The organism is Pseudomonas synxantha, from assembly GCF_900105675.1.
GTDB classification, from domain to species: domain Bacteria; phylum Pseudomonadota; class Gammaproteobacteria; order Pseudomonadales; family Pseudomonadaceae; genus Aquipseudomonas; species Aquipseudomonas synxantha.
In genome coordinates, this window is sequence record NZ_LT629786.1 from 6,220,646 (window position 1) to 6,278,316 (window position 57,671).

Sequence of the window (57,671 nt, forward strand, 5' to 3'; positions counted from 1 at the left end):
TCGACATCCGAACACCAGTCATTCAAGGCGATGGCGACGTCATAGAGCATCGGCCCCGAGCAAGCGTTATAGAAGTCGATCAGACCGGTCAGGTGCGTGCCTTCGAACATCGCATTGTCGCGAAACAGGTCGGCGTGCACGTTAGCCCGTGGCAGGGCGAGGATTTCGGCCTTGTGAGTTTCGATCTCGCTCAACGCGTCCTGCAGCAAGCGCTGTTGTGCGTCGTTGAGGTGCGAAATCAGCTGCGCGCCCTCACTGAGCATCCAATCCAACCCACGGTCGGTCTTGCGCTCCAGCACCTTTGCGCCCTGGGTGGCCAGGTGCAGGTGGCCGAGCAGCTCGCCGACCTGGACGCAATGCTGGGCGTTGGCGTCCTTGATGTGCTTGCCGGCCAGGCGAGGTTGCAGCAGTGCCGGCTTGCCCTTGAGTTCGCGCAAGGCGATGCCATCGGTGGTGCGCAGAGCGTAAGGCACGGGCAGGTCAGCCTCGTGGAGCACGTCAAGCAGTTCGATGAAGAACGGCATTTCCGCCACCGGGCCGCGTTCAACCAGGGTCAGGACGAACTCGCCCTGTTCCAGGCTGATGAAGAAATTGGTGTTTTCGCTGCCGGCGGCAATCCCCTGGAAATCAAGCAGGCGGCCGAGCCCGTAGGGTGCGAGAAAAGTTTCCAGCTCGGGCCGAGCCAGGGGGGTAAACACAGACATGGTTAAAACTGCCGTTACGGGCGCGGCCGTGGGCGGCGCCGGTTAAAATTAAGAAATCATTTCCATTCGAAGATCTTCCATGACGGGATCAGCATATCCGGCTGGTCAGAACGGATGAAGTTCGCATCGGTTCCGTCGGCGCGTACCAGGAAGTACGGTGGCGCACCTTTGGGCGTGACCTTGATCGCGTACAGGAAGCCGTTCTGGCGGTATTCCTGGATCGTCTTGTCGCCTTCCGTGCGAATGGTAACTTCCGGATCACCTCCAGGAGCACTGTCTGCCGCCATGGCAGCCATCGGAGCGAGTGCAATCAAACCGGTCAACAGCAGGCGATTGAATGTACGCATGATAACCTTGTCCCTTTGTTTTCATTGGTCCGGCTATTCTAGCGCCTGACCCGCCGAAAAGGTTGATCCTGCTCATGAGCCAATCGCCCCTCGTCCTGGTGGACGGTTCTTCTTATCTGTACCGCGCCTTCCATGCGCTGCCACCGCTGACCACCTCCAAAGGCCTGCCGACCGGTGCGGTCAAGGGCGTGTTGAACATGCTCAAAAGCCTGCGCAAGCAGTACCCGGACAGCCCCTTCGCGGTGGTGTTCGACGCCAAGGGCGGGACCTTTCGCGATGAGATGTACGCCGAATACAAGGCCAACCGCCCGAGCATGCCCGATGACATGCGCCTGCAGATCGAGCCGCTGCACCAGAGCGTGATCGCCCTGGGCTTTCCCTTGCTGTGCGTCGAAGGCGTCGAGGCCGATGACGTGATCGGCACCCTGGCCCGCAGCAGCGCGGCCGCCAGCCGCCCAGTGGTGATTTCTACCGGCGACAAGGACATGGCGCAGCTGGTCGACGGTCACATTACCTTGGTCAACACCATGACCGGTAGCTCGATGGATGTTGAGGGCGTAAAGGAGAAATTCGGCGTCGCTCCGGAGCAGATCATCGACTATCTGGCGTTGATGGGAGACTCCTCCGACAATATCCCAGGCGTTCCGGGCATTGGCCCGAAGACCGCTTCGGGCTTGCTGGTAGGGGTGAATGGCGGCCTCAAAGAGCTTTACGAACAATTGGATATCGTGCCGACCTTGCCTATCCGTGGGGCCAAGACCCTGCCGGCCAAGCTGGAAGAGCACAAGGAGATGGCATTCCTGTCCTATCAGTTGGCGACGATCAAGGTCGATGTGCCGCTGGAAGTGGGCCTGGATGATCTGCATCTGATCGAGCCGGATCGCGAGAAGCTGCTGGAGCTGTACACGCTGCTTGAGTTCAAGAGCTGGTACGAAGAGATCCTGCGCGATGCCAAGCGGGTCGAACTCAAGGCTTCCACCGAGGCTGCGCCAGTCGTCGAAGTCATGGTCGAAGTCACGGCGGCGGTGCCTGTCGAGGCGGTATACACCACCATCCTCGACCAGGCGACGTTCGATGACTGGTTGAAAAGGCTCAACGACGCACCGCTGTTCGCTTTCGATACCGAAACCACCGGCATCGACGCCCAGCAGGCGCAGTTAGTGGGAGTTTCCTTTGCCGTGCAGCCCCATGAAGCGGCCTACATCCCACTGACTCATTCGTATATCGGTGCACCGCAGCAGTTGGACCGTGACACGGTATTGCTGGCCCTGAAGCCGTTGCTGGAAGACCCAACCAAACGCAAGGTCGGCCAGCACGCCAAGTTCGACATGAACATCCTGGCCAACTGCGCCATCGGCGGTGACCCGGCGCGAGGCATTACCGTGCGGGGTATCGCCTTCGACACCATGCTTGAATCCTACGTGTTGAATTCCACCGCCACCCGCCATGACATGGACAGCCTGGCGAAGAAGTACCTGGACTACGACACCGTCAGCTTCCAGGACATCGCCGGCAAGGGCGCCAAGCAGCTGACCTTCGATCAAATCCCACTCGAGCAGGCCGGCCCTTACGCGGCGGAAGATGCCGACGTAACCCTGCGCCTGCACCAGGCCCTGCACGCTCAACTGGCGGCGATCCCGAGCCTTGCCAGTGTACTGACGGATATCGAGATACCGTTGGTGCCGGTACTGGCGCGTATCGAACGCCAGGGCGCATTGGTGGACAAGGACCTGCTGGGCATCCAGAGCATCGAGCTGGGTAACAAGATGGTTGAACTGGAGCGCCAGGCGTTCGAGATCGCCGGCGAAGCGTTCAACCTGGGTTCACCCAAGCAGCTTGGGGCGATCCTCTATGAAAAACTGGGCTTGCCGGTGTTGAAGAAGACCGGCAAGGGCCAGGCGTCCACCGCCGAGGAAGTGCTGGCCAAGCTGGCCGAAGATGATTTCCTGTTGCCCAAGGTGCTGATGCAGTACCGCAGCATGAGCAAGCTCAAAAGCACCTACACCGACCGCCTGCCTGAACAGATCAACCCGCGTACCGGGCGCATCCACACCTCTTATCATCAGGCCGTGGCGGCGACCGGGCGGTTGTCCTCCAGTGACCCGAACTTGCAGAACATCCCGGTGCGCACTGCCGAAGGACGGCGGATTCGCCAGGCGTTTGTCGCGCCAAAGGGCTACAAACTGCTGGCGGCGGACTATTCGCAGATCGAACTGCGGATCATGGCGCACCTGTCCAAAGACGAAGGCTTGATGAATGCCTTCCGCAATAATCTGGATGTGCACACGGCCACGGCGGCCGAGGTGTTCAAGGTCGAGCTGGGCCAAGTCACATCCGATCAGCGCCGTAGCGCCAAGGCCATTAACTTCGGCCTGATCTATGGCATGGGCGCCCAGAAGCTCGGCAAGGACATTGGCGTCGATACCAAGACCGCCAAGGCTTATATCGATGTCTACTTTGCCCGTTATCCCGGAGTTCGCGAGTACATGGAGCGCACCCGTGCCCAGGCTGCCGACCAGGGGTATGTGGAAACCTTCTTCGGGCGCCGGTTGTACTTGCCGGATATCAACTCCAACAAGCCTCAGGAGCGCGCAGCGGCAGAACGCACAGCGATCAACGCGCCGATGCAGGGCACGGCGGCGGACATCATCAAGAAAGCCATGGTATTGGTGGATAGTTGGCTGACCGAATCGGGCCTGGATGCCAAGGTGATCCTGCAGGTGCACGATGAACTGGTACTCGAGGTGCGCGAAGACTTGGTGGCGCAGGTCGGCGAGAAGATTCGCGAACATATGAGCGCCGCGGCACAGCTGGATGTGCCGTTGGTGGTGGATGTGGGCGTGGGCGACAACTGGGACGAAGCACACTGATCCTGCAGCTGCACCACCACTGCGTGGGGCGGTGCAGCGCTTTAGATCGGAAATCGCCGTCAGTTATTTCCAATAGTTTTTCGGGCCTGCCGGAACTTAACCCGTGAATTGCGACTCAGAGTTACTGAATGGGTGGTGAAGCCCTTCAATGCTCCTATGTTGTGTTAAGTGTTGGCAGATATCTGGACCCCGCCCTAGCGGTCCGGAACTTGGACCCCGAACTTCCCTCCCCATACGAAGTCCGGGGTTTTTTTTGCCCGCAGGAAAGTTACTCGGTAACTTCTGCGCCCTTGTCCGCCAATTCCATCCAGTCGGCCAGTACGGTGTAAGCCTCTTCCAGCCCCATGCGTTTTGGCGCTGAGAACAGCTGGATACTGATCGCGTCGCCCCAGCCCTTACGGATTTCGGACTGCACTTTGAGCAAGGTGTTCTTGGCTGCGCCGTAGGTGAGCTTGTCGGCCTTGGTCAGCAGAATATGCATCGGCATGCCGCTGGCGACAGCCCAGTCGAGCATCAGTAGGTCGAAATCGGTCATTGGATGACGGATGTCCATCATCAGGATCAAGCCCTTTAAACTCTCGCGACCACCCAAGTAAGCCTCGAGGTGACGCTGCCAGTGCAACTTCAGCGGGATGGGTACTTTTGCATAACCGTAGCCCGGCAGGTCGACCAGACGCCGATCATCGTCTAGCTTGAAGAAATTGAGCAGTTGCGTGCGGCCCGGGGTTTTCGAGGTGCGTGCCAGGCTGGCGTGGGTCAGAGTGTTCAGCGCGCTGGATTTACCGGCGTTGGAGCGGCCGGCAAAGGCGACTTCAAAGCCCTCGTCATCGGGGCATTGGTCCACTTTGGCGGCGCTGAGCATAAACGTGGACTGTTGGCACAGGCCGAGGATGGGATTCTTGAGTTGCATGAGATTTCCGATGTGGGCGGTGCCGAAAAAGGGTGCGGCAAGCGGTGTCGTTTCCGTTTCAGTAGCGCCAGTATATAATGCCGCAGATTTTGTGTGTGCTTTGTCCCAGCGAAGGATGAAGTTCACGGGAGCGATAGACCTTTATTGCGCATTAGAACGCAAAACGCTCTCAAACCCTGAAAAGGTCGATGTATGGCCTCAATGGTTGCCGCTTCTGGTGTCCTGGACCCGCTTTATGGCGCTCAGGCTACACAGGATCCGGAAGCGCTGTACAACCGAGTTTGCGTGGTCACGCTGTTGCCACGCATGACCCAGGGTTTCAAGGCAATGCCGCCGCGTGGTTTGTGCATGGACTGCAGTACTGAGGATTACCAGGCCGTCATTGAGTTGATGGTGAGTAAACCCGGTAGATAACTCTTAAACCCTTAGCCGTAGTTGGATTAGCTGATGAACAAACTGATCGTGAGTCTGCTGTTGACCTTGGGCATCACAGGCGCTGCCGTCGCTGCAGAGGGCCCCGTCAAAGGTGATGCCACTGCCGGTCAAGCGAAGGCCGCCGTGTGTGGTGCCTGCCACGGGCCGGATGGCAACAGCCCGGCGCCGAACTTTCCCAAACTGGCGGGCCAGGGTGAACGCTACCTGAGCAAGCAGATGCACGACATCAAGGATGGCAAGCGCACGGTGCTGGAAATGACCGGTTTGCTGACCAACCTCAACGATCAGGACCTGGCGGACCTCGCGGCGTATTTTGCCAGCCAGAAAGGCAGTGTGGGAGCTGCTGATCCTAAACTGGTGGCTCGCGGAGAGAAGCTGTTCCGTGGCGGCGATCTGGAAAAGGGCCTGCCTGCCTGCACGGGTTGCCACTCGCCGAACGGCGCTGGTAATGCAACGGCTGGTTTTCCGCATTTGAGTGGCCAGCACGCTCAATACATTGCCAAGCAGTTGACCGATTTCCGTAAGGAAGAAGCCGGCCGGGCCAACGATGGCGACGCGATGACCATGCGTACCATCGCTCGCAAGCTGAGTGACGAAGACATTGCAGCCGTCTCCAGCTACATCCAGGGCCTGCATTAAGTTGCACGCAACGTTAACACTCGATTAATCCCGCGATGCAAGCATAAAAAGGGTGGCCCAGGCCGCCCTTTTTTGTGGCCGCTGCCGTTACACTAACGAACTCATGCCCGCGTAGACCTGTCACAACAAAAGGTCGCGTGAGGCGACTTTATTTGTCCAGGAGTAAAGCATGCGTAATCTGATCCTCAGCGCCGCTCTCGTCACTGCCAGCCTCTTCGGCATGACCGCGCAAGCAGCCGATGTGCCGCTTGAAGCCGGTAAAACCTATGTCGAACTGAGCAATCCGGTTCCAGTATCGGTGCCAGGCAAGATCGAAGTAGTGGAGCTGTTCTGGTACGGCTGCCCGCATTGCTACGCCTTTGAGCCGACCATCAATCCCTGGGCTGAGAAACTGCCTTCGGACGTGAACTTCAAGCGCATTCCGGCCATGTTCGGCGGCCCATGGGATGCCCACGGCCAACTGTTCCTGACCCTGGAAGCCATGGGTGTGGAGCACAAGGTCCACAACGCCGTCTTCGAAGCGATCCAGAAACAAGGCAAGCGCCTGACCAAGCCAGAAGAAATGGCTGACTTCGTCGCCACCCAGGGTGTCGACAAGGACAAGTTCGTGGCCACCTTCAACTCCTTCGCCATCCAGGGCCAGATCAAGCAGGCCAAGGAACTTGCACAGAAGTACGGCGTGCAAGGCGTTCCGACCCTGATCGTCAACGGCAAGTACCGTTTCGACCTGGGCTCTACCGGTGGTCCTGAGCAGACCCTCAATGTCGCTGACCAGCTGATCGCCAAAGAGCGGGCAGCCAAGTAAGGGGCTCGTTATGCGCCGCTGGCGTACCGAACGCGCTGTTGGCTTGCATGACCCGCAGGTCAACGAGCACCACCTGGAGTCCACGGGGCTGCCGCCGGACAGCCGTCTGCGCCTGCTCAGCTTCAATATCCAGGTCGGTATCAGTACCGAGAAGTACCGGCACTACCTTACCCGTGGCTGGCAACACCTGCTGCCCCACAATGGTCGGGCCGGTAACCTGCAGAAAATCGGCACCCTGCTCAACGACTTCGACCTGGTCGCCTTGCAGGAAGCCGATGGCGGCAGCATGCGCTCCGGTTATATCAATCAGGTGGAACACCTTGCCCAGCTCGGTGCTTTCCCTTATTGGTACCAACAACTCAACCGCAACCTCGGGCGCCTGGCGCAGCACAGCAATGGCGTGCTCAGCCGCCTGAAGCCCACCGCCATCGAAGATCATCCGTTACCAGGCCCCAAAGGGCGCGGGGCGATCCTCGTGCGTTTCGGCGAAGGCCCGGAGGCCTTGGTGGTGGTGATGATGCACCTGGCGCTCGGCGGCCGCACGCGCAACCTGCAACTGGCCTACGTGCGTGACATGATTGGCAACTACAAGCATCAGGTGCTGATGGGTGACATGAACACCCATGCCAATGACCTGTTGCAGAATTCCCCGCTGCGCGACCTCGGACTATTGGCGCCGCAAGTCGAGGCCACGTTCCCCAGCTGGCGCCCACAGCGTTGTCTTGATCATATTTTGCTCAGCCCGACCCTTACGCTCGAAAGCGTGCAGGTACTGGCGCAACCTATTTCCGATCACCTGCCGGTCGCGGTAGAGATTCGTCTGCCGGGTTCGCTCACGGCTGATGCGTTCCCCGCATTGAGCCCAGGCACCAGCGGACCCCTTGCATGAGCGACGACGCCCAGCGTTGGAAAGAGAAATACCTCAAGAGCATCGAGCAGCAGGACAAGCTCGAACGCCGCTGGGCTGCCCGCCTCGACCTGCTGCGCCGCGGGCTGGTACGCAGCACGCTGGCTGCTGAAGGCACCGATCGCGCCGTCGATCAATGCATGAAGGAAATGCGTGACGTCGTGCGTACCGACGATATGGACGCTGCCCTCGCCGCCTTGCTGCCACGCCTGGAAAAGGCCGTGCTCGATTCCGAGCAGCGTCGCGAAACCCGGGTCGACCAGATCAGCACCGCGCTCACCGCCTTGGTTGCCCAGTTGCAAAAGCTCCCCCTGCCCCGCGAGGTGGCGCGGCCGCTGAAAACCTTCGCCAAGCAGCTCGATGGCCGCGTCGGGCAAGCGCGGGAGATACCACTGCTGCTCAGTGAGCTGAGCAGCCTGCAAGGGCAGGCGCTGAACAACCTGGAGCCTGAGAGCGAAACCGCGCGTCCGGGGCCGGGCCTGCTGCAGCGTTTGTTTGGTAGTAAAGACGCCTCGAGTGAAGCCCCAGAGGCTGACGTCGCGCCGCTGTCTCCACCAGAAGTATCGCCGTCAAAGCCTGTTGTGCCAAAACCGGTGCCTGAGCCCCAAAAGCCCACGCAATCGGAAGAACTGACACAAGCCTTGCGTGCCTTTGCGCCAGCGCCGCAAACACCCGTCGCCTTTAAGCCAGAGGCTGTTGCGCAGGCCAAGGTGGAAGAGGCCAGCAGTGACACATTTGTATTCGAGGCCCCCGCTCAAGGGCAACCTACGGTAGCGACTGCGCCAGTAATTGAGCCCGACGTGCAGGAGCCACCGATTGCGGAGCCTGCGCATGAAAGTGCACTCGCCGCCTTTATCGAAGCACCGCAGGTTCAAGTAGACATACCCGATGAAACCACCATCGGCAGCCTGTCTCTGCCGCCCGTGCTGGAAAGCCCCGAGCCAGACGACCTGCAATCAGGCGGGATATACGCCCTGCCTGATTCGCCCGAACCGTCCTACAGCTCGGTGGCCAAGCACATCGAAGACACTTTACTCGGCTTGCTGGAAGACTTGTCGCTGCCCGAGCGTCACCGGCCCCAGGCCGAGGCCATGCGTGAGCGCCTCGCCCATGGCCTGAACTGGTACGAACTGCTGCCGATCCTCGATGACTTGGCGGTGCTGATGTTGGCGATCACTGACAGCGGCCAGCATGAGTTCGAGGCTTATCTCAAGCAGCTCAACGAGCGCCTCGAGGCATTCCAGGGCCATCTGCAGGTCGCCAGCGAAGATCACGCCGATAGCAGCCTGGCTGCGCGGAAGCTGGATACGCAGATCCGTGAACAGGTCGACGGGCTGCAAAGCAGCGTGCAGGACGCCGCCGATCTGGACAGCCTCAAGCAAGTGCTCGAAAGCCACCTCGAAGGCTTGCTCGGCACCATGGACGCCCATCAGCAGCAGCGCGACCAGCGCGAACAGGAAGTGGCCGCACGCCTCAAAGGCCTGGCGGAGCGGGTGGCCAACATGGAACAGGAAGCCCTGGGTTACCGCGAGCACTTGGAAGTGCAGCGCCAGAAGGCCTTGCTCGACCCGCTCACTGGCTTGCCCAACCGAGCCGCGTGGAGCGAGCGCCTCGATTATGAGGTCAACGCCTGGCATCAGCGTGGAAACAGCCTCTCGCTCGCCATGCTCGACCTGGATCACTTCAAGCGTATCAACGACGGCTACGGTCACCTGGCGGGCGACAAGGTCTTGAAGATCATTGCCAATGTGCTGAGCAAGCGCCTGCGGCCCACCGACTTCATCGCACGCTTCGGCGGCGAAGAGTTCGTGCTGCTGATGCCCGATTCAACCTTGGCGGATGCCTTGGCCGTGGGTGAGGTGTTGCGCGGCGCCATCGCCTCCTGCCCGTTCCACTTCAAGGGCGAACCGGTGACGATCACGGTATCCATGGGCGTGGCGCAGTTTCAGCCCGGCGAGCGCAGCGACCTGGCACTCAAGCGCGCCGACGGAGCGCTGTATAAGGCGAAGGCGGCGGGACGGAACCAGGTACAGGCGGCATAAAAGATGTTCCATTTTGTAATTTGACCGCCTGGGCATACACGTTACGTTACACTGTTGCATTATCGACTTCAGTGTAATGCTTCTGCCATGAAATCTTTGTATATCGCTTTTGCGTTTCTGCTGCTCACCGGCTGCGCCAGCGGCCCGCGCCTGAACACCAGCCATCCTTCGGTGAACCACGACAACCGCATACAGTTCGTTGTCGTGCATTACACCTCCGCCAACCTTGAACGCTCCCTGGCGTTGTTGACCCATGGACAGGTCAGCAGCCATTACCTGATCGGCGACGACGCCTCAGGCACCATCTACAAGCTGGTGGATGAAAGCCAGCGCGCCTGGCATGCCGGTGAAAGTGAGTGGATGGGGCGCACCTGGCTCAACTCCAGCTCCATCGGCATTGAGATCGTCAACCCAGGGTTCAGCGATACGCCGACGGGCCGTGTGTGGTACCCGTATTCCGAAGCGCAGGTAAAGTCACTGATCGTGCTGCTCAAGGACATCAGCAAGCGTAATGGCATTGACCCCAAGAACATCATTGGGCATAGCGATATTGCCCCGCTGCGCAAGCTGGACCCGGGCCCGTTGTTCCCTTGGAAGCGCTTGGCCGCGGAAGGCCTCGCTGTCTGGCCGGATGCCCAGGCGGTGGCCCGATTCCAGGTGCAGTACGCCGCACAGCTGCCAAGCATTACCTGGTTCCAGGAAGAATTGGCTCGCCTGGGCTACCAGACGCCGCAGACCGGGGAGCTGGATGTAGCCACGCGCCATGTGATCGCAGCGTTCCAGATGCGCTTTCGTCCATCACTGTTCGACGGCACCCCGGATGCTGAAAGCGCTGCGATCCTGCGGGCCCTGAACCAGCGCTGATTGTGTACATCTAGAAGCGAGCTTGCTCGCGAAGAACCTCAACGATAACGTTGTGCTGTCAGGCGGCTCGCGTCGTTCATGCGTTTTTCGCGAGCAAGCTCGCTCCTACAACGGCAGCGCCATATAGAACTGCGTGCCCTGCCCCGGCCGTGAATACACACCCATGCGGCCGCCGTGCAGTTGCACGATCTCCTTGCACAGTGCCAACCCCAGGCCCGCCCCGCCTTTCTTGCGGCCGACCTGCACAAAAGGCTCGAAGATACGTCCTTGCTGGCCATAGGCAATGCCTTCGCCGTTATCTTCAACGCTGATAATCACCCGCTCGCCATGACGTCGCGCCTGCAGGCGAATCTGCCCGCCTTCGGCGGTATGGCGCAGGGCGTTGCCCAGCAGATTGTCGAGCACACGCTCCAGTTGCACCTGGTCGGCATACAGGCGCGGTAAGTCTGGCTGGGTTTCCACCAGCAACTCAATGCTCTGCGCGTTGGCAGGCTCGACGAACCGGGCCCGTGCGTGCTCCAGCAGGTCGGTCACATCGCAGGCCCCAAGGGTGAGTTTTTGCAGGCCGTTCTGGTAGCGCGAGAAATTGAGCAGGTCGTTGATCAGCTGCATCAGGCGCTGCATTTCTTCATTGACCGTATCCAGCAGGTCCGCTTCGCGGGAATCCGCCGGGAATTTGGCCCGTTCGCGAAACAGGCCGAAGGCCATGTGCATGCCGGTCACCGGCGTGCGCAGCTCATGGGAGGCGCGCAGCACGAACTCGCTGCGCACCCGCTCGAAGGCGCGTTGTTCGGTGACGTCATGCAGCACCATCACCGCGCCGAGAATATGCCCCTGTGTATGGCTGACCGGCGTCAGGCTGTAGGTCAGCAGACGCAGCTCGCCCTCGACTTCCACCTCCAGGTCGTCCGGCGCACGCTCCAGATTACCGCCGCGCAGCACCAGTTGCAGTTGTTCATCCATTTCCGCACGGCCCAGGGCTTCCCCCAGGCCTTGTCCGAGTCGTTCCTCATCCCAGCCCAGTTGGCGCTGTGCGACGGGGTTGAGGTGCTCAAGGCGGCCTTGGCGATCAATCATCAGCAAGCCGTCATCGATACTGTCGAGTACCGCTTGCAGGCGCTGCTGACCGGCCAGCAACTCATCAACATTGGTGGCCTGATGTTGGCGCAATGCTTCGGCCATGATGCCGAAACGGCGGGTCAACTGATTCATTTCCGCCGCCGAAGAGATAGGCAGCGTAACCTCGAAATCGCCCTGACCGATCTTGTCGGCGGCCTTGGCGAGCGCCTCGATGGGGCCACCGAAACGCCGTGCGATGCCATGGGCCGTGACGAAGCCGATGATCAGCACCGCAAGCCCCACCAGTCCCAGGAGGCTGGCGATCAATAACGCCCGCTCACGGGATTTATGCTCGCTGGTGCTGATGTTTTCCAACGCCCGCTTGTGATCGGCGATCAGACCGTTGCGCAACACGTTGAAGGTTGCAGTCAGCTTTTCCTTGCTGCCTGCAGGTGGTGAGGCTTGTTGAGATTGGTCAAACGCCTCGAGCAGGTTCTGGTAATCGGTCCGTGCCTGGCTGAAACCATAGCTTCTTCCATCGAGCTGCTCATGGGCGACGCCTTCGTCCAGCAGCTCGAAATAGTGGCGCTTGGAGGCTTGCAGGGCCTCGGGGTCGGGTCGTTTCTCCAGCATCATGATCAGTTGGTCGCCCAGGCTCTGGCGCAACTTGAGCCCCAGGTCCAGAGTGATGAAGTTGCTGCGGATCAGTGATTCCTGGGTCTTGGCCATTTGCATGACGCTGACCAAGCCCAGGATCAACCCCAGCAAGGCCACGGTGATCAGCGCTGAGATACTCAGGAATAACCGAGTGCGCAGTTTCATCGCGAGCTTCATAAAGTCCTGCTCACAGGTTGTACTGTTTGCGTTTGCGGTACAGGGTCGACGCATCGATGCCGAGGGTACGGGCTGCTTGGTCCAAGGTGTCACTGGTCGCGAGTACCGCGCCGATGTGGGCTTTTTCCAATTCGTCCAGGCTCAGTGCGGCGCCGATACGCGGCGCATTGTTGGTCGGTTGTTCGGCCATTCCCAAGTGGCTGATCTCGACCTTCTCCTGCGGGCAGATGATGCTGGCGCGTTCCACCACGTTACGCAGCTCGCGGATATTGCCGGGCCAGCGATAGTTGAGCAGCGCTTCTCGAGCGTCATCACTGAAGCCGCGAGCGGGACGGGCGTATTCTTTGACGAAGCGTGCCAGGAAGCGGTCGGCCAGTGCCAGGATGTCTTCACTGCGTTCGCGCAACGGCGGCAGGTGCAAGGTGATGACGTTGAGGCGGTAAAGCAAGTCTTCACGGAAGCGGCCATCGCGCACCATGTCTTCCAGGTTCAGGTTGGTGGCTGCAAGGATACGTACATCGGCGCGACGGGTAACGGGGTCGCCCACACGCTCATACTCTTTATCTTGAATGAAACGCAGCAACTTTGGCTGCAACGTGAGCGGAAAGTCGCCGATCTCGTCGAGAAACAGCGTGCCGCCGTCCGCCTGGTTGACCCGGCCCAGCGTGCTTTCACTGGCACCGGTGAACGCGCCGCGGCTGTGGCCGAACAGCTCGCTCTCCATCAGTTCGGCGGTCAGCGATGGGCAGTTGATGGTCACGCAGGATTTTTTCGAGCGTTTGCTCCAGCCATGGATGGCCCGGGCCAGCTCCCCTTTACCGGTGCCGGACTCACCGAGGATCAAGATGTTTGCATCAGTGCCTGCCACTTGGCGCGCCGTTTCCAGTACCACCATCATCGACGGACTATGGGAGTCAAGGCCATCCTTGGACTGACGCACGGCGCCTTCCAGGACTTCCAGTCGTGCGGAGAGCTGGCGCACTTCCAGTTGCTTGGCGGTGGCCAGGCGCAATTGGTCCGGGCTGCAGGGCTTGACCAAATAGTCGGCGGCACCGGCCTGAATCGCGTCTACGGCGGTATCCACGGCGGAATGAGCAGTGACAATTACCACACGCATCCACGGTGCCTGGATACGCATCTGGGCTAGTACATCCAGGCCGTTGTCCTCGCCAAGGCGCAAATCGAGGAAACACAGGTCGAACACTTGGCGCTGCATCAGCGTGTCCGCCTGGGCGGCGCTGTTGGCGGTGGCTACGGTGTAGCCCTCGTCTTCCAGGCAATAACGGAAGGTGCGCAGGATCGCGGATTCGTCATCCACTAAAAGAATGCGGCCTTGAAGTTCCTTGGCTGATCCCATCTGTCCCGCGCTCCTTAACTATAAATGTGATGATGTTTAGTCCCGGAATAATCGGGCAAGTTGCATGGTTTATTCTGATTCATAAAAGACTGTCCGTGTAGGTATCTGCACGCGGCCTGCACAGGATCCGGCTGATGGCGTTTTCATGCCTTCCTGCCACTTCGGCAACGAGGGGGGTGGGTTAGATCCCTCGACCCGACCATTGGCCATCGTGCATTTCGCACGGGCAACGCAGGGGCATCGTGCAGGATGCGAGGCAATAGATCTATGTGGAGTATTTAACTATTTGATTTTATTGAGTTTTATTTTGCAATAAAGCTGGCATGCACTCTGCAATACCTCTCCCAAGAGTGTCATGAACGAATAATCAGAATGCGGGAGAAAAGCAGCATGACTCGCCAAAGCCTCAGCCAATTGCGTGTATCCCCGCTTCGTGTGCAGCAGGGCCTGTTTGCCAGTCTGGCATTGATGGTCACGCTGATTGCCGGCCAGCAGATGCAGCATTGGCAAGAGCGTGCGCAGCCAGCTCCGCAATTTGAACGTCCGGCCATGACCCAGACCCATTTCCGTTCCATTGGCAGCGCCAGCGCTAATGTAACTGCCCCGCAATTGAGCCTGGTCGATCAGGATTCCACCCTGGACGAACTGCCGACCCAAGAGCGCTGGGTGTTCTAGGCAAGACAAGGTCGCTTGAATTGAGCGGCTGTACGGCACTACCGCTGTTACCTCTATAGAAGCATAAGGAGAATCACCATGTTGAGTTGGGCAATCACATTTCTGATCATCGCCATTGTGGCTGCAGTCTTGGGCTTTGGTGGTATCGCGGGCACCGCCACGGGTATCGCCAAGATTCTCTTTGTCGTCTTCCTGGTGATGTTTATCGCTTCGTTCTTCTTTGGTCGTAAAGGCCGAGGCTGAATATGACCACTCTGCCTTTTAAAGCCATTGCTGCCGCCCTGCTCTTGGGCGGCAGCAGCCTGGCGATGGCTGCCAATGACGGTCAGTCCCGGGCTAACGAATTGCTCAGCGCGGACCCGCAGTACCGTGAGACTTGGCAAGACGTGGTGAAGAAAGAACAGCGCCTGCCGGAATGGGTGATGAACCTGTCGGGTACGGCCGAACAAATGAATGCTGTTGAAGAGGACGGCGACAAGTATCTGGTGGGGCCGCTTTGCGAAACTGCGGATACCTGCTTGAACAAGCGCCTCATCGTGGCCTTCAGTTTCGACAAGGAAGACGCCTACGCGATGTTGGTGGAAGTCCCTGCCGGTCTGCCGGCCGATAAGTCCCCGACACGGCATGCCGATTACCGCTTCCTCGGTAAGCCGGATGAAGGCATGCAAAAGCTGTTGATGGAACAACTGAAGAAAGATCCGAATTGGTACTAGGTTCCGTCTGAGGCGGAGCCTGCATCCATGGAAAGAAGCTCCTACGCTTCTTTCTGTCTGCGTCGCTCGCCAAGAGTGATGCATGACCAGGGGGCCGGGTTGCTCTGATCAACCGAGATCGGCGCGACCTACGGGCACAGGGAGTGCCTGCGCAAGGGCCGGGTCAGGCGAAAAGCTGCGACGCAAGTTCACAAGCCCTCAAGCTTGCTGAACTTGCGGCGGGCTTATGACTCTCATCCCCGCGCTTCATGCCTTTCATAGCCGTCATTTCAGTTTTTGCCTTACGCCAACCATTACTGGGTATGTCGGCGTGACCATCTATCTAGAAATTTTCGACCTCGCCATAGGACTTTTCTGGTGCTAGGTGGTGGATTTCTCACGCATTTCTGCCAATCACGTCATCTCGTCCTGCTTCGCTGAGCGAGCCTGATTTGGCAGCTTCACGGCATATTCACCCGCCTGAATGGCGCATTCGAACTGACCGTTCGGACAATTATTTTCAAAAAAAGCCATGCCGATTCGGCATAGGGTAGGCGTTTACGGCATTAGACGTCGCCCCCTTGCATGGGAATAGTTGCGCCTTTTTTCGCCTGCCAGTAAGCCATTTCGGCCACGCTGCGGTGACCTTCCATGGAGGCTGATGCTCACACTTTTTCGCTTTCGGGCGTTCCAGCTGGCGCATTCGCCTTAAGTCCACTTGAAGTAAGGGTAATGACATGAAGAAGGCAAAGCTAAGCCTCGCCTGGCAGATCCTCATCGGTTTGGTACTGGGGATCGCAATCGGTGCAGTGCTCAACCATTTCAGTGCTGAAAAGGCCTGGTGGATCAGCAATGTGTTGCAGCCGGCAGGCGATATCTTTATCCGCCTGATCAAGATGATCGTGATCCCGATTGTGATTTCCTCGCTGATCGTCGGCATTGCCGGTGTAGGCGATGCGAAAAAGCTGGGACGTATCGGCGTCAAAACCATCCTTTACTTCGAAGTGGTCACCACCATCGCCATCGTGGTCGGCCTGTTGCTGGCCAACCTGTTCCACCCGGGCGCCGGCATCGATATGAGTACCCTGGGTACCGTCGATATTTCCAAGTACCAGGCGACCGCCGCCGAGGTACAGCATGAACACGCGTTCATCGAAACCATCCTCAACCTGATCCCATCGAATATCTTTGCAGCGGTTGCCCGTGGCGAGATGCTGCCGATCATCTTCTTCTCCGTGCTGTTCGGCCTGGGCTTGTCGAGCCTCAAGCCTGAGCTGCGCGAACCCCTGGTGACCATGTTCCAGGGCGTTTCCGAGAGCATGTTCAAAGTTACCCACATGATCATGAAGTACGCCCCTATCGGCGTCTTTGCCCTGATCGCGGTGACCGTCGCCAACTTCGGCTTTGCCTCATTGCTGCCGCTGGCCAAGCTGGTGATCCTGGTTTACGTGGCCATCCTGTTCTTTGCCTTTGCGGTACTGGGCTTGATCGCTCGCCTGTTTGGCTTCTCGATCCTGAAAGTGATGCGCATCTTCAAGGACGAGCTGGTGCTGGCGTACTCCACCGCCAGTTCCGAAACCGTGCTGCCACGTGTGATCGAGAAGATGGAAGCCTACGGCGCGCCGAAGGCGATCTGCAGCTTCGTGGTGCCGACCGGTTACTCGTTCAACCTCGACGGTTCGACCCTGTACCAGAGCATCGCCGCGATCTTTATCGCACAGCTGTATGGCATCGACCTGTCGATCGGCCAGCAACTGATGCTGGTCCTGACCCTGATGGTGACCTCCAAAGGTATCGCTGGCGTGCCGGGTGTGTCCTTCGTGGTATTGCTGGCCACCTTGGGCAGTGTGGGCATCCCGCTGGAAGGCTTGGCGTTCATCGCCGGTGTCGACCGTGTGATGGACATGGCGCGTACTGCACTGAACGTGATCGGTAATGCCTTGGCCGTACTGGTTATCTCCCGCTGGGAAGGCATGTACGACGATGCCAAGGGCGAGCGCTACTGGAATTCCCTGCCGCACTGGCGCAGCAAGGAAGCGCTGCCGGCCGGCGAGGTTACTCGCGGCTGAACGCTCGATTGCGCTGACACAAACCCCGGATAATTCCGGGGTTTGTCGTTTCTGCCAGCCCCGTTATCATTCGCCCCATCTTTCGGGGGATTTAACTGATGCTCAATGGCCTGTGGCTTGGCTTCTTTGTCGTGGCAATGGTGTCAGCACTGGCGCAATGGCTGGTGGGCGGTAACGCCGGGATTTTCGCAGCGATGGTGGAAAGCATTTTCGCCATGGCCAAATTGTCGGTGGAAGTCATGGTGCTGCTGTTCGGCACCCTGACCTTGTGGCTGGGCTTTTTGCGCATCGCCGAGAAAGCCGGGATCGTCGACTGGCTGGCCAAGGCCCTTGGTCCGCTGTTTCGCCGCCTGATGCCGGAGGTGCCCGCCGGCCACCCCGCCATCGGCTTGATCACCCTCAACTTCGCTGCCAATGGCCTGGGCCTGGACAACGCCGCCACGCCCATCGGCTTGAAGGCCATGAAGGCGCTGCAGGAACTCAACCCTATCCCCAACACGGCGAGCAACGCACAGATCCTGTTCCTGGTGCTAAACGCGTCCTCGCTGACGCTGTTACCGGTGACCATCTTCATGTACCGCGCCCAGCAAGGCGCCGCAGACCCGACCCTGGTGTTCCTGCCGATCCTGCTGGCCACCAGCGCGTCGACCCTGGTGGGCCTGCTGTCGGTGGCGGTGATGCAGCGCCTGCGGCTGTGGGACCCGGTGGTGCTGGCCTACCTGATCCCCGGAGCATTGATACTGGGCGGCTTCATGGCGCTGCTGGCGACCCTGTCTGCCACGGCGCTGGCCGGTTTGTCGTCGATCCTGGGCAACCTCACATTGTTTGGCTTGATCATGCTGTTCCTGGTGATCGGCGCCCTGCGCAAGGTCAAGGTGTACGAGGCCTTTGTCGAAGGTGCCAAGGAGGGCTTCGACGTTGCCAAGAACCTGTTGCCCTATCTGGTTGCGATGCTGTGTGCGGTTGGCGTATTGCGTGCCTCGGGAGCCTTGGACTTCGGCCTGGAAGGGATTCGCCATGTGGTGGCCTGGACCGGCATGGATACGCGTTTTGTCGACGCGCTGCCAACGGCGATGGTCAAGCCGTTCTCCGGCAGTGCGGCGCGGGCGATGCTGATCGAGACCATGCAGACCCAAGGGGTGGATAGCTTCCCGGCGTTGGTGGCGGCGACGATTCAGGGCAGTACTGAGACCACCTTCTATGTGTTGGCAGTGTACTTTGGCTCGGTGGGTATCCAGCGCGCTCGACATGCGGTGGGCTGTGCGTTGCTGGCGGAGTTTGCCGGTGTCGTGGCGGCTATTGCGGTGTGCTACTGGTTCTTCGGTTAAGCCTTAGATTGCTATCGGGGGCAAGCCCCCTCCCACACTTGATCTGCGAATGCATTCAAAATGTGGGAGGGGGCTTGCCCCCGATGAGGCCGTCAGCGTTTTGAGGCAGCCTTGCCCTGCTGCACCACCCAATTCACCACCTGCCCATTCAACTGATCCCCCGCCTTACCAAAGGCTGCCACCACCGCGGGCACCTTGGTGTCGCCCACCGGCTGCCTTACTTCAAACCGCCGGCTGGCGATAATCCGCTGGTCACTGCCGCGCACCAACCGTGCGTCGAGGCGAATCACGACGTCTACAACTTTGCCACTGTACTCACTCTGAAATGCCTGTAACTGCCCGCCCAGCTCATAGTCGGCTTGCAGGTTGGTCTCGTCGGTACTCAACAACGTCACTCGCCCATCGCGTTGGAAGCCGTCCAGCAGGCGGTTGCGTAAGAGCACCGGCGCCGGGTCGCTCCAGCGTGAGTTTGCATAGCTGCTGATCAGGTTGCCGTCAGGCACCACGGCAATGCGTGGGCTGTCGAGGAATTCGCTGGTCTGGGGTTTGGCTACGCGCAGCGACCAACTGACCGGTGTGCCTTGGGTGGTTGGCTGAGTGGACACCAGGCGGTACACGTCTGATGGATCCGGCTTGGGCAGGATCGAACATCCACTGACCAGGGCCAGGACGATAGGGGCGATCATTGGGTAAACACGCTTCATGGCGTGAACTCCTTGTTCTTGTCACTGCCCAGCAGGTAACCGCTGGGGTTGGCTTCCAGGCGACGGGAGATGGCGCGCAACGAGCCAAGGGTTTCACGCAGCTCGCGCACCGCCGGCGCCAGTTCGTTAAGGCCCTGCATGCCGCTGTTCACTGAATCCTGGTTGTTGCTCAGCAAGCTGTTGATGGTGGCGGTGCTTTGCTCCAGGGATTTCATCGCCTGCTCGGCGCTGCCAAAGGCCTGCTTGCCTTGCTCGTTGAGCAGGCCATTGGCGCTGCGCATCAGCACGGTAGTTTGCTCGAGGGCGGCACCGGCCTGTTTGCTCACCTGCATCAGTTGCTGCATCACCACCTTGATATCGCCACGTTGCTCTGCGATGGCCCCGGTGGTTTGTTGCAGGTTATCCAGGGTGTTGCTCAGGCGTTCGACGTTTTCCCGGGAAAACATGTGGTTAGCGTTGTGTAGCAGCAGGTTGACGCTGGTCATCAGGTCGTTGCTGTTATTGAGCAGGCGCGCGATGGGCGATGGCGACGCGATGATTTCCGGCAGGTTGCCGTTCTTGCTCTTGAGCTCCGGGCTCTGCGGGGTGCCGCCGCTGAGCTGGATGATCGAGGTGCCGGTGATCCCGGTCAGCGCCAGCTTGGCCTGGGTGTCTTCCTTGATCGGCGTCTGCCCGGCCAGGCGGATGCGCGCCAGGACGCGGCGCGGGTCTTTGGGGTCCAGGCGCAGGCTGGTGACGTCGCCCACCTTGATCCCGCTGTACTGCACCGCACTGCCCTGAGACAGGCCGCTGACCGCCTCGTTGAAGATCACTTCGTAATCCTGGAAGGCGCTGTCGACGCTGGACTTGGCCAGCCACAGTCCAAACAGCATCGCGCCGACCACCACTATTACGCTGAACAGTCCGATCATCACATGATGGGCTCGGGTTTCCATGTCATACCTCGTTGAGCGATTGAGCGGCATCCAATGCCGCGCGGCCCCGGGGGCCATGGAAATATTCGTGAATCCAGGCGTCGTCGGTTTCCGAGACGACATCGATGGCGTCGGCCACCAGCACTTTCTTCTGCGCCAACACCGCCACGCGGTCGGTGATGGTGTACAGCGTGTCCAAGTCATGGGTGACCAGGAACACACTCAAGCCCAACGCGTCGCGCAGGGTCAGGATCAGTTGGTCGAACTGCGCGGCGCCAATCGGATCGAGGCCAGCGGTGGGTTCATCGAGGAACAGGATGTCCGGGTCCAATGCCAGCGCACGGGCCAGGGCCGCGCGCTTGATCATGCCGCCGGACAATGAGGCCGGGTATTTGTCGGCCGCCGACAGTGGCAACCCGGCCAGCGCCAGCTTGACCGCCGCCAAGTGCTCGGCGTCGGCGCGGCTGAGGCCGGCGTGTTCAATCAAGGGCAGGGCGACGTTCTCGGTGACAGTCAGCGAGGAAAACAGCGCACCCTTCTGGAACAGCACGCCAAAGCGCCGTTCCACCAGCGAGCGTTCATGCTCAGGCAGGCTCGGCAGGTTCTTGCCGAACACCCGCACTTCACCTTCACTAGGGCGCCGCAGGCCGACGATGCTGCGCAACAGCACGGACTTGCCGCTGCCGGAGCCGCCGACCACCGCCAGGATTTCACCCTTGTACAAATCCAAGTCGAGGTTCTCGTGCACGCTCTGGCTGCCAAAGCGGTTGCACAAGCCGCGCACTTCAATCACCGCCTCAGCGGGCGCCCGGTGTAGACGACTCACCAGCCCATCTCCATGAAGAACATCGCGGCGACCGCATCCAGCACGATCACCACAAAGATCGATTGCACCACGCTGGAAGTAGTGTGCGCGCCGACCGATTCGGCACTGCCGCTGACCTTGAAGCCTTCCAGGCAGCCAATGGCCGCGATCAGGAAGGCGAAGATCGGCGCCTTCACCATGCCTACCAGAAAGTGCTGCACGCCAATGTCCGATTGCAACAGCGAGAGGAACATCGCCGGTGAAATATCCAGGGCCACCGCACACACCACGCCACCGCCGACGATCCCCGAGAGCATCGCCAGGAAGGTCAGCATCGGCAGCGCCACCAGTAGCGCCAAGACCTGCGGCAATACCAACAGCTCCATGGGGTCCAGGCCCAAGGTACGGATGGCGTCGATTTCTTCGTTGGCCTTCATTGAGCCGATTTGTGCGGTGAACGCACTGGCGGTACGGCCAGCAATCAGGATTGCAGTGAGCAATACGCCGAACTCCCGCAGGAAGGAGAACGCTACCAAGTCCACGGTAAAAATCGTCGCGCCGAAGCTCTTGAGCACCGTGGCGCCGAGAAATGCCACCACCGCGCCAACCAGGAAGGTCAGCAAGGCGACGATAGGCGCTGCGTCGAGGCCGGTCTGTTCGATATGCGCGACCATCGGCGTCAGGCGCCAGCGCTTGGGCCGCAAGATGCCACGGGCGAAAGTTTCAAGGATCAGGCCGATAAAGCCCAGCAGCTTCATCGCGTCTTGCCAGACGGTGTCCACGGCACGGCCAATGCGCGCCAGCACTTGGATGCCGACAGCCTCTTCCGGCTCTTTGGTCGGCACGCAGAAATCATTCAGGGAGCGGTAGACCGTCTTGAGCAATGCACGGTCTGCGGCTGGCAGACTGCAATCGGTCTGCTCGGCGGAGTGTTCGATACGCTCCGGCCCCAGCAGCTCCACCAGCAGCGAGGCGCCGGCGGTATCCAATGCGCCGAGGCCGTTGAGGTCGATGCGGGCGCCAGCGTCGTATTGGCCGTCGAGCGTGTCCGACAGCTTCTTCAGGTTGGCGTAGTGAGCAAGCGTCCAGTCGCCGGTAATCCGGAGCAAAGGTGGAGTGATGGACGTATCAAGGTGGGCCGCGCCGGCCGTCGTGCGAGTGGTCATAAGCTCCGAGCTTGTTTGGCTATCCACAATGGCTACGTAATAGCACACACTCGCCTACTTTGGGTTGTCCGCTTGTGCTGTGTCTATCACCTTGAAGCGCAATACACCGATGACTTGCCCGTCTTCGGTCAGCACCTGAACCTGCCAGCGCCCTGCTGAGTCACCCGGGAAATTCTGCTTGTGGGTCCAGGCGCGGTAGCCCTCCTTGCGACCGCCATGGATATCCAGGGCAATACGGTCGACTTCCTGGCCGTTGAATTTCCACACATGGTAGATCCGCTCATCCAGCCCGCGCGGTGCGTTGATCGCGGTGTAGGCGTACAGCCCACCACTGCGCAACTGGGCGGCAGTGACTTCCTTGAGGTGATCGCCGGGTGTGCGGTCTTGCAGCTGGGTGCTGATCGCCACTTCGGTCATCCACAGAGTGGCGGGCGGCACCCAGCTGCGCAGGAACCAGCCGGCGCAGCCGATGGCGGCCGTGACCCCCAGCAGCATCGCCCAGCCTTTGAGACTGCGCAGCGGCAGGCTGACGGCCAGGCTGGGAATCGACAGGGCCATCGCCACGCCCAGCGCCAGTTTGTAGCTCTCGGCAGTGGTCAGGTGCAGGATGATCGGCAACGCGGTCAACAGTGCGGCGAATAAGGTCAGGGTATGCAGCGCGAGGAACAGCGAACGCTTGGGCGCCAGCCACTTGTAGTACAGCGGGTCGATGATCGACACCAGCGCGGCTGCGCCGAGCAGGCCGGTAAACACCGATTGGCCGCTGTTCCAGGCTGTGGTGATGAAGAAAAACGGCAGTACGAAAAACAGACTTTCCTGGTGGATCATCTGGGTGGCGTAGCGCAACAGTGGTTCAGGGATTTCGCGCTTGAAGAGCTTGGTGAACAGCTGCGTGAAGCTGTTTTCCAGCATCAGCCACAGCCAGCTCACCAGCATGATGACTGCGATCCAGCTAGCCATGCCCTGCTGGCGGTCCACCAGGATAAAGCTGCCCACGCCCGAGATGAAACCGCCGAGTGCGATCACCCCTGGGTAGCGCTTCATCAGTTCGAGGATGCGCTGGATTAAGTGGGTCAGGTTTGGCATTCGGCGGTTCGCAGTCTTTATATGAAAAATCCCAGACAGAATAACGTCTTAGCCCTGGGTCCGGTGCCTCATTCCACGATCCGTCGGCGATAACGCCGAGCGCTAATCAACGCTATGGCGATCAGCCCCAGCACGCCCGCACCGATCCAGGTCAGGGCGTCATAGCTCAACAGTGGCTTCTCGATGCGCCAATAGCCCGGTTGCTTGAGCACTTCGCGCAAGGCCTGGTTGGTTTGCGCCAGGCTCACGGCCTTGATGCGTTTGACCGGGTCGCTGAAATGACCATCGGCGTAGTCGCCGGCGGCACTCCAATAATAGTCCGCCAGCGCGCTGTTGCCCTGTACAGCCCAGGCCTGGCGGGCAATGGCCGCATGTTGCAGGCGGGCAAATGCTGTTGGGTCCAGCCCGTCCTGGAGCAGTTGTGCCTTGAGGTTTTGCAGCACCTGTTCGGCCTCAGGGAGATTTTCCCGTTCGAGGTCGGCGTTCAGGCTCATGAAGCCGACCCCGCCGAGCACTTCGCGTTCAGTCCAGGGGCCGTAGGACAAGCCGTGCTTGAGGCGCAGTTGCCGGTACAGCGCCCAGTCCAGGTAATCTTTGAGCAGGTCGTAGGTTTCGTCATGCTGGTCATCCAGTACCGGCTCGGGGAACAGCCAGTGCAGCTTGGCGCCATCGCCGACCCAGCCGTGGATCAGGTCGCGGTGGCTGGCGGCAGTGTGCCGGATTTCCGGGAGCGGCCGATGTTCGCTGGGCTCCACCGGGTCGAGTTGGCCGTAGGTGCGTTCCAGATAGGCGGGCAGCAGTTTGTCGAGGTCACCGACGATGATCAGGGTCATGTTGTTCGGCGCGTACCAGTTCTTGCGCACCGCTTCCAGCTGATCGCGAGTCAGGTGATTGGCCTCGGCGCGTTCGGCGCATTTGAGGCCTAGTTCGACGGCCAGTTGGTTGCTGGCGTTGTGGCCGAGGTCCTGGCGGTCCAGCAGGCGTTGCAAATGGGAGTAATGGCCCCCGTCTTCACGTTCGACCACCCGCTTGGCCGCATCGATATTGGCGTCGGTCAGTTGCGTGCGGGTGAGGATGGCCAGCAACAGGTCCAGTACCTTGCGTTGGTTTTGCGCAGGGGCCTCGATCACGAAAGTGGTGTCGGCGTTGCTGGTATAGGCGTTCCACTCGCCGCCCAGGGCTTGCATGCGGTCTTCGAGGTCGCCTTCTCCGCCGCCGTCGATACCGCTGAACAGCAAGTGTTCGAGCAGGTGCGGCAGTTCCTTGTCTTCGCAGCCGAAGTCATCCAGGCCCACGCCCACCACCAGGCGAATCGCTACGTGCCCGCGTTCGGTGCCTGGCTTGAGCAGCAGTTGCAGACCGTTGGGCAAGGTGTAGCCTTCGACTTGCAGGCGGTCAAAGGCATAGGTATGTGCAGAGCCTAGGAGCAGGCAGGCGAGTAACAGGCGACGCATAAAACAAGCTTCCTGGCGAATGAGGTCCATTGTTAACTGACTTCACTCGCCGTCGTACGTTCAGGGTGAATGGGTGATGTCGGCAATATCTTCGGCGGAGAGTGCGCCAGTGTCGGATGTTTCCAACACTACATAAGCGCTGCTACAAAACAACGAATTCAAGCGTTTCATGTCGGCAATCAGCTCCAGATGCAGTGAGCTGGTCTCCAGGCTCTGCACGATCTTGCGTTGCAGGCGGCTGACGTGGGCGTGGGCCAGGCGACGCTCTTGGGCGCGAAAGCGGCGTTTTTCACGCAGTAACTGACGGGCGCTTTCCGGGTCACCGCTGAGGAACACCGAGAGACCCAGGCGCAGGTTGGCAATCAACTGGCTGTGCAGGCCACTGAGTTCTTCCAGGCCCACTTCGGAAAATTGCCGGCGCTGCGAGGTTTTCTGCTGTTGGACCTTACGCAGCATGCGCTCGATCAGGTCACCGGCCAGTTTCAGGTTGATCGACAGCTCGATGATTTCTGCCCAGCGGCGGTTGTCTTGTTCGCTCAGGTCTTCCCGGGGCATTTGCGCCAAATAAAGTTTGATCGCGCTGTAGAGCGCTTCGACGTCATCGCTGAGGCTGCGCATCTCTTGGGTGATTGCGGTTTGATTGCCGCGCAGGACCTCTTGCATCGAAGTGAGCATATTGTCGATCAGGTCGCCCAGGCGCAGGGTTTCTCGCGCGGCGTTGGCCAGGGCCAGGCTCGGCGTGGTGAGCGCGGCCAGGTCAAGGTGGCGTGGTTTGGCCTTGCCATTGGTTTCTTCGCGCTCGGGCAGCAGCCAGGCACACAGCCGCGCCATAGGGCCAATGGTGGGCAGCAGAATCAAGCAGCGCGTGACGTTGTAGAGCAGGTGGAAGGTGATGACCATGCCTTGGGCGCTGTAATCCAGGCCGTCCATCCAGAGGACGAGTGGGTCAAGCACGGGAATGATCAGCAACAGACCAATCAATTTGTACAACAGGCTGCCCAGGGCCACTTGGCGCCCGGCAGTGTTTTGCATGCTGGTGCTGAGAAAGGCCAGCACGCCGCTGCCGATGTTGGCGCCGATCACCAGGCCGATAGCCACATGCAGCCCGATCACGCCGGCGCCCGCCAGGGTTGCCGTGAGCAATACAGCGGCAAGGCTGGAATAGGAAATCATGGCGAACAGCGCGCCGACCAGAGCGTCCAGCAAGATATCGCCGGTCAGCGAGGCGAAGATGACTTTGACACCCTGGGCATGGGTGATCGGCCCGGCGGCTTCGACGATCAATTGCAGCGCGAGGATGATCAGCCCCAAGCCGATTCCGACCCGGCCCAGTTGCCCGGCGCGCGTCTGTTTGCGCGACAGGAAGAAAATCACCCCGAGGAAGATCAGCAGCGGCGACAGCCAGGACAAGTCGAAAGTCAGCACCCGGGCCATCAACGCAGTACCGACGTCGGCGCCAAGCATGGTGGCCAAGGCCGGCGTGAGGCTCATCAGCCCTTGGCCGACGAAGGACGTCACCAGCATCGCGGTAGCGTTACTGCTTTGCACCATGGCCGTCACCAGGATACCGGCGACAAAGGCCAGCCAGCGCTTGGACATGTTCTGCCCGATGACTTGGCGCAAATTGGACCCGTAGACCCGCAGGATGCCGGTACGGACGATATGCGTGCCCCAGATAAGCAGGGTCACGGCGGAAAGCAGATTGAGCAAGGTCAGCATGCTCGGCCCCCCGTGTGGGTGCGCTCCAGCAGGAGCGAAGGAAAGTTGCCGCGTGCCGTTCTACGTCTTGTACTTAAGCTGTAGTTGGCGAATGGGCTCTGCGCCAGCATCGCATAGCTAAAGTGGGGATTGAAACAAAACTGTCATGAAGATCGTTCCCACGCGGAGCGTGGGAACGATCAAACGGGCCATTCAGCAGCGGGTCAGGATTATTGACCCGGAATGTCCTTGCGCAGTTTCACTGGATCCTGCTGTTTCTTCTTTTTAGCGATGGCGGTGCGCATCTTGATGTTCACCGCTTCTACCGCCAGCGAGAATGCCATGGCGAAGTAGACGTAGCCTTTTGGCACATGTACGTCGAAGGATTCGGCGATCAGTACAGTACCCACCACCAGCAGGAACGACAGCGCCAGCATTTTCAGCGACGGGTGCTTGTCGATGAACTCGCTGATGGTGCCGGCGGCCAGCATCATCACCAGTACGGCCACGACGATTGCAGCCACCATTACCGGCACATGGGAAACCATGCCGACGGCGGTGATCACCGAGTCCAGAGAAAAAACGATGTCGATGATCGCGATCTGGATGATGGTGTAGATGAACTTGCCACCGGCGCCCTTGGGCTCGTCGTGGGTTTCATCTTCGCCTTCCAGGGCGTGGTACATCTCCTGGGAGCTTTTCCACAGCAGGAACAGGCCGCCGAAGAACAGGATCAGGTCACGGCCGGAAATGCCCTGGCCAAGCACCACGAACAGGTCCGCGGTCAGTTGCATGACCCAGGTGATCGATAGAAGCAACAGGATGCGCGTGACCATGGCCAGCGCCAGGCCGAAGATCCGGGTGCGCGCCTGCATATGCTTGGGCATGCGGCTGACCAGGATCGAAATCATGATGATGTTATCGATGCCCAGGACGATCTCGAGGGCCGTCAGGGTGAAGAAGGCAATCCAGATTTCCGGATTGGTCAGCCATTCCATGTGTATTCCTTTGAGCAAATGTTATACCGCGCCAGCTGCAGCGCCGCGCGGTGAGTGAGTCGGTACGATTATAGAGTGCTGAACAGCGGAAAAATCCCCATCAGCAATGCAGCGAACATTATGCACAGGCACACCAGCACTGCCCACTTGAGGGTGAAGCGCTGATGATCACCGAACTCGATACCGGCCAGGGCCACCAGCAGGTAAGTGGAGGGTACCAGCGGGCTGAGCAAGTGTACCGGTTGCCCAACGATCGATGCGCGGGCCATTTCCACCGCGGTGATGCCGTAGTGGCTGGCGGCTTCGGCCAGTACCGGCAGCACGCCGTAGTAGAACGCATCGTTGGACATGAAGAAGGTGAACGGCATGCTTACCAGCGCGGTGATCACCGCCAGGTACGGGCCCATGGCCTCGGGGATGACCGCCAGCAGGCTCTTGGACATGGCGTCGACCATGCCGGTGCCTGACAGGATGCCAGTGAAAATGCCCGCGGCGAAGATCAGCCCCACCACCGCCAACACGCTGCCGGCGTGGGCCGCGACGCGGTCTTTCTGCTGTTGCAGGCACGGGTAGTTGACGATCATCGCGATACTGAACGCCACCATGAACAGCACAGGCAACGGCAACAGGCCGGCGATCAGGGTGCACATCAGCGCCAGGGTCAAGGCGCCGTTGAACCAGATCAACTTCGGGCGGCGAGCGTCAGGGAACTGCGACACGCTGATTTCGCTGTGGTCGATCTCGTCGCCTTGCAGGTGCAGTTCACCCAGGCGCGCACGCTCGCGCTTGCCGTACATATAGGCAATCACCAGGATCGCCACGACGCCGGCGGCCATGGCCGGGATCATCGGCACGAAGATGTCCGAGGGGTCCACATGCAACGCACTGGCGGCGCGGGCCGTCGGGCCACCCCAAGGGGTCATGTTCATCACGCCACCGGCGAGAATGATCAGGCCCGCCATGATTCGTGGGCTCATGCCGATGCGTTGGTAAAGCGGCAGCATGGCGGCGACGCAGATCATGTATGTAGTGGCGCCGTCACCGTCCAGGGATACCACCAGGGCCAGCACGGCAGTGCCGATCGAGACCTTCAGCGGGTCGCCCTTGACCATCTTGAGGATCTTGCGCACGGCTGGGTCGAACAGGCCGGAGTCGATCATCAAGGCAAAGTAGAGGATGGCGAACATCAGCATCACGCCGGTCGGCGCGAGCTTGGTGATGCCTTCGAGCATCATCGGGCCGATCTTCGGCGCGAAACCGCCGAACAACGCGAACAGGATGGGCACGATGATCAGGGCGATCAGCGCGGACAGGCGCTTGGTCATGATCAGGAACATGAACGTGATGACCATGGCAAAGCCAAGGAAAGTCAGCATAGGGATACTCCAGGCGTAGCGCGGCTAGGGAATGGCAAACCGGGTGAGGGTCAGCGCAGAACGAAAGGCACGAGGCGTACGGGTGGAGTTGCAGCGAACAGGCGGGTACGAGCGGACATCGGGAATCACCATTGTTGTTGTTAACAGCCGGTCTGTTGCCGGCAGTGAGGGCGATCCTAGACGGGGAAGCTTTCAGCCAGCTTTCGCCGGGAAAAGACGGGACACACGGTCATGAGACTTATGCAGATAAAAATGTGGGAGGGGGCAAGCCCCCTCCCACATTTGGATCACTTGATTAGCTGAGCTCTTACGGCAGTTCCAGGCCACCGGCCGCTTTATGCAGCGCACGCAGATGCTCGCCCAGTTGCTTGAGGTTGGCTTCACTGGCGGCAATCTCGGCAGCGCGGGACGGATCGAGCAGCGCCCTCACCTCCTTATCCAGCTCGCCGGTCAACGATTGCAGTTGCTTCTGGCGCTCCGCGCTTTCCGATTCCAGGCGCTTGGCTTCCGAAGGCTGCGGCAGGCCATAGCCGCCGCTGTCCAGCAACTCGGCCGGACGACTGAGGAAGCCACTGTTGGCGAGGATCTGTTGCAGCGTGTTGTTGGCTTTCTCCATGCCGCCGTTTTTCAGCTCGCGGGCATTGAGGTAGCGCTGCTTGACTTCATCCTGGGCGAGCATCAGCTGCCTGCGATAGCTGGCCTGCTCCAGCAGCAACAGCGCGGCGCTGGTGCGCAGGTCGGCCTGGCTGAACCACTGGCGACGCGCTTGCGCATCCAGGGCCAACCAGTCTTCGACCTGGGTCTGCTTGATCGGCAGGCGCTTGCGCAGCACATCGAACATGGCCTGGTAACGCTCGCGGAACGAGTCGAAGTGATACCCCAGGCGCAGCGCCTCGCGTTTGTCATTCAACACGCTGGTGTCGGCCAGGCCGCGCGCGCTGAGGACTTCGAGCAAACCGTTGGGGGTGATGTTGTCCAGGCCGGTCAATTGCGGGTTGGCACTGCCACTGCGCAACAGTTTCAGGCTCTCCACCGCACAGTTGTTGGAGATGAAGAAGTAGTTGCCGTCATAGCTCCAGTGCATTTCAGCGGCATGTTCGACGGTGTCGTTGATTTCCTTGCGGTTGAGCTTCAGCGGCACCGACGCTAGGCCACGCAGTTCGGTCTTGGTGTATTCGTCGATGACCTGGGCCAGCGGCAGTACGAACAGTCGTGATGGGTACTTGCCCACCAGGCCGTCCCAGCTCGACAACTGTACGTCACCGACGAAGGCGCGGTAGGACAACACCAGGTGTCGGTCCAGGTCCAGCCGACAATCCGGGCCACGCGGGCGACCTGGGGCGCAAATCACCAGGCGCAGCATGCTATGGCCCCAACGGCTGACCAGATTCTGGTTGGCCTCGGCGAGCAGGTAATCGATTTCATACACCCGTTCCGGGTCAATCTGGCCCAGGGGCGTCTTGGCGAAATCGTTGCCGGCGTTCAGGAACGGATAGGTCGTGGCACAGGTGTCCTGCACGGGCGGTGCCCAGCCGAAATGCTCCTTGTAATAGTGGAAAAGCGCGGGGCGTCGGCAGGCGTAGCTGGGGTCGAGGAGGAAATACTCCATGTTGACCGCCACGAACTCCAACGGGCTGGTGGTTTCGTAGATATCCGGGCTGCGCACCACCTGATTATTGTGCTGTTCGCGTTCGCCGCGGCGGCCGACGTATTGCGGCCAGCCGGCGAGGTCCAGCAGGCGCGGATCGTCACTTAGGGTAAAGCGACGGTCGTTCTGGCCACGGCATTGGTCGGGCAAACCGATCAAGCCGGTGATGTTGTTCTGGCGGCTGCAGCGTTGGATCAGGGCGCGTTCATCTTTGGGCCACAGGCGCGCACGGTCATAGATGTGAGTCAGTTCATGCAGCACGGTGGCTAGCATTTCCCGGCGCACGCTGCCGTGGGGGCGATTGGTTTTCTGGGTGGCGGCGCTGCCGTCGGTCAGGCTGGCGAGCAGGTTTTGGTTCAAGTCCAGTTCGGACACAAGAGAGGCTTGGCCGTAAGCGTTTGCTGGCATCTTGTCGGTCCAGCCGACATCGATGCGGCGATCCAGCTGCTCGATGAAGCGTGGCGGCAAGGCGCGCATCGCATCATCGAGCAATGCCTGGCTGGCCTGCTGTTCAGCCGGGCTCAAGCCATCGGTCTTGAGCCGCAGTTGCAGGCTGGCCTGGGCTGTACTTGCACACAGCAGCACAGCCCCGGCCAGGAGCCAGGCTTTGACGCGCCTCACAGAGCGAGAATAGCTTCGGCGAGGGTCTGGTCACTGGCATCACGGGCTTGCGGTACGCGGGTGCGCAGGGTGTCGAAGGCAGCTTCGAGTTGCGCGCCGCGAATCTCGCCATTTGTGGCGACGAAACTGGCGGCATCATCGTGGGCTTCACGCACGATTTTGGAATCGCGGATGGAAGTGGTGGTGTCCGAGGTGAAATCAATGGTACGCGCCGAAGCACGCACGACGATGTTACTGGTGGCCTTCAAGGTTTGCGCCTGGGCGACATCGGCCAAAAACAGCAGGCCGAGGGCGGCGACGATCAACGGGCTACGCATTGCGGTGACTCCAAATACAAAGATGATTATTGGACGAGAATTGCTTGCGCCAGTTCAAGGTCGCTTGCATGAAGTTTTGGTTGGGTGCGGCGCAGATAATCCAGTGCGGACTCCAGGCGTACGCCCCGCCATTGGCCATCAGTGGCAATGAAAGCGGCAGCATCATCCTGGGCGGCCACGACCAACTTGTTGTCGAACGGTGCAGAGGTCACCTTGCTGGTGGCGTACACGCTGACAACAGTGCTCTGGGTGGACACATCAAGGGCCGAAGCCAGGGGTGACCAGCAGGCGGAAAACAATATAGAGACAACAAACAGACGGTATGAAAAAGCCATGGGACTCGACAACTGAAAGCGAGCGCCAAGGCTAGCGCAATGCCCGGGCGAGAGCCAGCGCGCAGGCATCCGGGAGCGGCTGGCGCTCCCTTCTGGTTGCCGTGTATCAGATCGCCAGAATGGCCTGTGCCAACTGTGCATCGGTTGCGGTGTTCAGTTGCGGCGCTTGTTGGCGGATGTGGGCCAGGGCACTTTCCAGCTTCACGCCTCGGATGGCGCCTTCACTGGCGACAAAGCTGGCCGCGTCGTCACGTGCGGCCTGTACCACTTTGTTATCGCGCAGGGAGGAGGTGGCATCTGAGGTTGCGTCGGAAGTGGCTTTCAGCGCGCCGACGATCGAGTCGGTGGTCATGATAAAGCTGCTCGCATGGGCATTGGCAGCCAGGGTCAACACAGCAGCAGTGCATAACAGGCGAAGACGGGACATGGGGAAACTCCTGTAGACGAATAATAAGGTGGCGCGAAGCGGCCACTGCGAAACGGACTGGGACTGTTGAGCATCAGACGCACGCTCTACAAGGTTCGCCACGTGGTGAGTGGATATTAGTCTCGCGATTGTCTATTCGGAAGCATGCAATTAACTGTACCTGTCATTTGTTGCATTCATAAATCTGTACCGGTAAGCAGAAATCTCGCGGCTTCAAGCCCCTATCGCAGAAACAACGAAGCCCGCCTCCGGTTACCCGGGGCGGGCTTTGTTTTGATAAATCTGGGTGCTGGCGGTGGACCCGGCGGGTCAGGGCCAGCGGGCGCCTATTAGCGCCAGAACGGCTTGCTCAGCTCTTCGTAGCGTTGAGCTTCGCTGATACCGGCGTCAGCCAGCAGGCGCGAATCCAGGCGAGCCAATTGGTGGCGGCTGGAGATGCGGCGCTGCCACAACATCAGGTTGGCGAGAACGCGCAAAGGCAGGGAAGCGTTGGTGTTTACAGCTTTATCTTCGAAGAACAGTTCGGAACTGAGTGTACGTTCCATGATGACATCCTTCCGCTTGTGGCGGGATTAGGTAGTGGTTTAACTGATGCCAATGATCCTCCTCCGGCGCAAGACTCTCTAGATACAGTTCACCTGTATTGTGAGAGGCCAGTTAACTGTTTAATCAGGCTGTACGGTACGAAAATGGGGCAACTGTACCTATCTGCACCTTAACGGTGCGAAATAGGTGTTTTCGAAGGAAGTAGTGGGATATTTCAGTAGGATTTGACCAGTACAGAAGTACAGTTTTTTACTAAAATGCCCATTGGATCTTCGAGCTGATGAAACTGTATTTGCATCAGCCCGGATCTGTATCGATCAGCCCTTGAGCATATGTCCGGTTTCTTCAAGGTTGATGTGCCAACTGAGGGCTACACGCAGGATGTGCGGCGTGTGCCCGCCGATGGCACACGCGGCCTCAAAGTAGGTATTGAGCGCGTCGCGGTAGGCCGGATGCACGCAGTTGTCGATGATCACTCGTGCGCGCTCCCGTGGTGCCAGGCCGCGCAGATCGGCAAGGCCCACTTCGGTGACGAGAATGTCCACGTCATGCTCGGTGTGGTCCACATGACTGACCATCGGTACCACGCTGGAAATCGCGCCGCCCTTGGCAATCGATTTTGTGACGAAGATCGCCAGGTGCGCATTGCGCGCGAAGTCACCGGAGCCGCCAATGCCGTTCATCATCCGCGTGCCGCACACGTGGGTGGAATTGACGTTGCCGTAGATGTCGAACTCCAGCGCGGTGTTGATGCCGATGATGCCCAGCCGCCGCACCACTTCAGGGTGATTGGAGATTTCCTGCGGGCGCAGCACCAGTTTGTCCTTGTAATGCTCCAGGTTGCCGAACACGTCGGCGTTGCGTCGCTCCGACAAGGTGATCGAGCTGCCGGAGGCGAAGCTCAGCTTGCCGGCGTCGATCAGGTCGAACGTGGAGTCCTGCAGCACTTCCGAGTACATGGTCAGGTCTTCAAACGGCGAGTCGATCAAGCCACACATTACTGCGTTGGCAATGTTGCCGATCCCCGCCTGCAGCGGACCGAGCTTGTTGGTCATGCGCCCGGCGTCCACCTCTTGCTTGAGGAAGTTGATCAGATGGTTGGCAATGCCTTGGGTGTCGCTGTCAGGTGGCGTCACCGTAGAGGCGGAGTCGGCCTGATTGGTGATCACAATGGCGACGATCTTCTCCGGCGGGATCGGAATTGCGGTGCTGCCAATGCGGTCGTCGACCTTCACCAGCGGGATCGGCGTACGGGTTGGCCGGTAGGTCGGGATATAGATGTCATGCAACCCTTCCAGGTTCGGGTTGTGCGCCAGGTTGATCTCGACAATTACCTGCTTGGCAAAAATCGCGAAACTGGCCGAGTTGCCTACGGAGGTGGTGGGCACGATGTGCCCTTGCTCAGTGATCGCGACGGCTTCAATCACCGCAATGTCCGGCAGTTTGAGCTGGTTGTTGCGCAACTGCTCGACGGTTTCCGACAGGTGCTGGTCGATAAACATGACTTCGCCGGCGTTGATCGCCTTGCGCAGGGTGCTGTCGACCTGGAATGGCATGCGTCGCGACAGCACGCCGGCTTCGGTCAGTTGCTTGTCCAAGTCATTGCCCAGGCTGGCGCCGGTCATCAGGGTGATTTTCAGGGGCGAAGTCTTGGCGCGTTCGGCCAGGGCGTGGGGGACGGCCTTGGCTTCACCGGCGCGGGTGAAGCCGCTCATGCCGACGGTCATGCCGTCCTCGATCAGTGCGGCGGCTTCTGCCGCGCTCATGACCTTGTTCAACAACGAAGGCAAGCGGATACGATCACGGTACATGAATTGTTATCTCAGGCTACGGAAGCAAGGTGGGCAGTGTAGTGATTTCAAAAAGTTTCGGCCCGCTACCATGGTCGAATGCCAGGTAGCGATTTAGAGCCTTTGGTCGGGTTTCATCCCGTAATAAAAAACCCCAGCCTACGGGAGGCCAGGGTTTGGGGTATTGCGCTGGCGCAGTGTTATTCGACGGCTTTGACCATGTCTTCGATGACCTTCTTGGCATCACCGAAGACCATCATGGTCTTGTCCAGGTAGAACAATTCGTTATCCAGGCCCGCGTAGCCGCTGGCCATCGAGCGCTTGTTGACGATGATGGTCTTGGCCTTGAACGCCTCGAGGATTGGCATGCCGGCAATCGGCGAGTTCGGATCGTTCTTCGCAGCCGGGTTGACCACATCGTTGGCGCCCAACACCAGCACCACGTCGGCCTGGCCGAACTCGGAGTTGATGTCTTCCATCTCGAATACCTGGTCGTAAGGCACTTCTGCCTCGGCCAGCAGTACGTTCATATGCCCTGGCATACGGCCCGCTACGGGGTGAATCGCGTACTTCACAGTGACCCCGCGGTGAGTAAGCTTTTCAGTCAGCTCTTTAAGCGCGTGTTGGGCCCGGGCGACTGCCAAGCCATAGCCCGGCACGATGATCACCGTGTCGGCATTGGTCAGCAAGAACGTGGCGTCGTCGGCCGAACCGGACTTCACCGGGCGCGCTTCCTTGGAGCCAGCTGCCGCGCCGGCATCTACTGTGTTGCCGAAACCGCCCAGCAGCACATTAAAGAAGGAGCGGTTCATCGCCTTGCACATGATGTACGACAGGATCGCGCCGCTGGAGCCCACCAGGGAGCCCGCGATGATCAACATCGAGTTGTTCAGCGAGAAGCCAATGCCCGCCGCTGCCCAGCCGGAGTAACTGTTAAGCATCGACACTACTACTGGCATGTCAGCGCCGCCGATCGGGATGATGATCAGCACACCCAGTACGAAGGCCAGGGCCAGCATCAGTGCGAACGCGGTGAGGTTGCCGGTGAACATGAACGCCAGGCCCAGGCCCAGGGTTGCGAGGCCGAGCACCAGGTTCAGTTTGTGTTGGCCACCGAACTGTACCGGTGCGCCCTGGAACAGGCGGAACTTGTACTTGCCCGACAGCTTGCCGAATGCGATCACCGAGCCGGAGAAGGTGATTGCACCGATGGCAGCACCGAGGAACAGTTCCAGGCGGTTACCGGCCGGGATCGAATCGCCCAAGTGCTTGACGATACCCAGGGACTGCGGCTCGACCACGGCGGCAATGGCGATGAACACTGCTGCCAAGCCGATCATGCTGTGCATGAAGGCGACCAACTCGGGCATCTTGGTCATTTCGACACGCTTGGCCATGATCGAGCCGGCGGTACCGCCAACCAGTAGGCCAACGATGACGTAGCCGATACCGGCAGTCGCCAGTTCAGCCCCCAGCTTATAGATGAGGCCGACGGTGGTGAGTACCGCCAGCGCCATGCCGAGCATGCCGAACAGGTTGCCGCGTCGCGAGGTGGTGGGGTGCGAAAGGCCCTTGAGGGCCTGGATGAAACAGATCGACGCGATCAGGTAGAGCGTCGTCACCAGATTCATGCTCATTACTTCTGCACCTCTTCTTTCACAGCTTTGGGCGCTTTCTTCTTGAACATCTCAAGCATCCTACGCGTAACCAGGAAACCACCGAATACGTTAACTGCCGCCAAGGCTACCGCCAGGGTGCCCATAGTCTTGCCCAGCGGGGTGACGGTCAGCGCGGCAGCCAGCATGGCGCCGACGATGACAATCGCGGAAATGGCGTTGGTCACGGCCATCAGCGGCGTGTGCAATGCGGGTGTTACGTTCCAGACCACGTGATAACCGACATAAATCGCCAGCACAAAGATGATCAGGTTGTAGATACCGGGGGAGATAAGCTCTTCCATCGTCTGAATCCCTGCTTAGGCGTTTTTGCGGATGACTTGGCCGTCGCGGCACATCAGGCACGCGGCGACGATGTCGTCTTCGAGGTTGATTTCAAACTGCCCTTCCTTGGTGAAGACCAGCTTAAGGAAGTCCAGCAGGTTGCGTGCATACAAGGCCGACGCGTCGGCGGCGACAGCGCCCGCCAGGTTGGTCGGGCCGCAGATGATTACGCCGTTTTCCACCACCACCTGGTCGGCGACGGTCAGCGGGCAGTTGCCGCCTTGTGCGGCGGCGAGGTCGATGACTACCGAACCGGGCTTCATTTGCGCCACGGTATCGGCGCTCAGCAGGGTTGGAGCCTTGCGGCCTGGGATCAACGCTGTGGTGATAACGATGTCGGCCTGCTTGGCGCGTTCGTGTACGGCCAGGGCCTGGCGCTGCATCCAGCTGGTCGGCATCGGGCGTGCGTAACCACCGACACCGACGGCGCATTCACGCTCTTCATCGGTTTCGTAAGGTACGTCGACAAATTTCGCACCGAGGGATTCGATCTGCTCTTTAACCGCCGGGCGTACGTCGGACGCCTCGATCACCGCACCCAGGCGTTTCGCCGTGGCGATGGCCTGCAGCCCCGCAACACCGGCGCCGAGGATCAACACGCGCGCAGCTTTTACGGTGCCAGCGGCGGTCATCAGCATCGGCATGAAGCGCGGGTAGTGATGAGCGGCCAGTAACACGGCCTTGTAACCGGCGATGTTGGCCTGGGAGGACAGTACGTCCAGGCTTTGGGCCCGTGAAGTACGTGGCGCAGCTTCCAGGGCGAAGGCGGTGACGCCACGCTCTGCGAGCTTGGCGATGGTTTCGTTGCTGAACGGATTGAGCATGCCCACCAACACGGTGCCACTTTTGATCAGCGCCAGTTCGCTGTCGCTGGGGGCAACCACCTTGAGGATCAGCTCGGCGCCAAATGCATCGTTGGCGCTGCCAATGGTTGCGCCTGCTGTTTCATAGGCACTGTCGACGATGCTGGCGTTGATGCCGGCACCGCTTTGTACAGTGACCTTATGGCCCTGGCCGATCAGTTTCTTGATGGTTTCCGGGGTGGCAGCCACCCGCGTTTCACCGGTCTGGGTTTCGAGAGGAACACCAATGTGCACGTCAAATCTCCTGCATGATCTTTTTGCTTTTGATCTTTTTGTAAAAAGGCCAGTGCACCGCGAGTGGCGCAACTGGGGCGGCCGATCAGCACGATCCCGCTGAAATGACAGCGGGGCGCGGCATTTTGCAGGCGAACTTTACGGCCTTCAAGGGATTATGACGGGTGACGAAAAATTAACTACAAGTCACCCTGTGACTGATTGTCGCAACACCATGGAATAACCTCATTAAATACAAGTAATTAAAGGGCTGCAGCTGTTTTTCGCTGCTTTTTCTATCTTTGGCGTGAATAGTCGGTTATTGGCTGGTAAGTGTCGCTCCAAGCCATGAAAATCATGGCTTGGAGCCGTATTTCTGTTCGATGAGTACAGTCTGTTCAAATGCGACATATATTTATATCTGTAGGCTTAAAAATAACCTGACTACAGGGTCAATAATTCGAAATGTTTCCCTCAGTGCTGGGGCTGTAGCGCTGTGATTGGTCGACCAGCCAATCCCTGAAAGCGTGTAATGAGGCTGATTCGACCTTTTTGTCGGGAATCATCAGGTAATAAGCCTTTTCGCTGCTCAACGCTTCACTGCTGGCAATGACCAGCTGCTGCTCCTTCAGCTCCCGCTGGATGAGGAATGGCGGAATCAGCGCAACGCCCATGTCATGCGTGGCTGCTTGGGACAACATCGAGAATAGCTCGTATCTAGGGCCTGTCATGTCGCGGGGAACGTTCAGCTGTCGGGCGTTGAACCATTGCCGCCAGGCATAGGGGCGTGTGGTCTGCTGCAGTAGCGGCAATTCGGCGATCTCCTGGGGGGTGAAATGCGTGCGGCCACCGAGTAAGCATGGGCTACACACGGGTACAGGGTTTTCGCCCATGAGTCTGTGGGACTCTGTACCGGACCAATCGGCATCGCCGAAATAGATCGCAGCGTCGAACTCCGTGTCGGCGAATAGGAAGGGGCGTGTGCGGTTGGTCAGGTTGACCGTTACTTCCGGGTGCTGACGTTGAAAGTCCTTGAGGCGCGGGATCAGCCATTGCGTGCCGAAAGTCGGTACCACTGCCAGTTCGATGACGTTGGCACCCTGCTGGCCCATGACGGACAAGGTGTCTCGCTCCACAGCGTCTAGCTGTGTTGCCACTCTGCGGCTATAAGACAGGCCAGCCTCCGTCAACTTCACACCGCGTCGTGAGCGGCGAAACAGTTCGACACTTAAAAACTCCTCTAGGCTGGCGATCTGTCGGCAGATGGCGCCCTGGGTGATCGAAAGCTCTTGCGCCGCCTTGGTAAAGCTCTCGTGACGGGCTGCTGCTTCAAAGCTTATCAGTGCGGTGGTGCTGGGAATTTTTCTGCGCATGTACGTTGCCCTCACAGATAAAGCGCATTTCTGGCCTGGTTGAATGTTACGAAGTGAGAAATTAGCACAAGCCTATGCGCAAACCTCGTTTGCCCTCTGGGCCGACCCGGCCTAGTCTGCATCCACGACTTCTGATGTTTTGCGCGAGGACTTATTCATGGCTGGCAAGGCAAGCTTCAACTGGATCGATCCGCTGCTGCTGGATCAACAGCTCACCGAAGAAGAGCGCATGGTGCGCGACAGCGCTGAGCAATTTGCTCAGGACAAGCTGGCTCCGCGTGTACTCGAAGCCTTCCGTCATGAAAAGACTGACCCGGCGATCTTCCGTGAGATGGGGGAAACCGGTTTACTGGGCGCGATGATTCCCGAGCAGTACGGCGGCAGTGGCTTGAACTACGTCAGCTATGGGTTGATTGCGCGTGAAGTGGAGCGTGTCGACTCTGGCTATCGCTCGATGATGAGCGTGCAGTCGTCACTGGTCATGGTGCCGATCAATGAATTTGGCACTGAGGCGCAGAAACAGAAGTACCTGCCTAAGCTTGCTTCTGGCGAATGGATCGGCTGTTTTGGCCTGACCGAACCTAACCATGGCTCCGACCCGGGCGCGATGATTACCCGGGCGCGCAAAGTGGATGGCGGCTATAGCCTGACCGGCGCGAAGATGTGGATTACCAACAGTCCGATCGCGGACGTGTTTGTGGTGTGGGGCAAAGACGATGCGGGCGATATCCGTGGCTTCGTCCTGGAGAAGGGGTGGAAAGGCCTGAGCGCACCGGCCATTCACGGCAAGGTCGGCCTACGGGCCTCCATCACCGGTGAAATCGTCATGGATAACGTATTCGTGCCAGAAGAGAACATCTTCCCGGACGTGCGTGGGTTGAAAGGTCCTTTTACTTGTCTTAATTCGGCACGGTACGGGATTTCCTGGGGGGCGCTGGGGGCTGCTGAGTTCTGCTGGCACACGGCGCGTCAGTACACCCTTGATCGTCAGCAGTTTGGTCGGCCATTAGCCGCCACGCAGTTGATCCAGAAGAAGCTGGCCGATATGCAGACCGAAATCACCCTGGCTCTTCAAGGTTGCCTGCGTCTGGGCCGGATGAAAGACGAAGGTACGGCGGCGGTTGAGATTACTTCGATCATGAAGCGCAACTCCTGTGGCAAGTCCCTGGACATCGCACGCATGGCCCGGGACATGCTGGGTGGCAACGGCATCTCCGATGAGTTCGGAGTGGCGCGCCACTTGGTTAACCTGGAGGTGGTCAACACCTATGAAGGGACCCATGACGTGCATGCCTTGATTCTGGGGCGCGCACAAACCGGTCTTCAGGCGTTCTACTAATAGGAGCATGGGCATGGGCGCGCTTTCGCATCTGCGGGTACTGGATTTGTCGCGAGTACTGGCGGGACCCTGGTCCGGGCAGATCCTTGCAGACCTTGGGGCCGAGGTGATCAAGGTCGAAAGACCCGGTAGTGGTGATGACACGCGCGCCTGGGGGCCGCCCTTCCTGAAAGATGCCGATGGCGAGAACACCAGTGAGGCAGCGTATTACCTTTCGGCTAACCGCAATAAAGAGTCGGTGACTATCGACTTTACGCGACAGGAGGGGCAAAAGTTGGTGCGCGATCTGGCTGCCAAGTCGGACATCTTGATCGAGAACTTCAAGGTCGGGGGGCTTGCAGCCTATGGCCTGGATTATGAATCGCTCAAGGAGGCCAACCCGGAGCTGATCTATTGCTCAATCACGGGGTTTGGCCAGACGGGGCCTTATGCAGCGCGTGCCGGCTACGACTTCATGATCCAGGGGCTGGGTGGGCTCATGAGTCTGACGGGCAGGCCTGAGGGGGATGAGGGGGCCGGGCCGGTCAAGGTTGGCGTCGCGCTGACGGACATCCTGACAGGGCTCTATTCAACTGTGGCGATCCTGGCAGCGCTGGCGCATCGCGATCATGATGGTGGTGGCCAACATATCGATATGGCACTGCTGGATGTACAGGTGGCTTGCCTGGCAAACCAGGCGATGAATTACCTGACAACCGGAGCGTCGCCGAAGCGCCTGGGGAATGCCCATCCTAATATAGTGCCCTATCAGGACTTTCCCACAGCCGATGGGGATTTCATTCTTACCGTGGGTAATGACAGCCAATTCCGTAAATTCGCCGAAGTCGCTGGGCAGCCACAGTGGGCGGATGACTCGCGTTTCTCCACCAACAAGGCTCGAGTAGCCAATCGTGCGGTGCTTATTCCATTGATCCGCCAGGCTACGGTCTTCAAGACGACTGCTGAATGGGTGGCAGGGTTGGAGCGAGTGGGCGTGCCGTGCGGACCGATCAATGATCTGGCGCAGGTATTTGCCGATCCTCAGGTCAAGGCGCGGGGCTTGGCTATGGAGCTGCCTCATGCGCTGGCGGGGATGGTGCCTCAGGTTGCCAACCCGATACGTTTATCCAAGACACCTGTGGAGTACCGTAGTGCGCCTCCTCTATTGGGGGAGCATACGCTTCAGGTGTTGCAGGGGGTTCTGGGGTTGGGTGCAGCTAATGTGGCTGCGTTGAAGGCGGCAGGTGTCATCTGAGTTATTCCCTCTATATAGAAGTGCGAAGAGTGTTCTTCTAGAGAGTGCTCGTTTTTTAATCAATCCTAACTTATTGATAGAAAAGCAGAATTAAGTGTTGACGGCAGATTCTGGAAGCCTATAATTCGCCCCACTTCCGGCGCAGTCGAAACGGAAAACTCCTTGGTAAACAATGAGTTATGAAGTTTTCGGCAGCAAGTAGCTTCAGTTCATCGAAGCCCAAAGGAAGTTGAAAAAGAGGTGTTGACAGCAGCGTGTAACGCTGTAGAATTCGCCTCCCGCTGATGAGAGATCAGAAGCGCAAGTGGTTGAAGTTGTTGAAGAAATCTTCGAAAGCTTCTGAAAATAATCACTTGACAGCAAATGAGGCTGCTGTAGAATGCGCGCCTCGGTTGAGACGAAAGCTCTTAACCAACCGCTCTTTAACAACTGAATCAAGCAATTCGTGTGGGTGCTTGTGGAGTCAGACTGATAGTCAACAAGATTATCAGCATCACAAGTTACTCCGCGAGAAATCAAAGATGTAACCAACGATTGCTGAGCCAAGTTTAGGGTTTCTTAAAAACCCAAAGATGTTTGAACTGAAGAGTTTGATCATGGCTCAGATTGAACGCTGGCGGCAGGCCTAACACATGCAAGTCGAGCGGTAGAGAGAAGCTTGCTTCTCTTGAGAGCGGCGGACGGGTGAGTAATGCCTAGGAATCTGCCTGGTAGTGGGGGATAACGTTCGGAAACGGACGCTAATACCGCATACGTCCTACGGGAGAAAGCAGGGGACCTTCGGGCCTTGCGCTATCAGATGAGCCTAGGTCGGATTAGCTAGTTGGTGGGGTAATGGCTCACCAAGGCGACGATCCGTAACTGGTCTGAGAGGATGATCAGTCACACTGGAACTGAGACACGGTCCAGACTCCTACGGGAGGCAGCAGTGGGGAATATTGGACAATGGGCGAAAGCCTGATCCAGCCATGCCGCGTGTGTGAAGAAGGTCTTCGGATTGTAAAGCACTTTAAGTTGGGAGGAAGGGTTGTAGATTAATACTCTGCAATTTTGACGTTACCGACAGAATAAGCACCGGCTAACTCTGTGCCAGCAGCCGCGGTAATACAGAGGGTGCAAGCGTTAATCGGAATTACTGGGCGTAAAGCGCGCGTAGGTGGTTTGTTAAGTTGGATGTGAAATCCCCGGGCTCAACCTGGGAACTGCATTCAAAACTGACTGACTAGAGTATGGTAGAGGGTGGTGGAATTTCCTGTGTAGCGGTGAAATGCGTAGATATAGGAAGGAACACCAGTGGCGAAGGCGACCACCTGGACTGATACTGACACTGAGGTGCGAAAGCGTGGGGAGCAAACAGGATTAGATACCCTGGTAGTCCACGCCGTAAACGATGTCAACTAGCCGTTGGGAGCCTTGAGCTCTTAGTGGCGCAGCTAACGCATTAAGTTGACCGCCTGGGGAGTACGGCCGCAAGGTTAAAACTCAAATGAATTGACGGGGGCCCGCACAAGCGGTGGAGCATGTGGTTTAATTCGAAGCAACGCGAAGAACCTTACCAGGCCTTGACATCCAATGAACTTTCTAGAGATAGATTGGTGCCTTCGGGAACATTGAGACAGGTGCTGCATGGCTGTCGTCAGCTCGTGTCGTGAGATGTTGGGTTAAGTCCCGTAACGAGCGCAACCCTTGTCCTTAGTTACCAGCACGTAATGGTGGGCACTCTAAGGAGACTGCCGGTGACAAACCGGAGGAAGGTGGGGATGACGTCAAGTCATCATGGCCCTTACGGCCTGGGCTACACACGTGCTACAATGGTCGGTACAGAGGGTTGCCAAGCCGCGAGGTGGAGCTAATCCCAGAAAACCGATCGTAGTCCGGATCGCAGTCTGCAACTCGACTGCGTGAAGTCGGAATCGCTAGTAATCGCGAATCAGAATGTCGCGGTGAATACGTTCCCGGGCCTTGTACACACCGCCCGTCACACCATGGGAGTGGGTTGCACCAGAAGTAGCTAGTCTAACCTTCGGGAGGACGGTTACCACGGTGTGATTCATGACTGGGGTGAAGTCGTAACAAGGTAGCCGTAGGGGAACCTGCGGCTGGATCACCTCCTTAATCGACGACATCAGCTGCTCCATAAGTTCCCACACGAATTGCTTGATTCATTGAAGAAGACGATAAGAAGCAGCCCGAAATTGGGTCTGTAGCTCAGTTGGTTAGAGCGCACCCCTGATAAGGGTGAGGTCGGCAGTTCGAATCTGCCCAGACCCACCAATTTTGTGTGGGAAACGCCTGTAGAAATACGGGGCCATAGCTCAGCTGGGAGAGCGCCTGCCTTGCACGCAGGAGGTCAACGGTTCGATCCCGTTTGGCTCCACCACTACTGCTTCTGTTTGTATAAAGCTTAGAAATGAGCATTCCATCGCTGTGATGGTGAATGTTGATTTCTAGTCTTTGACTAGTTCGTTCTTTAAAAATTTGGGTATGTGATAGAAAGATAGACTGAACGTTACTTTCACTGGTAACGGATCAGGCTAAGGTAAAATTTGTGAGTTCTCTTAATTGAGAAATTCGAATTTTCGGCGAATGTCGTCTTCACAGTATAACCAGATTGCTTGGGGTTATATGGTCAAGTGAAGAAGCGCATACGGTGGATGCCTTGGCAGTCAGAGGCGATGAAAGACGTGGTAGCCTGCGAAAAGCTTCGGGGAGTCGGCAAACAGACTTTGATCCGGAGATGTCTGAATGGGGGAACCCAGCCATCATAAGATGGTTATCTTGTACTGAATACATAGGTGCAAGAGGCGAACCAGGGGAACTGAAACATCTAAGTACCCTGAGGAAAAGAAATCAACCGAGATTCCCTTAGTAGTGGCGAGCGAACGGGGACTAGCCCTTAAGTGGCTTTGAGATTAGCGGAACGCTCTGGAAAGTGCGGCCATAGTGGGTGATAGCCCTGTACGCGAAAATCTCTTAGTCATGAAATCGAGTAGGACGGAGCACGAGAAACTTTGTCTGAATATGGGGGGACCATCCTCCAAGGCTAAATACTACTGACTGACCGATAGTGAACTAGTACCGTGAGGGAAAGGCGAAAAGAACCCCGGAGAGGGGAGTGAAATAGATCCTGAAACCGTATGCGTACAAGCAGTGGGAGCCCACTTTGTTGGGTGACTGCGTACCTTTTGTATAATGGGTCAGCGACTTATTTTCAGTGGCGAGCTTAACCGAATAGGGGAGGCGTAGCGAAAGCGAGTCTTAATAGGGCGTCTAGTCGCTGGGAATAGACCCGAAACCGGGCGATCTATCCATGGGCAGGTTGAAGGTTGGGTAACACTAACTGGAGGACCGAACCGACTACCGTTGAAAAGTTAGCGGATGACCTGTGGATCGGAGTGAAAGGCTAATCAAGCTCGGAGATAGCTGGTTCTCCTCGAAAGCTATTTAGGTAGCGCCTCATGTATCACTGTAGGGGGTAGAGCACTGTTTCGGCTAGGGGGTCATCCCGACTTACCAAACCGATGCAAACTCCGAATACCTACAAGTGCCGAGCATGGGAGACACACGGCGGGTGCTAACGTCCGTCGTGAAAAGGGAAACAACCCAGACCGTCAGCTAAGGTCCCAAAGTTATGGTTAAGTGGGAAACGATGTGGGAAGGCTTAGACAGCTAGGAGGTTGGCTTAGAAGCAGCCACCCTTTAAAGAAAGCGTAATAGCTCACTAGTCGAGTCGGCCTGCGCGGAAGATGTAACGGGGCTCAAACCATACACCGAAGCTACGGGTATCACGTAAGTGATGCGGTAGAGGAGCGTTCTGTAAGCCTGTGAAGGTGAGTTGAGAAGCTTGCTGGAGGTATCAGAAGTGCGAATGCTGACATGAGTAACGACAATGGGTGTGAAAAACACCCACGCCGAAAGACCAAGGTTTCCTGCGCAACGTTAATCGACGCAGGGTTAGTCGGTCCCTAAGGCGAGGCTGAAAAGCGTAGTCGATGGAAAACAGGTTAATATTCCTGTACTTCTGGTTATTGCGATGGAGGGACGGAGAAGGCTAGGCCAGCTTGGCGTTGGTTGTCCAAGTTTAAGGTGGTAGGCTGAGATCTTAGGTAAATCCGGGATCTTAAGGCCGAGAGCTGATGACGAGTCATCTTTTAGATGACGAAGTGGTTGATGCCATGCTTCCAAGAAAAGCTTCTAAGCTTCAGGTAACCAGGAACCGTACCCCAAACCGACACAGGTGGTTGGGTAGAGAATACCAAGGCGCTTGAGAGAACTCGGGTGAAGGAACTAGGCAAAATGGCACCGTAACTTCGGGAGAAGGTGCGCCGGTGAGGGTGAAGGACTTGCTCCGTAAGCTCATGCCGGTCGAAGATACCAGGCCGCTGCGACTGTTTATTAAAAACACAGCACTCTGCAAACACGAAAGTGGACGTATAGGGTGTGACGCCTGCCCGGTGCCGGAAGGTTAATTGATGGGGTTAGCTAACGCGAAGCTCTTGATCGAAGCCCCGGTAAACGGCGGCCGTAACTATAACGGTCCTAAGGTAGCGAAATTCCTTGTCGGGTAAGTTCCGACCTGCACGAATGGCGTAACGATGGCGGCGCTGTCTCCACCCGAGACTCAGTGAAATTGAAATCGCTGTGAAGATGCAGTGTATCCGCGGCTAGACGGAAAGACCCCGTGAACCTTTACTATAGCTTTGCACTGGACTTTGAATTTGCTTGTGTAGGATAGGTGGGAGGCTTTGAAGCGTGGACGCCAGTCTGCGTGGAGCCAACCTTGAAATACCACCCTGGCAACTTTGAGGTTCTAACTCAGGTCCGTTATCCGGATCGAGGACAGTGTATGGTGGGTAGTTTGACTGGGGCGGTCTCCTCCTAAAGAGTAACGGAGGAGTACGAAGGTGCGCTCAGACCGGTCGGAAATCGGTCGTAGAGTATAAAGGCAAAAGCGCGCTTGACTGCGAGACAGACACGTCGAGCAGGTACGAAAGTAGGTCTTAGTGATCCGGTGGTTCTGTATGGAAGGGCCATCGCTCAACGGATAAAAGGTACTCCGGGGATAACAGGCTGATACCGCCCAAGAGTTCATATCGACGGCGGTGTTTGGCACCTCGATGTCGGCTCATCACATCCTGGGGCTGAAGCCGGTCCCAAGGGTATGGCTGTTCGCCATTTAAAGTGGTACGCGAGCTGGGTTTAGAACGTCGTGAGACAGTTCGGTCCCTATCTGCCGTGGACGTTTGAGATTTGAGAGGGGCTGCTCCTAGTACGAGAGGACCGGAGTGGACGAACCTCTGGTGTTCCGGTTGTCACGCCAGTGGCATTGCCGGGTAGCTATGTTCGGAATAGATAACCGCTGAAAGCATCTAAGCGGGAAACTAGCCTCAAGATGAGATCTCACTGGGACCTTGAGTCCCCTGAAGGGCCGTCGAAGACTACGACGTTGATAGGTTGGGTGTGTAAGCGCTGTGAGGCGTTGAGCTAACCAATACTAATTGCCCGTGAGGCTTGACCATATAACACCCAAGCAATTTGACTACTCTAACGAGCATCAGATTGCGGTGTGTGAAGACGAAATGAACCGAAAGTTCGACGCTCACAAAGCACCGACAGCTGTCACATACCCAATTTGCTGAAGCGAGGCCAGCTGGTCACGACTCAGTACCCGAATTTCTTGACGACCATAGAGCATTGGAACCACCTGATCCCATCCCGAACTCAGTAGTGAAACGATGCATCGCCGATGGTAGTGTGGGGTTTCCCCATGTGAGAGTAGGTCATCGTCAAGATTAAATTCCAAAACCCCTGTTTGCTAACGCAGACAGGGGTTTTGTTTATATAGAAACTCATGAATTTCACCGGCCCGTTGCCAACGCAACGGCCTGGTACACAGAATTTCTTGACGACCATAGAGCATTGGAACCACCTGATCCCATCCCGAACTCAGCAGTGAAACGATGCATCGCCGATGGTAGTGTGGGGTTTCCCCATGTGAGAGTAGGTCATCGTCAAGATTGAATTCCGAAACCCCTGTCTGCTAGCGCAGACAGGGGTTTTGTCGTTTAGGGCGACCCAAAACAACAATTCCGCTAACCAGCCGTCTGTCGGTTTCCTACGCTAAAAGAAGATGCTTCTCACAAATTCCTAAGATTTGTCGAAGTTTGGCCGAAACCCTGACGAGCCATGCGTGCACCGAAATAGAGCGACCGTAGAGTCCGCCTATCCCGTTACATGGAATGTTCCACTCGGCACGCTCACCCCTTTGGCAAAAGAAGTCGATGAAATGAATCTCAAGTTCAGTCATAAAATTCTGTTGGCCGCGTCAGGCGTCGTGGTTTTAGCCTTCGCGTTATTCACGCTGTACAACGACTATCTACAACGCAACACGATCAAGCAAAACCTGGCCTCGTCCATTCAACAATCCGGCGAACTCACTGCCAGCAGTGTGCAGAACTGGCTCAGTGGTCGCATCCTGGTCCTCGAGAACCTGGCGCAGAACGTAGCTCATCAGGGCAATGCGGCCGACCTTCCCGGGCTGGTCGATCAGCCAGCGCTCACCTCCAACTTCCAGTTCACCTACGTGGGTCAGACCAACGGCGTGTTCACTCAGCGTCCTGATGCGAAGATGCCTGACGACTACGACCCTCGTCAGCGCCCTTGGTACAAGCAAGCGGTAGTAGCGGACAAAACCATGCTTACTCCGCCTTATATGGCGGCTGTGGGCGGCCAGATCGTGACAATTGCCATGCCTGTGAAGAAGAACGGCGAATTGTTGGGTGTTGTCGGCGGCGACCTGAGTCTGCAAACCCTGGTGAAGATCATCAATTCGGTAGACTTCGGCGGCATCGGCCATGCATTCCTGGTCAGCGGTGATGGTCAAGTCATCGTCAGCCCTGACCAGGACCAGGTGATGAAAAACCTCAAGGACATCTACTCTGGCAACAACGTACGCATCGAAAAGGTCAACCAGGACGTCGTCCTCAATCACCAGGATCGCATTCTGTCGTTCACGCCTATCAGCGGTTTGCCTGGCGCCGACTGGTACATCGGCCTGTCGATTGATAAAGAAAAAGCCTATGCCCCTTTGGGTAAATTCCGTACCTCAGCGTTGATTGCGATGTTGATTGCTGTCGTGGCCATTGCTGTGCTCCTGAGCTTGCTTATCCAAGTATTGCTGCGTCCGTTGACTACCATGGGCGTTGCCATGAAGGACATTGCCCAAGGCGAAGGTGATTTGACCCGCCGCCTAGACGTAACCAGCAAAGACGAATTCGGCGAAGTCGGTAGTGCGTTCAACCAGTTCGTCGAGCGGATCCACGCCTCGATTTCCGAGGTGTCTTCGGCAACACGGCAGGTGCACGATCTATCCCAGCGTGTAATGGCATCGTCTAATGCCTCGATCATCGGTTCCGACGAACAGAGTGCTCGCACCAACAGCGTCGCAGCTGCGATCAACGAACTGGGTGCCGCTACCCAAGAAATCGCGCGCAACGCCGCAGATGCTTCGCAGCATGCCAGCGGTGCCAGCGAGCAAGCTGACGATGGGCGTAAGGTGGTTGAGCAAACCATCCAGGCGATGTCGGAGCTGTCGCAGAAGATCAGCCTGTCCTGCACTCAGATCGAAACCTTGAATGCCAGTACCGACAACATCGGTCATATTCTTGATGTCATCAAAGGTATCTCCCAGCAAACCAACTTGCTCGCCCTTAACGCGGCGATCGAGGCTGCCCGTGCCGGCGAAGCCGGACGTGGATTTGCAGTGGTGGCTGATGAAGTGCGTAACCTGGCGCACCGTACCCAAGAGTCGGCAGAAGAGATCCACAAGATGATCACTTCCCTGCAAGTGGGGTCCCGAGAAGCAGTGACCACCATGAATGCCAGTCAGGTCTCCAGTGAAGAAAGCGTTGAAGTGGCCAACCAGGCGGGTGAGCGCCTGGTCAGCGTGACGCAGCGCATCGTTGAAATAGATGGCATGAACCAGTCGGTTGCGGCAGCAACCGAAGAACAGACCGCAGTCGTTGAAACCCTCAACGTTGACATCAACCAGATCAACCTGCTGAACCAGCAGGGCGTGGCCAACCTCAACGAGACGCTCAAGGACTGCGATGCGCTGTCCCAGCAGGCCAGTCGATTGAAGCAATTGGTCGATAGCTTCAAAATCTGAACCTGACTGCATCGGAGCGAGAGGCCTCGCTCCGACTGCTTAGCCAAGCATCCGGCGCACATTCTCCAACGCGCTGTCGGCGAACGTCTGTGCAAACTGTTCAAACTCAGCTTGAGTCGTTTCCTGCGGCTCGCCCACCAGCGTCCAGGTTGCCTTGGAACACTGGGCGCCAAGTGCTTCCACACTCATTGCTGCCCATAAGCGCGCCACGCCCAAAGTGTTGTAGAGGGTGGTCCACGTCATGTACATGGCGCTTTCGTCTCGGCTGTTCAGTTGCTCCACGACGCAATGGCCATCGTGGAAAAATTTAGTGCGCAATGCGCCTACGCCAACACCCGTCATCTCGGTGTGTGACAGGCTTGGGATGAAGGTATCAAAACTATCAAAGCTACCGACCACGTCCCACAGGCGTTTAGCCTCACACGGGACTACGACGGAAGCCACAATCGGTGTACCGATCGGATTGCGAATTAACGTATCGGGTTGCAGCGGTTTCATGGGGGAGTCCTGAAGCAGTTCAGAGGAAGCCGATGGCCGTGAGGTAGTCACAGCCCTTGCGTAACAGCTCCGGGTTCTTTGGCGGATAGTCCATACCCATCTTTTCCAGGCCCCAGCGGGCATTGTCGTAACGGATCATCGAAGTGTCGCCGATGTCTTCGCCAAGTCCGTCCAGGTAAAAGCCCAGCACGCGAAACAGCGCATTATCACGACTCACCGTTTGCAGCGTCCGTTGCCAGTGTTCAATGCCTACCCGATCGAAGGCGTGCCCGGCCTCGCTGAACGCGTCGAGATACTGATCCCAGCTCAAGGGCTGCGGGTTGTGCAGGTTGAATATGTTCCGCCCAGGGGTAAAGCGGGCGCTGTGAAAGGCAATGAACCCAGCCAGGAAGTCCACCGGCATCAAATCGAAGTTCACGTTCAGGCGGGGTGCCACTCCCAATTGCAGGGAGCCCTTGAGCATCAACATCAATCGATTTTTCTGCGGCTGGCAAACACCGTTCTGACTGTTGAAGCTGATATTCCCGGGCCGATGGATATTCACCCAGGCCCCTTGCTCCCTCGCCCGCCCTAACAGCCGTTCTGCCACCCACTTGGTAAGGTTATAGCCATTTTTCACATAGAGCGGTAACGCGTGCCCGGCAGGGGCTTCAAGGACGTACCCATCGGCGTCCACGCTGCTGCAGGCTGATAGGGTAGAGATGAAGTTGAGCACCTTTTTACAATGGGTCTCGCAAAGACGCAGGCACTCAAGGGCCGGTTCGACGTTGTCTTTGGCGAGTGACACATAGTCCATCACATGATTGACCTGTGCCGCGTTGTGCACCACCACGCCATAATCGCGAGCGAGGCGGTCGTACACATTGCATGCCAAGCCCAGGCGAGGTTGGCGAATGTCGGCGGCGTATACTTGCACTCGGCTCAGGTCCAGATGTTCCAGATGGTATTCACGCAAGGCCTGGGTAAACCTTGCTGTTGCCGATTGACCTGGCAGTTCCCGCACAAGGCACGCTACCTCTTGTGCTCCTGCAGCCAGCAGCGCGTGGACGATATGCGCCCCGACAAAGCTATTCGCCCCGGTGACGATCACTTTACGCGGATCGCCCAAGCGGGCCTCGGGCAGTATCTTAATTTCCAACACTTGTGATGCATCTTTCTCCATTTGGCTGCCGGGTGTATCCGGCAACACACCACCTTCCATCAGGGCGGCCAATGTGCGGATTGTCGGTGCCTCGAAAAAGTGGTTGAGGGAGAGGCTGCGGCCAAACCGCTCGCGCACGCGCAGCAATAACGTCGACAAGAGGATGGAATGGCCGCCCAGATTGAAAAAGCTGTCATCAATCGATAATTTGCCAGCGGGTAACGCCAGCAATTGCGCCCACAGGTCTACCAACTGCTTTTGCAGATCGGTCTGAGCACAGCTGCGCGTCACTTCTTGAGGGATGGACAACGGCATGGCCAGCAATGCATTGCGATCGATCTTGCCGTTACTCGAGCCCGGCATGCGCGCTAACTCGTTCCAGATGACGGGCTGCATATGTTCAGGCAGCCACTGGCGGGCATACTGTTTCAAGTCAGCCAGCGTGGCGCTGGGTTCGGGTTGAGTGACAAAAGCGATGACCCTGAGGCCCGGGTCAATCACTACGGCCACTTGGCGAAACAACCGACTGTTGCGCAGGCATTGTTCGATTTCCAGGGGCTCGACCCGGAATCCGCGAATTTTGACTTGGTCATCCCGACGCCCACCCAACTCGATGCCGTCCTGAGTCCATTTCGCCAGGTCACCGCTACGGTAAGCGTGCAGCAACTGCCCGTCAGGCAGTGTCAGTGCAACAAAAGGGCTGTCGGCCCGTTGCGGTACATTCAAATAACCCAGGCTCACCCCCGGGCCTGCAATATACAAATCGCCCAGCACCTGTTCATCCACCGGCTGCAGGTTTTCGTCGAGAATCAACACCTGGCTGTTGGCGATGGGATGGCCGACGTTGCGAGGGCCGTCGCCGTGCCGGAACACTCTATGGGTTGCCAGCACCGTGGTCTCCGTCGGTCCATAGAAGTTATGCAACTGACATTGGCCTGCCAGTCGTTCGATTACATAGGGCTCGCAGAAATCGCCTCCAGTGAGTAGATGAGTAAGACCCAATGGCTGATCCAGCGGCAGGATGCTGAGCAGCGCCGGCGGTAGAAAACCATGGGTGACGCGTTGCCCGCGAATCAATTCGACCAGTTGTCGAGGGTCGTGACGTTGATCGGTGCTGGGGATAATCAACTCGGCGCCGGCTATCAAGGCAGGGAAAATATCGATCAATGAAGAGTCGAAGCTCAACGGCGAAAACTGCAACACGCGGCTCTCTTCACTCATCTCTACACAAGCGCCGAGCCAGGCGGTGAAATGCGCCAGATTGTATTGGCTAAGCAGCACCCCCTTGGGAAATCCGGTAGTACCCGAGGTGAAAAGCGCCATGCACGGTGTGTCGGCACTGGGACGTTCACGCATCAGTGGTAGCGCACGGGCGATGGTGCACGGTTCGATCTTGCTGACATCCAATGAGGCGAGGCGATCTCGCAGCGGATGCAGTCCATTCTCCAGCAATACACAAGCGCCGGCGCCTTCCAGCATCTGCTGTTGGCGCTGCACCGGATGGTCGGGCGCCAGAGGCAAATACACCGCACCACTCCCCAGCACCGCAAGGATGCTTGCGTACAGCTCGACGGACTTTGCCAGGCAAACGCCGACCACGGGTTGAGTTTCGATGCCCTCCAGCAGTGGAAGCAGACGCTGCTGGATCGCCAAGGCGTGTGCCTGGAGCTGCTGATAAGTCAGCAGGTTGCCCGCGATATTCAACGCTGTTCGAGTGGCGAACTTGTCCAGGCTGGCTTGCAGCCGTTCAATCATGGGGGTCTGGGCCGCCTGCAACAGCGCTGGATCCGCCGTGCGATTGAATCGATGCTTGAACGCCAAGGTTTCCAGCGCTGGCAGACTGTGTTCGGGCCAGTCGTTAGGGGTGACCACAACGGTGAAACAGGCTGGGTCCCTGGAATATCTACTAACCAACAAGGCGAGCCATTCCACCAGTGCGTTCGTTGCCTGGTGACGCAATCGCTGCCCATTGCCGCTGGGTTCCTCTGCGACGTCGTACACAGCCAACAGGCGTCGTTCACGGTCATAGCAGCGAAATTGCAGGGCTGGCAGTCCATTCTCGGACACCGGGCCAATGCCCATGCGCAAACTCATCCAGTAAGCGTCGGTGGATAATTGCGCCGGCGGCCGGCTACCGTCTTCAATCACCAGGTCGACAGGCCCCGTTCCCGAGGCATGACCGTACTGTTCCAGCACTTGCTTGACGGGGTCCAGGACGTTGCTGGCGGCGCCCCACGCTATCGTCAAACGTTTCATGCCGACCTCCCCGCCGCAGGCAGGTAGCTGCTCAGCGCCCGAGCCACGCTGGGTGTCTGCAGCACGCCGCTGTGACGCAGCAAGCTCATTATGTTGCCTATCAGCGGATGTTGGTGGGTGATGGGGAAATCCAGCGCAGAGACTTCATGGCGCAGTGCCAGACGCGTGTCTGCGCTGATCTCCAAGTGTTCGATCAGGTGCAGATCAAAGTCCTTCTGCAGGTCGTTGGTCAGGTAATGCTCCAGGAAAACGGGCAAAGCTTGAGCAATGCTGTCGCGCTCATGCGGGTTTGCCGATTGCCAGTAGAGACGCACCAACTGGGTCCAGAACTGTGCGTGGCGACCCTCATCAAACAGGTGGTCGGCCATCAGGCCGCGGATGGATGACTTGACGCTGTCATCCTTGGAGAACGCTGCCACGTCATGTGTCACGGTGTTTTCGGCAATGGCCACGCCGATCAACTCAACGGCGTCGTGCAAATGTGCTGGCACCTGCGCCTGTGCCGCCGGCAATGCGCGGCTCAATTCGATTTGCCCAGGCAGATCAAGCGGCTGGATACCGGTCATTTCCACGGCTTGTTGCAGGAAATCCAACGCGACCAACGCGTGATAGTCCTCGTCCACCACGACGGTCATCGCGTCGTACCGGCAGGCGAGCGGGAAGGGCGGTGAAAAACGGTTCTTGGCGATGTTGCGAGCGGTCTTGTCGACGATCTCGGTTTCGAAGATCACCACGTCATTGATGAATTTATAGAAACTTTGTACCAGCACGAAGTCGCGCCACTGTGGGCACTGCTCGAGGAAGGTCGCGCTCAGCACGAGGGGCTGGCGGCACAGAGGGAAGATGAGTTTGTTGTCGTCCTCCAGCAAGCGCCGGGGGCGTGTTCGAATGGTCGCGCGCCGCTCCCAGTCATCGGCAAAGGATCGATAATTGACAACGTTCATTGGCGTACCCCTTGCATCGAAGTCAGCACTGCGTCCCAAAAGGTAATGCGACTTTCCACGGCGTCGAGGGCCGCATTATCTGCTTGCTTCTGGCGAATCGGGTCTGCTCCGACCAGGCGCTTGAGCAATTGCTCCGCTGCCGGCCCATGGTCGTGGCTGTCCATTTCGATGTGACGATTGAGGTAGTGACATAAGGTGGATGCCTCATGATCAATGAGCGCATGACTGTGCAACAGCCGCTGGAACATCGACGGAATGACACTCTCACGGCCATGCAGGAAAGCCGCCGCGACGCAGTGAGTCGGGGCGCTCAAGGCGACCTGCACCGTGCTGTCGACAAAGCGGGCCGCCCCTGGTGGCGCATCGATCATGTGCAAGGCGGCACTGACCTCCACACCCTCGCGTTGCAGGTCGATCAGGCGGTTAATGGCGACAGTGCTGGCGCCGACCTCCGTCATGGCGTCCAGGTACAGCTCGAAGTGGCTGCAATAGCCCCGCGTCGGGTGTTCGTCTGACTCCTCGCCCAGCACTATTTCATTGATCAAGCGGGCAGCCTGTGAGTCCGCAGGTGGGAGCCAGGGTATCTGTGTACAGGTCAGGTCCTGTTGCAGGCGTTTAGTCAGGGTCATGAAGTCCCAGACGGCAAATACATGGTTTTCCATGAAATGCTGTAACTTGTTAAGTGAAGTTGTTTCTGTAAATAATGGATGATTGAAAAGTTGTAGTTTTTTTTGTTCAAGCAATTCTTGATACATGGTTGACGCCTATGAATTGTTGCAGGTGCTCAAAAGCCGTGTTGGGATTTTGTAGTTGTAAGATAGAAGGGGAACGTTAAATCGAGACCACACAACGCACACGGCGCAGCACTGACATAGACGTGCACTGCGGACTTGGAGGTGTGGTTTTTCGGGAAAGGATAATAAACTGATTAAACGTTTGGGCTGGCTTATAAATGTATTAGATGTTTTTTCTGTGTAGTTTTTCTTAAGTGAATTGTCTATTCCCAGTGTCGGATGTTTCCTCGATTTAATTAAGTTTAAGTGGGTTTTCCGTCTGCCAATGTGGCAACTTCCCAGGGAAGTTGCCCCGCAGGGGTAAAGCGCGATAGAGGGCCGAGGGTTCTATTGCTCGGCTTTTTTTTCGGTGGTTTCAAGCCCCTTGAGGTAGGTGGCTATGACCTCCATCCCACGCATCAAGTGATTACGCAGCGTCAGGATGCTCTCGTCGACCTTCTTCTGTGCCACCAGGTTCAGCAATTCACGGTGGTCCTCCTGGGACGACTCGCCTAGTCCCATCGCCTCAAGGTTGAAGCGCAGGAAGCGCTCCTCTTCATTCAGACCGTGCTCGACCAAGGTGAGCAGTCGCTGGTTGGGTGCCTTGCCATACAGAACCATGTGGAACAGCCGATTGAGGCGACCAATCTCGGTATAGTCCTTTTCGCATTCCAGCGCATTGATGCACGCCTCGGCCTCGGACAGATCTTTCTCGGTGAGCAATGGAATCGACAAGCGCAGTGCTTCGGATTCCAGCAGCATGCGCAAGGCATAGGTCTCAGCCGAATTGTCCTCGATCAAGGGCGCAACCACGGCACCCTTGTGAGTCACCACATGCAGCAAGGATTGCGCCTCCAGCTGGCGCAAGGCTTCGCGCACGGGCATGCGGCTGACGCCGAACAAGCTGGCCAGCTCCTGCTGGCGCATCGCAGTGCCACAGGGCAATCGACCATCGAGAATGGCGTTGCGCAGTGTTTCTTCAATTACGGAGCGAGCAAGATGGGCGGGAATAGGCCCGCTGATTTTGATGCTGCTTAAAGGGTTCGGCTTCTGCGTCACGGTTACGCTATCCTCCTTTTTTGAACAATAGTTTGGCTAATTGGATCCAATGCACACTAGAGATGGGTCAGGCGCTTGTCAAACAGCCTAAGTTTCCGTTTGTAAGGGCTTACGCAGCCTACTTTGTGAGTCCCACAAGGGGCGGTTATAAACTCAGTCCATTGATGAATGATTGCACTGTGCCATTGTTTTTTGTAGGGCGAGGCTTCACCATCCCTTGAAATTCCGTCTCTTTCATGGACTGAACGCCTTGGCGGTAAGTTTTATTCCCTATCGAATCCTTTGCTGGTGTTTATCGGCAATTTTATTGGCTGGCCTGATGCTTGGCGGGCTGCGTGCCGATTGGGATTTCTCGCAGATCAGCCGCAAGGCTACCGCCGTATACGGGCCGCTGGGCCAAGGCCAGCAGCGTATCGACGCCTGGCAACGGCTATTGGCGACTGAAAAACAGGTCAGCGAGTCAGAGCAGCTCAAGGTGGTTAACTTGTTCTTCAACAAGCAAATGACCTACGTCGAGGACATCGACCTCTGGCACGTCATCGACTATTGGGAGACACCCGTCGAAGCCCTTTGGAAGGGGGCCGGTGACTGCGAAGACTACGCGATCGCAAAGTATTTCAGTTTGCGTCATCTGGGTGTGTCAAGCGACAAATTGCGCATCACCTACGTCAAGGCCTTGCGACAGAATCGTGCGCACATGGTCCTGACCTATTATTCAACCCCCGACGCCATCCCGCTGGTGCTCGACAGCCTGATGGACGAAATCCTGCCGGCTACCCGCCGCACCGATCTGGTCCCGGTGTACTCATTCAACGCCGAGGGCCTGTACTTGCCAGGCGCCAAGGGCAACAAGAAAGTCGGTGATACCAAACGCTTGTCGCGCTGGCAGGATGTGTTGAGAAAAATGCGTGCGGAAGGCTTTCCAGCCGAGCCTGCCAACTAGGAGTAACTGATCGGATGTCCCTGTTCAAACAACTATTGATCGCTATCTGTCTGTTCCTGGTGGTCGCCTTCAGCGGCAGCTTCATGGTCAGCCTGGAAAGCTCGCGCACCCAATACATCAACCAGCTGCGCTCCCATGCCCAGGATGCGGCGACGGCGCTGGCGCTGTCGCTGACCCCGAATATCGACGACCCGGCCATGGTGGAGCTGCTGGTCAGTTCGATCTTCGACAGCGGCTACTACGCCAGCATCCGCGTCGTGGACCTGGCCACCGACAAAACCATCGTCGAGCGCAGCGGTATTCCTGACAACAACGGCGTGCCCAACTGGTTCGTGAAGTTGATCGGCCTGGAGCCGGCAGGTGGCGATGCCCTGGTCAGCCGAGGCTGGGAGCAGGCGGCGCGGGTCGAGGTAGTCAGCCATCCGATGTTTGCCCTGGCCAAACTC

The 57,671-nt window shown here is 58.1% G+C and carries 46 protein-coding genes, 2 tRNA genes and 4 rRNA genes (2 of these 52 running past the window's edge); 23 read left to right on the top strand and 29 right to left on the bottom strand.

Annotated features, from left to right (window positions below):
- Together BLU48_RS28830 and BLU48_RS28835 are read right to left on the bottom strand one after the other, a co-directional pair.
- Positions 1 to 704, bottom strand: the 5' portion of a protein-coding gene (locus BLU48_RS28830; RefSeq protein ID WP_057023187.1) for a homoserine kinase. 250 nt of this gene lie to the left of the window's left edge; only the first 704 of its 954 coding nucleotides appear in the window; it begins with the start codon at positions 702 to 704; the stop codon falls past the left edge of the window.
- Between the two features lie 56 nt (positions 705 to 760).
- A complete protein-coding gene (locus BLU48_RS28835) occupies positions 761 to 1,051 on the bottom strand; it encodes a DUF2782 domain-containing protein (protein ID WP_016978788.1) in 291 nt (96 codons plus the stop codon).
- Positions 1,052 to 1,125: 74 nt separating this feature from the next.
- Between BLU48_RS28835 and polA the strand changes: the two genes are divergently transcribed.
- Entirely contained in the window at positions 1,126 to 3,921 is a 2,796-nt protein-coding gene (polA, locus tag BLU48_RS28840; protein ID WP_057023186.1) for a DNA polymerase I, read from the top strand.
- 268 nt (positions 3,922 to 4,189) lie between these two features.
- Here the strand turns inward: polA and yihA are convergent, their stop codons facing one another.
- The gene (gene yihA, locus BLU48_RS28845; protein WP_043048336.1) at positions 4,190 to 4,831 is read right to left on the bottom strand and encodes a ribosome biogenesis GTP-binding protein YihA/YsxC; all 642 of its coding nucleotides are present in this window, start codon (positions 4,829 to 4,831) and stop codon (positions 4,190 to 4,192) included.
- Between the two features lie 192 nt (positions 4,832 to 5,023).
- Here yihA and BLU48_RS28850 point away from each other — a divergent pair, with 192 nt between their 5' ends.
- The 6 genes from BLU48_RS28850 to BLU48_RS28875 all read left to right on the top strand — a co-directional run bounded on the left by BLU48_RS28850 (position 5,024) and on the right by BLU48_RS28875 (position 10,523).
- Positions 5,024 to 5,245 (top strand): hypothetical protein, encoded by a 222-nt coding sequence (locus BLU48_RS28850; RefSeq protein WP_057023185.1) that lies wholly within the window; start codon positions 5,024 to 5,026, stop codon positions 5,243 to 5,245.
- A gap of 33 nt (positions 5,246 to 5,278) precedes the next feature.
- Entirely contained in the window at positions 5,279 to 5,905 is a 627-nt protein-coding gene (locus BLU48_RS28855) for a c-type cytochrome (protein WP_057023184.1), read from the top strand.
- Positions 5,906 to 6,074: 169 nt separating this feature from the next.
- The gene (gene dsbA / locus BLU48_RS28860; RefSeq protein ID WP_057023183.1) at positions 6,075 to 6,710 is read left to right on the top strand and encodes a thiol:disulfide interchange protein DsbA; all 636 of its coding nucleotides are present in this window, start codon (positions 6,075 to 6,077) and stop codon (positions 6,708 to 6,710) included.
- A gap of 10 nt (positions 6,711 to 6,720) precedes the next feature.
- Entirely contained in the window at positions 6,721 to 7,599 is an 879-nt protein-coding gene (locus tag BLU48_RS28865) for an endonuclease/exonuclease/phosphatase family protein (protein ID WP_046070282.1), read from the top strand.
- Positions 7,596 to 9,659: a GGDEF domain-containing protein gene (locus tag BLU48_RS28870; protein ID WP_057023182.1), complete on the top strand. Its 2,064-nt coding sequence runs from the start codon at positions 7,596 to 7,598 to the stop codon at positions 9,657 to 9,659. The genes BLU48_RS28865 and BLU48_RS28870 overlap by 4 nt, the downstream gene beginning before the upstream one ends.
- A gap of 87 nt (positions 9,660 to 9,746) precedes the next feature.
- Positions 9,747 to 10,523, top strand: a complete 777-nt coding sequence (locus BLU48_RS28875) for an N-acetylmuramoyl-L-alanine amidase (protein WP_046070284.1) — start codon at positions 9,747 to 9,749, stop codon at positions 10,521 to 10,523.
- Positions 10,524 to 10,628: 105 nt separating this feature from the next.
- Here the strand turns inward: BLU48_RS28875 and BLU48_RS28880 are convergent, their stop codons facing one another.
- Entirely contained in the window at positions 10,629 to 12,416 is a 1,788-nt protein-coding gene (locus BLU48_RS28880; RefSeq protein WP_057023181.1) for an ATP-binding protein, read from the bottom strand.
- A gap of 10 nt (positions 12,417 to 12,426) precedes the next feature.
- Entirely contained in the window at positions 12,427 to 13,773 is a 1,347-nt protein-coding gene (gene algB, locus BLU48_RS28885) for a sigma-54-dependent response regulator transcription factor AlgB (protein ID WP_057023180.1), read from the bottom strand.
- Between the two features lie 390 nt (positions 13,774 to 14,163).
- Between algB and BLU48_RS28890 the strand changes: the two genes are divergently transcribed.
- The 5 genes from BLU48_RS28890 to BLU48_RS28910 all read left to right on the top strand — a co-directional run bounded on the left by BLU48_RS28890 (position 14,164) and on the right by BLU48_RS28910 (position 18,537).
- Positions 14,164 to 14,448 (top strand): hypothetical protein, encoded by a 285-nt coding sequence (locus BLU48_RS28890; RefSeq protein ID WP_057023334.1) that lies wholly within the window; start codon positions 14,164 to 14,166, stop codon positions 14,446 to 14,448.
- A gap of 78 nt (positions 14,449 to 14,526) precedes the next feature.
- A complete protein-coding gene (locus tag BLU48_RS28895; protein WP_003187386.1) occupies positions 14,527 to 14,691 on the top strand; it encodes a DUF1328 domain-containing protein in 165 nt (54 codons plus the stop codon).
- Between the two features lie 2 nt (positions 14,692 to 14,693).
- Positions 14,694 to 15,161 carry an inhibitor of vertebrate lysozyme family protein gene (locus BLU48_RS28900; RefSeq protein ID WP_057023179.1) on the top strand — a complete coding sequence of 156 codons (468 nt, stop codon included), beginning with the start codon at positions 14,694 to 14,696 and terminating at the stop codon, positions 15,159 to 15,161.
- A 716-nt stretch (positions 15,162 to 15,877) separates the two neighbouring features.
- Complete coding sequence (gene gltP / locus BLU48_RS28905) at positions 15,878 to 17,209, top strand: glutamate/aspartate:proton symporter GltP (protein ID WP_057023178.1); 1,332 nt, start codon at positions 15,878 to 15,880, stop codon at positions 17,207 to 17,209.
- Between the two features lie 98 nt (positions 17,210 to 17,307).
- Positions 17,308 to 18,537 (top strand): nucleoside recognition domain-containing protein, encoded by a 1,230-nt coding sequence (locus tag BLU48_RS28910; RefSeq protein WP_046070288.1) that lies wholly within the window; start codon positions 17,308 to 17,310, stop codon positions 18,535 to 18,537.
- 92 nt (positions 18,538 to 18,629) lie between these two features.
- On the opposite strand, the gene BLU48_RS28915 is transcribed toward BLU48_RS28910, so the two are convergent.
- From BLU48_RS28915 to BLU48_RS29005, 19 genes are all read right to left on the bottom strand, one after another.
- Complete coding sequence (locus BLU48_RS28915; RefSeq protein WP_057023177.1) at positions 18,630 to 19,241, bottom strand: ABC-type transport auxiliary lipoprotein family protein; 612 nt, start codon at positions 19,239 to 19,241, stop codon at positions 18,630 to 18,632.
- Positions 19,238 to 20,176 carry an MlaD family protein gene (locus tag BLU48_RS28920; protein WP_057023176.1) on the bottom strand — a complete coding sequence of 313 codons (939 nt, stop codon included), beginning with the start codon at positions 20,174 to 20,176 and terminating at the stop codon, positions 19,238 to 19,240. The genes BLU48_RS28915 and BLU48_RS28920 overlap by 4 nt, the downstream gene beginning before the upstream one ends.
- A 1-nt stretch (position 20,177) precedes the next feature.
- Complete coding sequence (locus tag BLU48_RS28925) at positions 20,178 to 20,981, bottom strand: ABC transporter ATP-binding protein (protein ID WP_057023175.1); 804 nt, start codon at positions 20,979 to 20,981, stop codon at positions 20,178 to 20,180.
- Positions 20,978 to 22,126, bottom strand: a complete 1,149-nt coding sequence (locus tag BLU48_RS28930; RefSeq protein WP_057023174.1) for an MlaE family ABC transporter permease — start codon at positions 22,124 to 22,126, stop codon at positions 20,978 to 20,980. The genes BLU48_RS28925 and BLU48_RS28930 overlap by 4 nt, the downstream gene beginning before the upstream one ends.
- A 54-nt stretch (positions 22,127 to 22,180) precedes the next feature.
- Positions 22,181 to 23,212 carry a DUF5924 family protein gene (locus tag BLU48_RS28935; RefSeq protein WP_043048357.1) on the bottom strand — a complete coding sequence of 344 codons (1,032 nt, stop codon included), beginning with the start codon at positions 23,210 to 23,212 and terminating at the stop codon, positions 22,181 to 22,183.
- 68 nt (positions 23,213 to 23,280) lie between these two features.
- A complete protein-coding gene (locus BLU48_RS28940) occupies positions 23,281 to 24,666 on the bottom strand; it encodes a M16 family metallopeptidase (RefSeq protein WP_057023173.1) in 1,386 nt (461 codons plus the stop codon).
- 60 nt (positions 24,667 to 24,726) lie between these two features.
- Positions 24,727 to 26,385, bottom strand: a complete 1,659-nt coding sequence (locus tag BLU48_RS28945; RefSeq protein WP_057023172.1) for a Na/Pi cotransporter family protein — start codon at positions 26,383 to 26,385, stop codon at positions 24,727 to 24,729.
- A gap of 209 nt (positions 26,386 to 26,594) precedes the next feature.
- The gene (locus BLU48_RS28950) at positions 26,595 to 27,362 is read right to left on the bottom strand and encodes a TerC family protein (RefSeq protein ID WP_057023171.1); all 768 of its coding nucleotides are present in this window, start codon (positions 27,360 to 27,362) and stop codon (positions 26,595 to 26,597) included.
- 68 nt (positions 27,363 to 27,430) lie between these two features.
- The gene (locus BLU48_RS28955) at positions 27,431 to 28,738 is read right to left on the bottom strand and encodes a CitMHS family transporter (protein WP_057023170.1); all 1,308 of its coding nucleotides are present in this window, start codon (positions 28,736 to 28,738) and stop codon (positions 27,431 to 27,433) included.
- Between the two features lie 307 nt (positions 28,739 to 29,045).
- Positions 29,046 to 31,007, bottom strand: a complete 1,962-nt coding sequence (locus BLU48_RS28960) for a DUF7844 domain-containing protein (RefSeq protein WP_057023169.1) — start codon at positions 31,005 to 31,007, stop codon at positions 29,046 to 29,048.
- Positions 31,004 to 31,324, bottom strand: a complete 321-nt coding sequence (locus BLU48_RS28965) for a DUF2388 domain-containing protein (protein WP_043048363.1) — start codon at positions 31,322 to 31,324, stop codon at positions 31,004 to 31,006. Before BLU48_RS28965 ends, BLU48_RS28960 begins: the two co-directional genes overlap by 4 nt.
- A 26-nt stretch (positions 31,325 to 31,350) precedes the next feature.
- Entirely contained in the window at positions 31,351 to 31,659 is a 309-nt protein-coding gene (locus BLU48_RS28970) for a DUF2388 domain-containing protein (protein WP_057023168.1), read from the bottom strand.
- A gap of 106 nt (positions 31,660 to 31,765) precedes the next feature.
- The gene (locus BLU48_RS28975) at positions 31,766 to 32,086 is read right to left on the bottom strand and encodes a DUF2388 domain-containing protein (protein WP_056847557.1); all 321 of its coding nucleotides are present in this window, start codon (positions 32,084 to 32,086) and stop codon (positions 31,766 to 31,768) included.
- A 329-nt stretch (positions 32,087 to 32,415) separates the two neighbouring features.
- Complete coding sequence (locus tag BLU48_RS28980) at positions 32,416 to 32,631, bottom strand: DUF1127 domain-containing protein (protein ID WP_043048367.1); 216 nt, start codon at positions 32,629 to 32,631, stop codon at positions 32,416 to 32,418.
- A 318-nt stretch (positions 32,632 to 32,949) separates the two neighbouring features.
- The gene (locus BLU48_RS28985) at positions 32,950 to 34,443 is read right to left on the bottom strand and encodes an acetyl-CoA hydrolase/transferase family protein (RefSeq protein WP_057023167.1); all 1,494 of its coding nucleotides are present in this window, start codon (positions 34,441 to 34,443) and stop codon (positions 32,950 to 32,952) included.
- Positions 34,444 to 34,622: 179 nt separating this feature from the next.
- Positions 34,623 to 36,059: an NAD(P)(+) transhydrogenase (Re/Si-specific) subunit beta gene (locus BLU48_RS28990; protein ID WP_046070299.1), complete on the bottom strand. Its 1,437-nt coding sequence runs from the start codon at positions 36,057 to 36,059 to the stop codon at positions 34,623 to 34,625.
- Positions 36,059 to 36,382 carry an NAD(P) transhydrogenase subunit alpha part 2 gene (locus BLU48_RS28995; RefSeq protein WP_005783507.1) on the bottom strand — a complete coding sequence of 108 codons (324 nt, stop codon included), beginning with the start codon at positions 36,380 to 36,382 and terminating at the stop codon, positions 36,059 to 36,061. The genes BLU48_RS28990 and BLU48_RS28995 overlap by 1 nt, the downstream gene beginning before the upstream one ends.
- Positions 36,383 to 36,397: 15 nt before the next feature.
- On the bottom strand, positions 36,398 to 37,519 hold the full coding sequence (locus tag BLU48_RS29000) for a Re/Si-specific NAD(P)(+) transhydrogenase subunit alpha (protein WP_046070300.1): 1,122 nt from the start codon (positions 37,517 to 37,519) through the stop codon (positions 36,398 to 36,400).
- 431 nt (positions 37,520 to 37,950) lie between these two features.
- A complete protein-coding gene (locus tag BLU48_RS29005) occupies positions 37,951 to 38,871 on the bottom strand; it encodes a LysR family transcriptional regulator (RefSeq protein ID WP_057023166.1) in 921 nt (306 codons plus the stop codon).
- Positions 38,872 to 39,028: 157 nt separating this feature from the next.
- Between BLU48_RS29005 and BLU48_RS29010 the strand changes: the two genes are divergently transcribed.
- The 9 genes from BLU48_RS29010 to BLU48_RS29055 all read left to right on the top strand — a co-directional run bounded on the left by BLU48_RS29010 (position 39,029) and on the right by BLU48_RS29055 (position 49,611).
- Positions 39,029 to 40,210 (top strand): acyl-CoA dehydrogenase, encoded by a 1,182-nt coding sequence (locus BLU48_RS29010; protein ID WP_003187423.1) that lies wholly within the window; start codon positions 39,029 to 39,031, stop codon positions 40,208 to 40,210.
- 13 nt (positions 40,211 to 40,223) lie between these two features.
- The gene (locus BLU48_RS29015) at positions 40,224 to 41,444 is read left to right on the top strand and encodes a CaiB/BaiF CoA transferase family protein (RefSeq protein ID WP_057023165.1); all 1,221 of its coding nucleotides are present in this window, start codon (positions 40,224 to 40,226) and stop codon (positions 41,442 to 41,444) included.
- A 578-nt stretch (positions 41,445 to 42,022) separates the two neighbouring features.
- A 16S ribosomal RNA gene (locus BLU48_RS29025) occupies positions 42,023 to 43,559 on the top strand.
- Positions 43,560 to 43,641: 82 nt separating this feature from the next.
- A tRNA-Ile gene (locus BLU48_RS29030) sits at positions 43,642 to 43,718 on the top strand.
- Positions 43,719 to 43,748: 30 nt separating this feature from the next.
- Positions 43,749 to 43,824, top strand: a tRNA-Ala gene (locus BLU48_RS29035).
- 247 nt (positions 43,825 to 44,071) lie between these two features.
- Positions 44,072 to 46,963: ribosomal RNA gene (locus tag BLU48_RS29040) — 23S ribosomal RNA — on the top strand.
- Positions 46,964 to 47,120: 157 nt separating this feature from the next.
- A 5S ribosomal RNA gene (rrf, locus tag BLU48_RS29045) occupies positions 47,121 to 47,236 on the top strand.
- A gap of 109 nt (positions 47,237 to 47,345) precedes the next feature.
- A 5S ribosomal RNA gene (rrf, locus tag BLU48_RS29050) occupies positions 47,346 to 47,461 on the top strand.
- Together the 16S, 23S and 5S rRNA genes with 2 tRNA genes alongside form the textbook arrangement of a ribosomal RNA operon.
- A 269-nt stretch (positions 47,462 to 47,730) precedes the next feature.
- On the top strand, positions 47,731 to 49,611 hold the full coding sequence (locus tag BLU48_RS29055; protein ID WP_043051464.1) for a methyl-accepting chemotaxis protein: 1,881 nt from the start codon (positions 47,731 to 47,733) through the stop codon (positions 49,609 to 49,611).
- Between the two features lie 39 nt (positions 49,612 to 49,650).
- Here BLU48_RS29055 and BLU48_RS29060 read toward each other — a convergent pair whose 3' ends face one another.
- From BLU48_RS29060 to BLU48_RS29080, 5 genes are all read right to left on the bottom strand, one after another.
- Positions 49,651 to 50,109 (bottom strand): SRPBCC family protein, encoded by a 459-nt coding sequence (locus BLU48_RS29060; protein ID WP_057025703.1) that lies wholly within the window; start codon positions 50,107 to 50,109, stop codon positions 49,651 to 49,653.
- Positions 50,110 to 50,128: 19 nt separating this feature from the next.
- Positions 50,129 to 53,506, bottom strand: coding sequence for an amino acid adenylation domain-containing protein (locus tag BLU48_RS29065; protein WP_057025704.1), 3,378 nt, complete (start codon positions 53,504 to 53,506; stop codon positions 50,129 to 50,131).
- The gene (locus tag BLU48_RS29070; protein ID WP_057025705.1) at positions 53,503 to 54,450 is read right to left on the bottom strand and encodes a diiron oxygenase; all 948 of its coding nucleotides are present in this window, start codon (positions 54,448 to 54,450) and stop codon (positions 53,503 to 53,505) included. Before BLU48_RS29070 ends, BLU48_RS29065 begins: the two co-directional genes overlap by 4 nt.
- Entirely contained in the window at positions 54,447 to 55,205 is a 759-nt protein-coding gene (locus tag BLU48_RS29075) for a DUF3050 domain-containing protein (protein ID WP_057025706.1), read from the bottom strand. Before BLU48_RS29075 ends, BLU48_RS29070 begins: the two co-directional genes overlap by 4 nt.
- 366 nt (positions 55,206 to 55,571) lie before the next feature.
- Positions 55,572 to 56,282, bottom strand: coding sequence for a GntR family transcriptional regulator (locus BLU48_RS29080; RefSeq protein WP_057025707.1), 711 nt, complete (start codon positions 56,280 to 56,282; stop codon positions 55,572 to 55,574).
- 319 nt (positions 56,283 to 56,601) lie between these two features.
- Here BLU48_RS29080 and lapG point away from each other — a divergent pair, with 319 nt between their 5' ends.
- Both lapG and lapD read left to right on the top strand, forming a co-directional pair.
- The gene (lapG, locus tag BLU48_RS29085; protein ID WP_225924429.1) at positions 56,602 to 57,225 is read left to right on the top strand and encodes a cysteine protease LapG; all 624 of its coding nucleotides are present in this window, start codon (positions 56,602 to 56,604) and stop codon (positions 57,223 to 57,225) included.
- A gap of 14 nt (positions 57,226 to 57,239) precedes the next feature.
- Positions 57,240 to 57,671 carry the 5' end (the start) of a cyclic di-GMP receptor LapD gene (lapD, locus tag BLU48_RS29090; protein WP_057025709.1) on the top strand. The gene runs 1,521 nt beyond the window's last position, so only the first 432 of its 1,953 coding nucleotides appear in the window; its start codon is at positions 57,240 to 57,242; its stop codon lies off the right edge, out of view.

What these genes read in the sequence shown, in the direction of transcription:
- BLU48_RS28835 (WP_016978788.1), bottom strand. Translation starts at nt 1,051, where the DNA reads ATGCGTACATTCAATCGCCTGCTGTTGACCGGTTTGATTGCACTCGCT.
- polA (WP_057023186.1), top strand. Translation starts at nt 1,126, where the DNA reads ATGAGCCAATCGCCCCTCGTCCTGGTGGACGGTTCTTCTTATCTGTAC.
- yihA (WP_043048336.1), bottom strand. Translation starts at nt 4,831, where the DNA reads ATGCAACTCAAGAATCCCATCCTCGGCCTGTGCCAACAGTCCACGTTT.
- BLU48_RS28850 (WP_057023185.1), top strand. Translation starts at nt 5,024, where the DNA reads ATGGCCTCAATGGTTGCCGCTTCTGGTGTCCTGGACCCGCTTTATGGC.
- BLU48_RS28855 (WP_057023184.1), top strand. Translation starts at nt 5,279, where the DNA reads ATGAACAAACTGATCGTGAGTCTGCTGTTGACCTTGGGCATCACAGGC.
- dsbA (WP_057023183.1), top strand. Translation starts at nt 6,075, where the DNA reads ATGCGTAATCTGATCCTCAGCGCCGCTCTCGTCACTGCCAGCCTCTTC.
- BLU48_RS28865 (WP_046070282.1), top strand. Translation starts at nt 6,721, where the DNA reads ATGCGCCGCTGGCGTACCGAACGCGCTGTTGGCTTGCATGACCCGCAG.
- BLU48_RS28870 (WP_057023182.1), top strand. Translation starts at nt 7,596, where the DNA reads ATGAGCGACGACGCCCAGCGTTGGAAAGAGAAATACCTCAAGAGCATC.
- BLU48_RS28875 (WP_046070284.1), top strand. Translation starts at nt 9,747, where the DNA reads ATGAAATCTTTGTATATCGCTTTTGCGTTTCTGCTGCTCACCGGCTGC.
- BLU48_RS28880 (WP_057023181.1), bottom strand. Translation starts at nt 12,416, where the DNA reads ATGAAGCTCGCGATGAAACTGCGCACTCGGTTATTCCTGAGTATCTCA.
- algB (WP_057023180.1), bottom strand. Translation starts at nt 13,773, where the DNA reads ATGGGATCAGCCAAGGAACTTCAAGGCCGCATTCTTTTAGTGGATGAC.
- BLU48_RS28890 (WP_057023334.1), top strand. Translation starts at nt 14,164, where the DNA reads ATGACTCGCCAAAGCCTCAGCCAATTGCGTGTATCCCCGCTTCGTGTG.
- BLU48_RS28895 (WP_003187386.1), top strand. Translation starts at nt 14,527, where the DNA reads ATGTTGAGTTGGGCAATCACATTTCTGATCATCGCCATTGTGGCTGCA.
- BLU48_RS28900 (WP_057023179.1), top strand. Translation starts at nt 14,694, where the DNA reads ATGACCACTCTGCCTTTTAAAGCCATTGCTGCCGCCCTGCTCTTGGGC.
- gltP (WP_057023178.1), top strand. Translation starts at nt 15,878, where the DNA reads ATGAAGAAGGCAAAGCTAAGCCTCGCCTGGCAGATCCTCATCGGTTTG.
- BLU48_RS28910 (WP_046070288.1), top strand. Translation starts at nt 17,308, where the DNA reads ATGCTCAATGGCCTGTGGCTTGGCTTCTTTGTCGTGGCAATGGTGTCA.
- BLU48_RS28915 (WP_057023177.1), bottom strand. Translation starts at nt 19,241, where the DNA reads ATGAAGCGTGTTTACCCAATGATCGCCCCTATCGTCCTGGCCCTGGTC.
- BLU48_RS28920 (WP_057023176.1), bottom strand. Translation starts at nt 20,176, where the DNA reads ATGGAAACCCGAGCCCATCATGTGATGATCGGACTGTTCAGCGTAATA.
- BLU48_RS28930 (WP_057023174.1), bottom strand. Translation starts at nt 22,126, where the DNA reads ATGACCACTCGCACGACGGCCGGCGCGGCCCACCTTGATACGTCCATC.
- BLU48_RS28935 (WP_043048357.1), bottom strand. Translation starts at nt 23,212, where the DNA reads ATGCCAAACCTGACCCACTTAATCCAGCGCATCCTCGAACTGATGAAG.
- BLU48_RS28940 (WP_057023173.1), bottom strand. Translation starts at nt 24,666, where the DNA reads ATGCGTCGCCTGTTACTCGCCTGCCTGCTCCTAGGCTCTGCACATACC.
- BLU48_RS28945 (WP_057023172.1), bottom strand. Translation starts at nt 26,385, where the DNA reads ATGCTGACCTTGCTCAATCTGCTTTCCGCCGTGACCCTGCTTATCTGG.
- BLU48_RS28950 (WP_057023171.1), bottom strand. Translation starts at nt 27,362, where the DNA reads ATGGAATGGCTGACCAATCCGGAAATCTGGATTGCCTTCTTCACCCTG.
- BLU48_RS28955 (WP_057023170.1), bottom strand. Translation starts at nt 28,738, where the DNA reads ATGCTGACTTTCCTTGGCTTTGCCATGGTCATCACGTTCATGTTCCTG.
- BLU48_RS28965 (WP_043048363.1), bottom strand. Translation starts at nt 31,324, where the DNA reads ATGCGTAGCCCGTTGATCGTCGCCGCCCTCGGCCTGCTGTTTTTGGCC.
- BLU48_RS28970 (WP_057023168.1), bottom strand. Translation starts at nt 31,659, where the DNA reads ATGGCTTTTTCATACCGTCTGTTTGTTGTCTCTATATTGTTTTCCGCC.
- BLU48_RS28975 (WP_056847557.1), bottom strand. Translation starts at nt 32,086, where the DNA reads ATGTCCCGTCTTCGCCTGTTATGCACTGCTGCTGTGTTGACCCTGGCT.
- BLU48_RS28980 (WP_043048367.1), bottom strand. Translation starts at nt 32,631, where the DNA reads ATGGAACGTACACTCAGTTCCGAACTGTTCTTCGAAGATAAAGCTGTA.
- BLU48_RS28985 (WP_057023167.1), bottom strand. Translation starts at nt 34,443, where the DNA reads ATGTACCGTGATCGTATCCGCTTGCCTTCGTTGTTGAACAAGGTCATG.
- BLU48_RS28990 (WP_046070299.1), bottom strand. Translation starts at nt 36,059, where the DNA reads ATGAGCATGAATCTGGTGACGACGCTCTACCTGATCGCGTCGATCTGT.
- BLU48_RS28995 (WP_005783507.1), bottom strand. Translation starts at nt 36,382, where the DNA reads ATGGAAGAGCTTATCTCCCCCGGTATCTACAACCTGATCATCTTTGTG.
- BLU48_RS29005 (WP_057023166.1), bottom strand. Translation starts at nt 38,871, where the DNA reads ATGCGCAGAAAAATTCCCAGCACCACCGCACTGATAAGCTTTGAAGCA.
- BLU48_RS29010 (WP_003187423.1), top strand. Translation starts at nt 39,029, where the DNA reads ATGGCTGGCAAGGCAAGCTTCAACTGGATCGATCCGCTGCTGCTGGAT.
- BLU48_RS29015 (WP_057023165.1), top strand. Translation starts at nt 40,224, where the DNA reads ATGGGCGCGCTTTCGCATCTGCGGGTACTGGATTTGTCGCGAGTACTG.
- BLU48_RS29055 (WP_043051464.1), top strand. Translation starts at nt 47,731, where the DNA reads ATGAATCTCAAGTTCAGTCATAAAATTCTGTTGGCCGCGTCAGGCGTC.
- BLU48_RS29060 (WP_057025703.1), bottom strand. Translation starts at nt 50,109, where the DNA reads ATGAAACCGCTGCAACCCGATACGTTAATTCGCAATCCGATCGGTACA.
- BLU48_RS29065 (WP_057025704.1), bottom strand. Translation starts at nt 53,506, where the DNA reads ATGAAACGTTTGACGATAGCGTGGGGCGCCGCCAGCAACGTCCTGGAC.
- BLU48_RS29070 (WP_057025705.1), bottom strand. Translation starts at nt 54,450, where the DNA reads ATGAACGTTGTCAATTATCGATCCTTTGCCGATGACTGGGAGCGGCGC.
- BLU48_RS29075 (WP_057025706.1), bottom strand. Translation starts at nt 55,205, where the DNA reads ATGTATCAAGAATTGCTTGAACAAAAAAAACTACAACTTTTCAATCAT.
- lapG (WP_225924429.1), top strand. Translation starts at nt 56,602, where the DNA reads ATGCTTGGCGGGCTGCGTGCCGATTGGGATTTCTCGCAGATCAGCCGC.